49 protein-coding genes, 3 tRNA genes and 1 other RNA gene (1 of these 53 running past the window's edge) are annotated in these 57,671 nt (G+C 39.3%); 14 read left to right on the top strand and 39 right to left on the bottom strand.

The window, feature by feature from the left end:
- Positions 1-672: 672 nt before the first annotated feature.
- From BP74_RS10755 to BP74_RS10780, 6 genes are all read right to left on the bottom strand, one after another.
- On the bottom strand, positions 673-2,262 hold the full coding sequence (locus BP74_RS10755; RefSeq protein WP_496373933.1) for a S8 family serine peptidase: 1,590 nt from the start codon (positions 2,260-2,262) through the stop codon (positions 673-675).
- Between the two features lie 833 nt (positions 2,263-3,095).
- Positions 3,096-4,415 (bottom strand): pyridoxal phosphate-dependent aminotransferase, encoded by a 1,320-nt coding sequence (locus BP74_RS10760; protein WP_496373935.1) that lies wholly within the window; start codon positions 4,413-4,415, stop codon positions 3,096-3,098.
- A 10-nt stretch (positions 4,416-4,425) separates the two neighbouring features.
- Positions 4,426-4,647, bottom strand: a complete 222-nt coding sequence (locus tag BP74_RS10765) for a hypothetical protein (protein WP_496373937.1) — start codon at positions 4,645-4,647, stop codon at positions 4,426-4,428.
- 368 nt (positions 4,648-5,015) lie between these two features.
- Positions 5,016-6,164 carry a 4-hydroxyphenylpyruvate dioxygenase gene (gene hppD, locus BP74_RS10770; RefSeq protein ID WP_496373939.1) on the bottom strand — a complete coding sequence of 383 codons (1,149 nt, stop codon included), beginning with the start codon at positions 6,162-6,164 and terminating at the stop codon, positions 5,016-5,018.
- Between the two features lie 673 nt (positions 6,165-6,837).
- Entirely contained in the window at positions 6,838-8,742 is a 1,905-nt protein-coding gene (locus tag BP74_RS10775) for a TonB-dependent receptor plug domain-containing protein (RefSeq protein ID WP_496373941.1), read from the bottom strand.
- A 222-nt stretch (positions 8,743-8,964) separates the two neighbouring features.
- Positions 8,965-9,501 carry an RteC domain-containing protein gene (locus BP74_RS10780; RefSeq protein ID WP_496373943.1) on the bottom strand — a complete coding sequence of 179 codons (537 nt, stop codon included), beginning with the start codon at positions 9,499-9,501 and terminating at the stop codon, positions 8,965-8,967.
- Positions 9,502-9,710: 209 nt separating this feature from the next.
- Here BP74_RS10780 and BP74_RS10785 point away from each other — a divergent pair, with 209 nt between their 5' ends.
- Positions 9,711-10,049, top strand: a complete 339-nt coding sequence (locus BP74_RS10785; RefSeq protein ID WP_496373945.1) for a hypothetical protein — start codon at positions 9,711-9,713, stop codon at positions 10,047-10,049.
- A 106-nt stretch (positions 10,050-10,155) separates the two neighbouring features.
- Here BP74_RS10785 and BP74_RS10790 read toward each other — a convergent pair whose 3' ends face one another.
- Together BP74_RS10790 and BP74_RS10795 are read right to left on the bottom strand one after the other, a co-directional pair.
- Complete coding sequence (locus BP74_RS10790) at positions 10,156-10,719, bottom strand: RNA polymerase sigma factor (protein ID WP_496373947.1); 564 nt, start codon at positions 10,717-10,719, stop codon at positions 10,156-10,158.
- A 136-nt stretch (positions 10,720-10,855) separates the two neighbouring features.
- On the bottom strand, positions 10,856-11,299 hold the full coding sequence (locus BP74_RS10795; protein ID WP_496373949.1) for a protein-disulfide reductase DsbD domain-containing protein: 444 nt from the start codon (positions 11,297-11,299) through the stop codon (positions 10,856-10,858).
- A gap of 339 nt (positions 11,300-11,638) precedes the next feature.
- On the opposite strand from BP74_RS10795, the gene BP74_RS10800 reads away from it, so the two are divergent.
- The 4 genes from BP74_RS10800 (at position 11,639) to BP74_RS10815 (ending at position 14,186) form a co-directional block, all read left to right on the top strand.
- The gene (locus BP74_RS10800; protein ID WP_496373951.1) at positions 11,639-12,340 is read left to right on the top strand and encodes a response regulator transcription factor; all 702 of its coding nucleotides are present in this window, start codon (positions 11,639-11,641) and stop codon (positions 12,338-12,340) included.
- Between the two features lie 106 nt (positions 12,341-12,446).
- Entirely contained in the window at positions 12,447-12,821 is a 375-nt protein-coding gene (locus BP74_RS10805; RefSeq protein WP_496373952.1) for a hypothetical protein, read from the top strand.
- Between the two features lies 1 nt (position 12,822).
- The gene (locus tag BP74_RS10810) at positions 12,823-13,476 is read left to right on the top strand and encodes a hypothetical protein (RefSeq protein WP_496373953.1); all 654 of its coding nucleotides are present in this window, start codon (positions 12,823-12,825) and stop codon (positions 13,474-13,476) included.
- Positions 13,437-14,186 (top strand): sensor histidine kinase, encoded by a 750-nt coding sequence (locus BP74_RS10815; RefSeq protein ID WP_496373955.1) that lies wholly within the window; start codon positions 13,437-13,439, stop codon positions 14,184-14,186. Before BP74_RS10810 ends, BP74_RS10815 begins: the two co-directional genes overlap by 40 nt.
- Before the next feature lie 17 nt (positions 14,187-14,203).
- Here the strand turns inward: BP74_RS10815 and BP74_RS10820 are convergent, their stop codons facing one another.
- From BP74_RS10820 to BP74_RS10855, 8 genes are all read right to left on the bottom strand, one after another.
- Positions 14,204-14,665, bottom strand: a complete 462-nt coding sequence (locus BP74_RS10820) for a hypothetical protein (protein WP_496373957.1) — start codon at positions 14,663-14,665, stop codon at positions 14,204-14,206.
- A gap of 391 nt (positions 14,666-15,056) precedes the next feature.
- Positions 15,057-16,106 carry a PAS domain-containing sensor histidine kinase gene (locus tag BP74_RS10825; protein WP_496373959.1) on the bottom strand — a complete coding sequence of 350 codons (1,050 nt, stop codon included), beginning with the start codon at positions 16,104-16,106 and terminating at the stop codon, positions 15,057-15,059.
- Positions 16,107-16,420: 314 nt separating this feature from the next.
- Complete coding sequence (locus BP74_RS10830; protein WP_496373960.1) at positions 16,421-16,744, bottom strand: ArsR/SmtB family transcription factor; 324 nt, start codon at positions 16,742-16,744, stop codon at positions 16,421-16,423.
- Positions 16,745-16,837: 93 nt separating this feature from the next.
- Positions 16,838-18,091 (bottom strand): site-specific integrase, encoded by a 1,254-nt coding sequence (locus tag BP74_RS10835; protein ID WP_496373961.1) that lies wholly within the window; start codon positions 18,089-18,091, stop codon positions 16,838-16,840.
- A 246-nt stretch (positions 18,092-18,337) separates the two neighbouring features.
- Positions 18,338-18,711: a transfer-messenger RNA gene (gene ssrA, locus BP74_RS10840) on the bottom strand.
- 178 nt (positions 18,712-18,889) lie between these two features.
- Positions 18,890-20,239, bottom strand: a complete 1,350-nt coding sequence (gene rseP / locus BP74_RS10845; RefSeq protein ID WP_496373962.1) for an RIP metalloprotease RseP — start codon at positions 20,237-20,239, stop codon at positions 18,890-18,892.
- Positions 20,240-20,445: 206 nt separating this feature from the next.
- Complete coding sequence (locus tag BP74_RS10850) at positions 20,446-21,615, bottom strand: 1-deoxy-D-xylulose-5-phosphate reductoisomerase (protein ID WP_496373964.1); 1,170 nt, start codon at positions 21,613-21,615, stop codon at positions 20,446-20,448.
- Between the two features lie 60 nt (positions 21,616-21,675).
- Entirely contained in the window at positions 21,676-23,190 is a 1,515-nt protein-coding gene (locus BP74_RS10855) for a GH3 auxin-responsive promoter family protein (RefSeq protein ID WP_496373966.1), read from the bottom strand.
- 151 nt (positions 23,191-23,341) lie between these two features.
- Between BP74_RS10855 and rplU the strand changes: the two genes are divergently transcribed.
- The 4 genes from rplU to BP74_RS10875 all read left to right on the top strand — a co-directional run bounded on the left by rplU (position 23,342) and on the right by BP74_RS10875 (position 26,132).
- Positions 23,342-23,641 (top strand): 50S ribosomal protein L21, encoded by a 300-nt coding sequence (gene rplU, locus BP74_RS10860; RefSeq protein ID WP_496373967.1) that lies wholly within the window; start codon positions 23,342-23,344, stop codon positions 23,639-23,641.
- Positions 23,642-23,706: 65 nt separating this feature from the next.
- Complete coding sequence (gene rpmA / locus BP74_RS10865; RefSeq protein WP_496373968.1) at positions 23,707-23,973, top strand: 50S ribosomal protein L27; 267 nt, start codon at positions 23,707-23,709, stop codon at positions 23,971-23,973.
- Between the two features lie 102 nt (positions 23,974-24,075).
- Entirely contained in the window at positions 24,076-24,267 is a 192-nt protein-coding gene (locus BP74_RS10870) for a hypothetical protein (RefSeq protein ID WP_496373970.1), read from the top strand.
- A gap of 197 nt (positions 24,268-24,464) precedes the next feature.
- On the top strand, positions 24,465-26,132 hold the full coding sequence (locus tag BP74_RS10875; protein WP_496373972.1) for a helix-hairpin-helix domain-containing protein: 1,668 nt from the start codon (positions 24,465-24,467) through the stop codon (positions 26,130-26,132).
- On the opposite strand, the gene BP74_RS10880 is transcribed toward BP74_RS10875, so the two are convergent.
- From BP74_RS10880 to BP74_RS10890, 3 genes are read right to left on the bottom strand one after another with little or no spacing between them, the layout of a single operon-like run.
- Positions 26,125-29,880 (bottom strand): ATP-binding protein, encoded by a 3,756-nt coding sequence (locus BP74_RS10880; protein WP_496373974.1) that lies wholly within the window; start codon positions 29,878-29,880, stop codon positions 26,125-26,127. The two genes, BP74_RS10875 and BP74_RS10880, sit on opposite strands and share 8 nt — an antisense overlap.
- On the bottom strand, positions 29,877-30,647 hold the full coding sequence (gene mazG / locus BP74_RS10885) for a nucleoside triphosphate pyrophosphohydrolase (protein ID WP_496373976.1): 771 nt from the start codon (positions 30,645-30,647) through the stop codon (positions 29,877-29,879). The genes BP74_RS10880 and mazG overlap by 4 nt, the downstream gene beginning before the upstream one ends.
- 3 nt (positions 30,648-30,650) lie before the next feature.
- Positions 30,651-31,721: a DUF3667 domain-containing protein gene (locus BP74_RS10890; RefSeq protein WP_496373978.1), complete on the bottom strand. Its 1,071-nt coding sequence runs from the start codon at positions 31,719-31,721 to the stop codon at positions 30,651-30,653.
- A gap of 147 nt (positions 31,722-31,868) precedes the next feature.
- On the opposite strand from BP74_RS10890, the gene BP74_RS10895 reads away from it, so the two are divergent.
- Both BP74_RS10895 and BP74_RS10900 read left to right on the top strand, forming a co-directional pair.
- Positions 31,869-32,705: a hypothetical protein gene (locus BP74_RS10895; RefSeq protein WP_496373980.1), complete on the top strand. Its 837-nt coding sequence runs from the start codon at positions 31,869-31,871 to the stop codon at positions 32,703-32,705.
- Positions 32,705-32,896: a hypothetical protein gene (locus BP74_RS10900; protein ID WP_496373982.1), complete on the top strand. Its 192-nt coding sequence runs from the start codon at positions 32,705-32,707 to the stop codon at positions 32,894-32,896. Before BP74_RS10895 ends, BP74_RS10900 begins: the two co-directional genes overlap by 1 nt.
- A 143-nt stretch (positions 32,897-33,039) precedes the next feature.
- Here the strand turns inward: BP74_RS10900 and BP74_RS10905 are convergent.
- From BP74_RS10905 to BP74_RS10920, 4 genes are all read right to left on the bottom strand, one after another.
- A tRNA-Leu gene (locus BP74_RS10905) sits at positions 33,040-33,125 on the bottom strand.
- A 38-nt stretch (positions 33,126-33,163) separates the two neighbouring features.
- Positions 33,164-33,236, bottom strand: a tRNA-Gly gene (locus BP74_RS10910).
- Between the two features lie 130 nt (positions 33,237-33,366).
- Complete coding sequence (locus tag BP74_RS10915) at positions 33,367-33,606, bottom strand: hypothetical protein (RefSeq protein WP_496373983.1); 240 nt, start codon at positions 33,604-33,606, stop codon at positions 33,367-33,369.
- A 64-nt stretch (positions 33,607-33,670) separates the two neighbouring features.
- Positions 33,671-34,777, bottom strand: a complete 1,107-nt coding sequence (locus BP74_RS10920; protein WP_496373985.1) for a glycosyltransferase family 2 protein — start codon at positions 34,775-34,777, stop codon at positions 33,671-33,673.
- 59 nt (positions 34,778-34,836) lie between these two features.
- On the opposite strand from BP74_RS10920, the gene BP74_RS10925 reads away from it, so the two are divergent.
- Both BP74_RS10925 and BP74_RS10930 read left to right on the top strand, forming a co-directional pair.
- Complete coding sequence (locus BP74_RS10925) at positions 34,837-35,988, top strand: sensor histidine kinase (RefSeq protein ID WP_496373987.1); 1,152 nt, start codon at positions 34,837-34,839, stop codon at positions 35,986-35,988.
- Positions 35,989-36,060: 72 nt separating this feature from the next.
- Positions 36,061-36,144, top strand: a tRNA-Leu gene (locus BP74_RS10930).
- A 352-nt stretch (positions 36,145-36,496) separates the two neighbouring features.
- Here the strand turns inward: BP74_RS10930 and BP74_RS10935 are convergent.
- From BP74_RS10935 to BP74_RS10985, 11 genes are all read right to left on the bottom strand, one after another.
- Entirely contained in the window at positions 36,497-37,069 is a 573-nt protein-coding gene (locus BP74_RS10935; protein WP_496373989.1) for an RNA polymerase sigma-70 factor, read from the bottom strand.
- Positions 37,070-37,158: 89 nt separating this feature from the next.
- On the bottom strand, positions 37,159-37,365 hold the full coding sequence (locus BP74_RS10940) for a hypothetical protein (RefSeq protein WP_496373991.1): 207 nt from the start codon (positions 37,363-37,365) through the stop codon (positions 37,159-37,161).
- Positions 37,366-37,506: 141 nt separating this feature from the next.
- The gene (locus BP74_RS10945; protein WP_496373993.1) at positions 37,507-38,523 is read right to left on the bottom strand and encodes a LacI family DNA-binding transcriptional regulator; all 1,017 of its coding nucleotides are present in this window, start codon (positions 38,521-38,523) and stop codon (positions 37,507-37,509) included.
- A 195-nt stretch (positions 38,524-38,718) separates the two neighbouring features.
- Positions 38,719-39,885 (bottom strand): glycoside hydrolase family 76 protein, encoded by a 1,167-nt coding sequence (locus BP74_RS10950; protein WP_496373995.1) that lies wholly within the window; start codon positions 39,883-39,885, stop codon positions 38,719-38,721.
- Positions 39,886-40,021: 136 nt separating this feature from the next.
- Positions 40,022-41,167 (bottom strand): SusE domain-containing protein, encoded by a 1,146-nt coding sequence (locus BP74_RS10955; protein WP_496373997.1) that lies wholly within the window; start codon positions 41,165-41,167, stop codon positions 40,022-40,024.
- A gap of 33 nt (positions 41,168-41,200) precedes the next feature.
- Entirely contained in the window at positions 41,201-42,832 is a 1,632-nt protein-coding gene (locus BP74_RS10960) for a RagB/SusD family nutrient uptake outer membrane protein (protein WP_496373999.1), read from the bottom strand.
- An 18-nt stretch (positions 42,833-42,850) separates the two neighbouring features.
- Positions 42,851-45,949 carry a SusC/RagA family TonB-linked outer membrane protein gene (locus tag BP74_RS10965; protein ID WP_496374001.1) on the bottom strand — a complete coding sequence of 1,033 codons (3,099 nt, stop codon included), beginning with the start codon at positions 45,947-45,949 and terminating at the stop codon, positions 42,851-42,853.
- A gap of 199 nt (positions 45,950-46,148) precedes the next feature.
- Complete coding sequence (locus BP74_RS10970) at positions 46,149-47,057, bottom strand: ROK family protein (RefSeq protein WP_496374003.1); 909 nt, start codon at positions 47,055-47,057, stop codon at positions 46,149-46,151.
- A gap of 287 nt (positions 47,058-47,344) precedes the next feature.
- A complete protein-coding gene (locus tag BP74_RS10975; RefSeq protein WP_496374005.1) occupies positions 47,345-49,282 on the bottom strand; it encodes a glycoside hydrolase family 97 protein in 1,938 nt (645 codons plus the stop codon).
- Positions 49,283-49,316: 34 nt separating this feature from the next.
- Entirely contained in the window at positions 49,317-50,735 is a 1,419-nt protein-coding gene (locus BP74_RS10980; protein WP_496374007.1) for a glycoside hydrolase family 125 protein, read from the bottom strand.
- A gap of 157 nt (positions 50,736-50,892) precedes the next feature.
- On the bottom strand, positions 50,893-53,070 hold the full coding sequence (locus tag BP74_RS10985) for a GH92 family glycosyl hydrolase (RefSeq protein WP_496374009.1): 2,178 nt from the start codon (positions 53,068-53,070) through the stop codon (positions 50,893-50,895).
- Between the two features lie 237 nt (positions 53,071-53,307).
- Here BP74_RS10985 and BP74_RS10990 point away from each other — a divergent pair, with 237 nt between their 5' ends.
- Complete coding sequence (locus tag BP74_RS10990; RefSeq protein WP_496374011.1) at positions 53,308-54,507, top strand: MFS transporter; 1,200 nt, start codon at positions 53,308-53,310, stop codon at positions 54,505-54,507.
- A 34-nt stretch (positions 54,508-54,541) separates the two neighbouring features.
- On the opposite strand, the gene BP74_RS10995 is transcribed toward BP74_RS10990, so the two are convergent.
- The 5 genes in view from BP74_RS10995 to sufD are tightly spaced (at most 44 nt apart) and all read right to left on the bottom strand, a layout consistent with a single transcriptional unit that may run on beyond the window.
- The gene (locus tag BP74_RS10995; protein WP_496374013.1) at positions 54,542-55,021 is read right to left on the bottom strand and encodes an RrF2 family transcriptional regulator; all 480 of its coding nucleotides are present in this window, start codon (positions 55,019-55,021) and stop codon (positions 54,542-54,544) included.
- Between the two features lie 44 nt (positions 55,022-55,065).
- Positions 55,066-55,383 (bottom strand): SUF system Fe-S cluster assembly protein, encoded by a 318-nt coding sequence (locus BP74_RS11000; RefSeq protein WP_496374015.1) that lies wholly within the window; start codon positions 55,381-55,383, stop codon positions 55,066-55,068.
- Positions 55,383-55,823 carry a SufE family protein gene (locus tag BP74_RS11005; RefSeq protein WP_496374017.1) on the bottom strand — a complete coding sequence of 147 codons (441 nt, stop codon included), beginning with the start codon at positions 55,821-55,823 and terminating at the stop codon, positions 55,383-55,385. The genes BP74_RS11000 and BP74_RS11005 overlap by 1 nt, the downstream gene beginning before the upstream one ends.
- Before the next feature lie 2 nt (positions 55,824-55,825).
- Positions 55,826-57,070: a cysteine desulfurase gene (locus BP74_RS11010; RefSeq protein ID WP_496374019.1), complete on the bottom strand. Its 1,245-nt coding sequence runs from the start codon at positions 57,068-57,070 to the stop codon at positions 55,826-55,828.
- A gap of 4 nt (positions 57,071-57,074) precedes the next feature.
- Positions 57,075-57,671, bottom strand: partial view of a Fe-S cluster assembly protein SufD gene (gene sufD / locus BP74_RS11015; protein ID WP_496374021.1) — the final stretch only. It continues 699 nt past the right edge of the window; 597 of the gene's 1,296 nt are visible here — the last part of the coding sequence; its start codon lies beyond the right edge, outside the window; the stop codon is at positions 57,075-57,077.

Here is a 57,671-nt window from a genome sequence, read left to right on the forward strand (position 1 = left end):
AGAATGTTCTCACTTGTGAAAAGAGGTGCCTTTTACGTGGATAACTACAAATTTGCAGCTTAAAAAGAATATAAATTTGGAGGTTTGGGAGAACTAGAATACAAAAGGTCTAGGCAAACCCCAACGCTCCGCGGGTTTTGCCGGGCCAGCGCACAACGATCTTTACTACAGGTTGCCTTAGAAATTATGAATACAGTCTTTCGTTTACTGTGGCAACTTCCTACAGAGTGGCATTTACTTTAGATCGAACATGTGATATGCGTAGATACTAAAGGCGCTGAATTGCGGACATTATCATTAACGATATAAGTTACAGGAATCGAATTTCCGCAATGAGGCGCTGGACCAGTCCTTAGTTCAGAGAGTTTTTGCATTGTCATGACCTTGGTGGATTTAAGAAAAAAACTTAGATCTCACCGAAGGTCCTCCTGCAATGACAGTTTAAAATTGCTGCTTCGTAGCGGGAGATTGCTTCCTCGCATAAACGTTTTTATTCACCGAACGTTTTTTCAAGCTCATCGCAATGACGGGTAAAATTTGAAGGTGCTTTGCAACGACAAAGTCTTATTCCAAATGAATTACACAAACTACACACTGCACCCCTCAATTCCCTGTGCATCTCAGTGCCTCTGTGTCCCCGTGGTTCTCTACTAACAGCTAATAGCTAATAGCTCATTTTTTTCTTTTATTGTAGCTCTCTGCCAGAATCAAGGCATTGTACGCATTGACAACACCGCCGGAAACACAGACATCCTGAAAAGGAAGGTGCATTGTGATGCTACCATCTATCACTATGACATTATGGTCTACCTTCTGAACGGATTGCATAATGATATCTTTAACCTGTATAGCGGTGAGCTTTGGATAGCGGCTGCGGATGAGGGCAGCAAGACCTGTTACTACGGGGGCGGCCATGGAAGTTCCATCGAAGGAAGCATACCTAGAACCGGGAATACAACTATAGATATGCACACCAGGTGCGAATACATCTACTGTGGTTTTGCCCCAGTTGGAAAACGAAGCTACAAGTGTGGAGTCATCTTTGGGTCCGGAAGCTCCGACTTCAAGCCAGGCAGAGGCGAGGGTACTGTCGTTGAATAATTTGGTAGGGTAATTCTTTTCCTTATCCAGGTTTTTACCTTCATTGCCTGCGGCATGAATCAATAAGACATCTTTGGATATGGCATATTTAATAGCCTGGTCAACCCTGTCTTTATAGGGCGAATAGGCCTTACCAAAACTCATATTAATAACCTTAGCACCATGGTCAGCTGCATATAAAATAGCATTGGCCACATCTTTATCCCTTTCGTCTCCATTGGGCACAGTGCGGATGCTCATAATGCGCACGGCATCAGCGATACCCTGGATACCGAGATCATTGTAACGTGATGCAGCAATAATTCCTGCCACGTGGGTGCCGTGTTCTGCATCAGGACCGGTGACATCATTGTTTCCATAAATACGTTGCGATGCATTGAAATAATTATCACCTACAACAGGACGGGGATCAAAATCGAGGTTGAGGTAATAGTTAACCTGCGTGGTGAAATAATCAATAGTGCCATTTAAATTGTCCTGGATGAATTGCTGCACCGTGTTTCCATTATCAAGAAAAGGCTGCAAAGTTTTGATGGCATGTTTTTCAAGATCAGTTTTGGCTGCATAGGCTTTCCATTCTGTAGCTGAAGGATCCGGTTTGCCTATAGCAGAGCAAATATTCAACAATGCATTTTTAAACTGCTGGTACTGGTTTAAAGTATTGGTGGCATTTGTTTTTTCATGTTCATAGTGCTTGAACATATCCTGAAACTGGTCATAGCCTGGTTTCAGGGATGCAGGAACACCTGTGGTAGCGAGGCTATCCCAGTATCCTTTTTTTTGCCTGATGATGCGTGTGAGCTCCAGGTTATCGAAATCCACATTTCCTTTGGAGGAACCAATGAAATTCCAGCCATGCTGGTCGTCAATATAGCCATCATGGTCATCGTCGCGGCCATTGAGCTTCGATTCTTTTTTATTATACCAGAGGACATCTTTCAGGTCCAGATGAGCGGTGTCTACTCCACTGTCGATGACAGCGACAACTACTGGTTTTAGCTTTTTATTTTTTGCCGATAATAATTCGTTATAAGCTTTATTGGTACTGATGCCAAAGATGGAGTCCTGGGTGAGGTCGGCATGTTGCCAGTTGTGGGATTGGGACCAGGCAAAGAGGGGGAGAATGAAGATGAAGGCGGTGATGGTGCTTTTGATTGACATTATTGACTGTTTCTGGTTTATAGTTTTGTTTCTGGTTCGTTAAGTCGGAGAGTATTATTTTTTGCAAGCTTTATTAAGGATTAGCTATTAGCTGATAGCTGATAGATGTTAGCCAGTGAGTGTTTTGAGGTTTATGTTTTTGATTTTGGTTTGGCAGGAATCAGAGAACTTCTATTTTCAATCTTCACTATGGACAAGGGTTTGCGGTATTGCAAAAATTGAGGGTAAGCTTGCACCTACCCTCACCTTAACCATTTGACTTTTGCAATTCATGCCGATTCAAGAGACAAGACGATTGGTGTAGTAGTAAGTACTATTATTTGTAGCGTTATTTAGTTATTTGGAATGGAGTTGACTATTTAATGAGTTTTTTTGCCTTCGGCAATTATGATTTTCCACTTTTTGACGCCCAAAAAGTGGAGCAAAAAGGGCGCATTGCCCCAAACGCTCCGCGTGGGCAATGAGGCCAGCGCACAACGGTCATAACTACTGGTTGAAATTTATACTATGCATACAGTCTTTCATTTACAGTTGTAGTCTCCTTCTGGGATTACCTGGCTTTAGGTCGAAGACGTGATATGCGGGGAGGCTGATTGCGCTGAATTGCGGACAGTACGGTAACTATTAGCGGCGGAGGAATCGAATACCCGCAATGAGGCGCTGCAGGCAGTCTTTACTTCGAAGTGTTTAGGTGTTGTCATGGTTTGGGAGAAGGTCGGAGAAACTTTATGCAGTACAACTAAGTCTTTATCGCGAAGATTATGAAGTCTGCGAGTTAGCTTACCATACTGGTAACCCGGACTCGCAGGTGAAGGAAAAAAACGCGTATATAGTTATTGACTTACTGTGGTAGCGGAGATTATTTCATGCATGTTGTCCTCTTTTTTGACAAATGGCTTTAATACAATGCGCAGGTTTTGCAGCATGATGGGAATGTCCTCCATTCGACAAGTGCCGACTGAAAGGCGGAACCAGGGAAGTGTGTTGGAAGTGCCGAAAACAGAAAATGGAAGCACAGCTATACCTGCGTGTTGCAGGAGAAATCCAGCTACATCGGGGGCCGTTTCCAAAATCTTTCCTTTGGCCATCTTACCAACTATATCAATATGCAAGGAAAGATATAAACCTCCCCTTGGAATTAAGGCATCGATGGGTATGCCCTGGTTACGGAGTGTCATTATACCTGAATGCAGTTTGTAATGCCTCTCGTTCAATTCAGATTTTAAAGTTCTTAAATATTTACTTACAGCAGAGGAAACTGGTAAAAAGCGAGCCACAGCTTTTTGTTCGGGCATGGGTGCCCATGCACCAAGGTGAGTAAGCAGATTTTTCATTTTTGATAATACATGCTTTGGCCCTAAGCACCAACCTACCCGGAGGCCAGTTGCTGCAAATATTTTTGAAATGGCATTTATGGTAATAACGTATGGCCTTAAAGATGGTGAGAGCAACACAGGGTTGGTTTGTTCAAAACCTTTAGAAACTAGATTGCCATACATGGAATCAAAAAGTATGTATAGTTTTTTCTGATCGGGACCACGGCTTGCATTTTCATTTGCTACCATGGTACAAATAGCTGATAACTCAGATTTGGAATAAACGGTACCAGTAGGATTTTGTGGTGCACAGATACATAACATGACAGCTTCTTTAAGGTGTGGCTCCAATGTTTGAGCTGTCAACAAAAACCCATCCTCGGGGTAGGTTGTTATAGGAATGGCCCGGGCACCTACTAATTGAACATAGTAGTCAGTATTCCAGGAAGGCAAGCCATAAATAACACCATCGCCTTCATCGCATATAGCCCTGAAGGCTGCATAGATGAGCGGCCTTCCCCCGGATGCTACAAGGATCTCATCGGTTTCATAATTGAGGTCGCTCCATTCTTTTTCGAAAATGCGGATGGCGCCACGAAGGTCTGCATTGCCTTCGGCTATTGGGTAATTGGTATAATCTTCGGCATAGGCTTTCATGGCTTCCTTTTTCAGCTCCATGGGGATGGGAAAAATGGAAGGATTGAAATCGCCTACGGTGAAATTGAAAACGTCTTTTCCTTTGGCTATGAGGGATTTTACAGCATTGCTGTAATGAAGGATCTGGGAGCCTTCGAGGTTGTGTGATAGAGAGGATAATGGAGTAGGTTCGTGGGTCATGGTTTGATATTTAGCGGTTTGCTATTAGCTGATAGCTATTAGCGTAGGGTTGATGGTGATAAATGGTTTGATACTGATTGATGGTTTTTATTTTACTTTTTGCCTTCGGCAACTTTTTAATTCCACTTTTTGCTTGTCCAAAAAGTGGAGCAAAAAGGACATCGCTGCCATAAACGCTCCGCGTATGCAGCGGGAGCCAGCGCACAACGATCATAACTACAGGATGAAACATTCACTATGATTATAACTTTTACTTCAAGCGGTAACTGAACTATAGCTTTGAACAAACTTTGAATCGAACACGTGATATGCGCAGAGACTGAAGGCGCTGAATTGCGGACGTTCTCGTTAACAATAAAAAGCCATGAATCGAATTTCCGCAATGAGGCGCTGGACCAGTCTTTAGATTGATGTGTTTTTTCGTTGTCATTACCTTGGAGTAGGTGTTAAAACCTTTATATAAGGCAGTCATGTTTTAGGTTTGGTGCATAAGTATGAGATGAAATAATTTTAAAATTTTTATAGCAATAATTTTAGTGCGGTTTAAAATACTTAGATGGATCAATTTTGTTAGCGGTTGTTATTAGCTAATGGCGATTTTTATAGGTTTCCCCGGGCTGCTTGTTCTCTTTCGATAGCCTCAAAAAGAGCTTTAAAATTCCCCTTTCCAAAACTTTTAGCCCCTTTTCGCTGTATGATCTCAAAGAAAAGCGTAGGCCTGTCCTGAACCGGTTTAGAAAATAATTGCAACAGGTAACCTTCGTTGTCCCTGTCAACTAAAATGCCCAATTCTTTTAAGGGCTCCAGGTCTTCATCGATATGTCCTACCCTGTCCAGCAGGTCATCATAATAGCTATTGGGTACTTTCAGAAATTCCACACCCCTGCTCATCAGGTCCTTTACAGTTTTTACAATATCATGTGTGGCCAATGCTACGTGCTGCACTCCTTCGCCATTATAAAATTCAAGGTACTCTTCTACCTGCGATTTTCTCTTTCCTTCCGCAGGTTCGTTAATTGGAAATTTAACATACCCGTTCCCGTTACTCATAACCTTGCTCATCAGGGCTGAATATTCCGTTGAAATATCCTCATCATCGAAACTGAGAATATTTTTAAAGCCCATCACATCTTCATAGAATTTAACCCATGGGTTCATTTGGTTCCAGCCAACATTACCAACACAATGGTCAACATATAACAAACCCGTATCGGCGGGGGCAAAATGAGGATTGCTCCATGGCTTAAAACCAGGTAAGAATGCACCTTTGTAGTTTTTTCTTTCAATGAATAAATGTACAGTGTCTCCATATGTATGTATCCCACTCATCACCACTTCGCCTGCTTCATCTCTCAATTGTTGGGGAGCCAAATAAGACTGGCCACCTCTTTTGGTAGTTTGTTCCCAGGCACTTGTTGCATCATCTACCATTAAAGCCAGGAACTTAACCCCATCACCATGTTTATATATATGGTCAGCTATTTCATTTCCTGGTCTTATAGGAGTAGTAAGCACGAAGGTTAGTTTATGCTGTCGTACTGCATAACTTACTTTATCTTTTATACCTGTTTCATGTCCTGCATAAGCCAGGGCCTGGAAACCAAAAGCGCTCATATAATAATGGGCAGCTTGTTTGGCATTGCCTACATAAAATTCAACATAATCTGTGCCTTGCAGTGGTAAGAAATCGGTTTGGGTATTAGTATTATCCTTTTGATTTGTTACCGGGAGGGTTATGAAATTATCCATGAGATACATTGTTAGGTTTTTTAATTGTCACTTTCTTTGCTTGCCCAAAGAAAGTAACCAAAGAAAAGGCACGCTGGCCCAACTGCTCCGCATGCGCAGCGGGGGCCAACGCACAACAGTCATAACTAATGCTTAGTAGACACTCTATGATTACAGTTTTTCCCTGTCTAAGCTTTCTTCACCACAATCTCTAAATCTTTTGGGTTCGAACACGTGATATGCGAAGAGACTGAAGGCGCTGAATTGCGGACATTTCGTTAACGATGGTGGGCAGAGGAATCGAATTTCCGCAATGAGGCGCTGGAACAGTCTTTAGATCCAAGTGTTTTTTCGTCGTCATTGCCTTACTGAATATGTTACAAACATTATATAAAACAATCATGTTGCGAGATTAGGTGCATAAGTATTAGTTGAATTAAATATTAAAATTTGATCGTTGGAACAGCCTTCAGTTCTAAGTGTCATTCATTAATTCTTATATCCAATTAGCTTGTATTTATCTGCTATTTGCTAATAGCTAACAGCTATTGGCTAAATGCTCCTCCCCAATTAAACAAAGAAAGGGATGTTGCCATCCCATATCTTGTTCTAAAAACTAATGCGTAAAATGAAACCAAATAATAGACGTTTGTGCAGGCCGGAAGTACTATGTTTTTTTATGAATAATATTATCTTATTTCAACGACCACTTTATACCTCCTGTTAGCCATCTGCCTGGTAATTGGGCTCCAAGAAGATCGCTGCAGGTTTCATCAAAAACATTATCTACCTGCATAAATAACCCAATAGATTTTTTATTAAATCCATATTCCAGTTTGGAATTCATCATAAAGCATTTTGCCGGAATTTGCTTCATTCCCGGGGCGGATTGTGGCATCCTGTCTTTGTAAACTCCGGATAGGCTTAATGAAAACTGATTGAATGAATAAATCACAGTGCTATTTACCAGGTACGTGGCGTGTGAATTAATATAGAAAGAGGTGACAGCCGAATCGCTATGGCTACGTAACCATATAAAGCCTAGGCTAGCAGACAGGTTTTGGCGGGACCGGATGCTTTTGGAATAGTTGACATCCAATTCGGAACCTGTGGTTGTCAGATCGTATAAATTGGAAGCAAGGGCATAGGAACCTGTTGGGGAAAGATTGATTTTGCGGGGCATATCAGCATAGGGTGTTGGCACATAATCAATCAAACGTGTATGGTATCGCTGGAAGAAACTTGCAGACAGACGAAAAAAACTATTTGCCATGTAGTCCATTCCAGCCTCATAGGATAAGGAACGTTCTGGCACCAGTAAAGGATTTCCAATACGTCCGCCGGATACAAATGTTTTATTGTAGTTATTATACTGTTCAGTGAAGTCCGCATCCCGAACAGTTTTACCCCCGCTTGCCCGAAATTGAAATTGGCGCCAGGAATAAGAAAGGTTTAATTGTGGCAGCCATTCGCTTCCACGGGGTGATGTATAGTCTAAACGTAGGGATGGATTGATAGTTAAAGCACGGAGTTGATGTATATAAGAAAGAAACCCGGCTACCTGGTTCTCATTATGATCACCCCGATCGTTTGAGCGTATCATTTTGCTGATATATTGAACACCTGACACGAGGGAGGCGTTTTGATTAATAGACTGACGGTAAATGGTTAGTAACTGAAACAGTTGAGACTTATTTTGATTGGCAGTAGATGATGGGTTGTATATGTAATGATCAGCAACCCATTTATAACCAGCATTCAATTCAACATCTGAAGTATTTTTCTGGTATTGAAGGCGAAGCTGGTTCCAGGAGGTTTTAACAGTTTCGGCTGCGGTATCGGATAAAAATGTGGTATAAAAATTTTGTGCGCCAAATTTTCGAGCATCGTAAGAAGAGCGCAGCGCCAGGCGCCAGTTGGGATTGAAACGCAGCTGCATTGAAAATGAGAGGGTGTTATTATTAAAATTCCCTTTGGTTCCTCTCTGCGGCTGGCCTGTTGCATTATTGGAAAGAAAGCCGCCGGAAACACAGGTTTGACCATTGGAATAATATCCGCCAATATTAGTATTCACAAAACCATATTCACCTGTAGCTGCGCTTGCTGACAGTTCCTGGGATCTGGAGGTTTGCGATGCAAATGATTTAGTAATGATATTGATAACTCCCCCTACAGCTTCGGAACCGTAAATGGATGATGCAGCACCTTTTAGGATTTCAATGCGATCGATTTCTGACGGTGCAATAGGGATATAGCTATTAAAATGGCCGGTATTGGGATCATTAAGGCGAGAGCCATCAAGTATAACTAAAACCTGTTGAAATGTTCCCCCACGAAGAACTATATCAGACTGGGCACCTGCGGGTCCACGCATTTGAATTTCAACACCGGGAACATAGCGCATTAATTCGTCAATTGAATGAACTGGCAGCTGATTGAACATATCTCCATTAATGACCTGGATATTTCTACCTGTATGGTTAATAGATTGAGGTGCGAGAGAACTGCTAATGGTAATGGTGTCCATGGCCGGAGGCTGGGCATGCAAAAGATTATATAATAGGGAAAAAACAAAGGCAGTGGAAAATTGGCGGATCATACTTTTTCGAAATTTTGAATAAATATTTAATGATGGCAATTGTTTGTACCAGGGTCCTTTAAGGTGCATATAGAGACGTTGCTCAGACTTGTTGGGAAAAACTACATCAGAAATAATGTATAGCGTTGAATGGATAATTTATCAAAATAAATGGAAGGGATGTAGAAACATCCCCTTCCTGACTTAGTGGCTTAAGACTAGTCGACTGCATCTTTTGAAAGTTCAGGCTTTTGATAAATTGGACAATGCATATTGTGCATATTTTTCAAAAGCCAATAATTTTGATACCAGGTGATCGTGTGTTGTTTTTGCTTTAGATTCGGAATGTTCGCTGCTATGAGGATGCACTTTCTTTCTTTTAAAGTAACAGGCGTCATAGTGCGTGGAGCCCGAAGTGTAATAGTGATAAAATTCAGCATAGAGTATTTTAAATTCCTGCAGGCGATCTGCTTCTCTTTGCCAGAACAATAATTTCTGTTCAGCATCGGGTGGGCAAAACAGTATGGAATGATACACTAAACCATAATATTCCAATTCAGCTATTAATTTTGGTTTTAGAACTTTAAAAAATTGAATTTCTTCTTCTTCTGACTCAAATTCATTGATAGACACAATCTGTTTTAATTGGTTCCAACTGGTTTTAAGGGAACTAAATGCACATTCCACAGCCCGTTCAAATGGTTGAAATAGCAAACATTCTTCCAGCTGCTTTGCAGACAGCTGAAGCAATTTTTGGCTTTCAGTCTGGATTACGGACATTGTGTATTACTAGTTTACCCTATTATTTGCCAGAGCAACATCGGTTCTCTTTTACACATTCCCTGACCAGTAAAGACGACTGACAGTATTTATAGTACTATTTAGAAGAGAAATTATTGGTTTCTTTTAAACAATAAATGCTTTAAGATGTCATTTAAGAAGAACATACAAATTATATTTATTTTAAAACCCCAGGATAATTATTCTACATGAATTCGTATTATGTTGCGAAGAAAATAAAAATCATGACAGGTGAAATTGAAAAGAACAGAATCTATTCTTACAGGATTAAGGAGAATGCATATGAAGAATTGGTAAGGATATTGAGATTTCCTGTTGTTACAGGGCCTGAAATAAATGGCCAGGTATGCCGGGTAACTACCTATCATGATACAGAGTTAAGTATTAAAAAAGAATATTTGGATCAATATAAACAGGACAATGTGGTGCAGGTGCGTTTATTAAAATATGATAGCAGGGAATTTGTGGTAATGGGCAGCATGCTTATGCCTTTACAAGAGAGTATCATTCCAGAAAATAATCAATAATTGATAAGGGAAGGATTACAAACCCTTCATTTTACCCAGTTAGAATTCAACAAGATTATACGTTATGAGAGGTGCAATTTACTGATGCCTATGAAATTTTTAACACCTATTGGGCATCAGGCATTTTGGAAGTGGCAGTGATGTATTTTTTAATAGATTTTAAAGCCTCACCCATTTGTACCCTAACGGTGTTTGGAGAGACGCCGAGCACTTTGGCAACCTTGTCCCGCTTCCACCCATGAACCCGCATTAAAACATAGACCATTCTTCGCTGGGGCGATAATGCATTCATAGCTTTTTCGACAATTTTAAAACATTCATTACTTAAAATTGTATCGTCGGTGATGGTGCTATATTGGATATGGTGTTGCATAGCATCATTTAACAATGTTCTTTCGTTTGAAAGCTTTTTTATATAATCCAGTGTACGATTACGCATCATGGTATAGATCCATGCTTCAAAACATTCTATTTCTTCCCATTTATACCTGTAGAGCCAGATCTTAATAAATACTTCCTGGGTGACTTCTTCTGCATGCAACTGTGATTGGGTGATTAAAAAAGCGTAATTGAATATCTTATCTCTATGAGTGGAATAGAGTTGATTAAAGAATGCTTCGTCTTTAACAGCACAAGCGGATGAACGAAGCTCATCATGAGCAATAAGCATGAGTGGCAATGGTTTTCGTTATAGCATGTATATCTTACCCCGGGTTTTATTGAAAAACCCGGGACAGGTAATTACGCAATCGTTTCTCCTTATGGCGGGGATTGAATTTCCCTTTAAAAGATAGCCTACACTACTTTTAATTCAGCGCAATAGAGAAGGGAATAGAAGCTGGTGGCAGGCATTGCTGATCGTTACAACACATATATTGCACTGCACCTGAAAATTTTGTCTTTGCTTTAGTTTTCAATTTTATGACCTGGACAAAATCTACTGATTCTTTATAGTATAAGACATCAATACCAAACACATCCTCAAATTGTTTATGTACAGATCCAATTTCTTTAACCGAACCCTGCGTGGAGAGCAGCGGGTTTTTATTAAAAGTAAAATTTGTAGGTAAAGGCCCTCCGCCAGGAGTGGATTGTGAATATATTTTCCAGGGACCTTGCACTAAGGCAGTGAAATGAACTTCGTAGGAATCAGTTGCCAATTTTTTGAAACTGAATTTCCATTGTACCGGAGTTTGTGCCCAGGCGTTGCAAATAACAAACACCAATGGCAATAGTATCCACCTTTTCATGTGTAGTTGTTTAGAATAGAAAGAATATGCCTTCTTATGTTAGACGTACTACTATGAAAAAAGTACTACATCATCTATAAGATTTTCTTGTTAAATAAAATGATAACCACTTTATGATGTAAGAACAATGATGGTGTATGTAAGACACGTTGACAATGTATTTATATTACTGAATGAAAATATTTTAAAGGGCATTTTATCCTTAAAATGCCTTGTTATGATAATGCGCTAAGACGATTGAAACTCTGTTTAGTACCTGTGAACACCTTACTATTCCTGCCAAAAAAAATAAATAGTTTAATCATTGAAAAAATGAGTGCAAATGGGATAAACAGTCTCATGTTTTATTACGTACTTAGTCATGAAATAGATTATTTGATGATAAAACCACCGGATACTCCTATCAGCATTGTGCTGGCAGATGATCATGAACTATTAAGAGATGGGTTTAAAGCAATGCTCAAAAAATTTAAGCAGGTGCAATTATTGGGTGAGGCAGGCAATGGAAAAGAGCTTTTGGAGCTGGTAAGAAAATTTGAACCGCAGGTGGTTATTACAGATATTAAAATGCCATTACTGGATGGAATAGAGAGTGCCAGGCTGATAAAGGAAGAATTCCCGGCAATTAAGATATTAGCCCTGACAAATTATGATGAAGAAAGCCTGATCATTGATATGATACAGGCAGGGGCTGATGGATACCTTATTAAAAGTGCATCCAAAAAGGAAATCCTGGATGCCATATTTACCATATTAAGTGGTAAAATCTATTATTGCACAACCACCTCTCAAAAATTACTGAATCATTTTAATGATAACCCGGTATGCAATGCTAGAAAGGAGAAGGATATAAAATTTACAAAGAGGGAACTGGATGTGATGAAATTAATTTGCAGGGGTCTGACGAATAAAGAAATAGGTAGCGAGCTTGGCATAAGTGCCAGAACTGTGGAAAGTCATAAAGAAAGCATACAGGAGAAGATAGGTGGTAAAAGTGCAGTGACCATTGCATTGTTTGCATCACGGAATGGTTATATCTGAGAAATGTCCGTAACATTCCGGAGTATATTATCCGTGAGATGCCCGGTTTTTAAATGGCAAATCATAACTCATTTTGGTGAATTATTCTTTCACCTAAATTAAAGTTATGAGTTCCTTTATTTCCTTAGAAGAAGCAATTAAAATGACAACGGATTACAGAGATCACCGGGAAAGTATTTTACAAGCTGCCTACCAGGGCAAAAACATTTTATGTATTTCAGAAACCTTTGAAAAAAGCCAGGTGGAGACAGTCATGAACCAGTCGGGGTGTGTAGGTTTACGTGTATATTATGGAATGGATGCAGAGCTAAGGGTGCATGCAATAATAGTAGGCGTAGACGAAAAAAACCAGGACATCACGGGCGGCATTTTTGCAAAAAATGCAGTGAATACGGCAACGACAACGGATACCGGAAGTTTTTTGGAAAATGGTCAGCGATGCCCTGAAGAATGCCCGCCATCATCGCCTTTAAATCCCTAGTATGAATTATTACATAGCTACTATATTTAGTTTCACTATTGTAATAGCTGCCATAATTGGCTGGATCCGTTATTCAAAGATGGATCCGGCCTTTTATCCTTTTTTATTCCTGGTGAGCATTGCCTCCATAAATGAGGTAATTAGTTTTATTGTCATTCAAAACAGGCATTCCAATGCTGTGAATGCCAATATTTACTCTCTGGCAGAATCCCTGCTGATTTGTTGGCAATTTAAAAAATGGAAGCTTTTCTCAAGGAAGGAATCTTTATTCTACATCATAGTTAGCTTACTCATAGCATGCTGGCTTTTTGAAAACTTCTATCTATCCTCCATATTTTTATTTGACTCCTATTTTAATATTACATACGGCCTGGTGATTTGTTTTATGAGTATGAGACTCATTAATCAAATGGTGCTTGTGGATAAAACCAATTTGCAATCGAACCCAATCTTTTTGATTTGCTTTTGCTTTTCAGTTTTTTACATGTACAGCTCACTCATTGAGATTTTTTGGATTTGGGGTCTTGGAGGCAGCAAGTCATTCCGACTAAATATTTATCGCATATTTTCTTATATAAATTTATTCTCCAACTTAACCTATGCGATTGCCATGCTATGGATACCCAGGAAGCGAAAATTTATGGTGCTGTTGTAATTACTACCATTATAATCGGGTGCATTATTGCTTATTTCTTCATTGCAATATTGCGCCAGCAGCGATATAACCTTTTGCTACAAAAGCAGAACCTCACTGCAGAAATATCTGCCATGGAGCGGGAAAGAAGTCGCATAGCTGCAGATCTGCACGATGAAATTGGCGCTTACCTTTCATTAGCTAAATCAAAGCTTTCAAGCCTGGAAATAGCTGCCACGACTAATGTTACTGAACACACAGAAATTGAGACACTGCTGGATAATTCATTAAAAAGAATCAGGGAAATATCCTTTGACCTAATGCCTGCAAGCTTGCTAAGAAAAGGATTGCTAAGCGGCATTAAAGAATATATATCATTTGTAAACAGGAGCACCCCTATTGAAATTGCCCTGGTGGGAGAAGTCAGTCCGACATTGCCTGATTGGAAATTGATCCATATTTACAGGATGATCCAGGAGATGATTCAAAATGCTATTAAGCATTCTGCAGCCACTGAGATGCTTATAGTGTTTGAACAACAGGATGAACTATCAGTATTGAAATTATCTGATAATGGCAAAGGATTTGATTTTGAAACTGCTTCACAGAACTCTACTGGTTTAGGGCTAAGGAGCCTTCGAAACAGGGCTGAATTGATTAATGGGAAACTATTTGTGCAATCAGCAGAGGGACAAGGTATCAGTTATGTATTGGAGATTCCAATGAATTAAGAGAATCTGCGTTGATATTATTTAATGTCAAAGGAACTTCCGTTAAAAGCGGAGTCATTTAATTTTTCCAGAAAATAAATAACCTTGTATTGGTTTTGATTTATGGTCTTTCTTGAGTATAACTCCAGGCACTGCTGATCCCACTTACGAATGAAAAATTCTTCCCGGAGCTTTCCTGAAATTTTATCTCGGCTTTGAATACGGCCTTTGTAATTATTAATGTATAAAGTTTTTTGGATGCCGGCATTGTTATAAATCTGGATAGTTGATAGTTTGGAAAAATTCCAAAACTGGATGCCGGTATCAATAACCCTGGCTAACCTGTTATTCTCAAAAACCTCTACCCTATTCATTCTGAAATACCCATTAACTGCAGGTTGATTACCGCAGCCATGGTTACAAATCATCACCAGTAAAATGATAATAGTAAGACTATTATGCCTTGTGGATAGTGTATAAGATAAGCAATCTTTTTTCACTTGTTTTGGCAATGATCTGGTTAGATATTACAGGTGCAAATTGGTGTGTTCAATGATGCAAATTATCCGGTGTATTACGGATATGCATAAAAATTGATCAGGGGATGCAGGGGAAGTCTTAATTCACAAATGTTTTCCAGGAAATTGGAATAGTTTCCATAGGCTACAGCGAGGTTCGATTCCAGATGATGTTTGCTTTATACTGTGGTTTTTCTTTCGTACCTGGCGCTTAAACATGCTGTTATTGAAAGCAATTTTATTTGCTTGAAAAAACGAAGGGTAAGTAGAAACAAACCCCCGGTTATGTGACATGCACATGAGAAAAAAATTAAACACTTTCTGCTTATTAATTAGACGTATGAATAAGTGATAAGTACTATCTCAAACCCGATTAACTATACATTTTTTCCGATAATGGTATATAAACGCTTAGGGTACAACCTTCGCCTTTGCCCGTATTTAATACTGCCTTGCCTCCAAATAGCTCGGTTCGGTTATAGATATTTCTCAGGCCTAATCCCCTCGGGATATTATTCAGATTAAATCCAACCCCATCATCACAAATTTCAAGCTCAACTGAATGAGAAGCGGCAAATAGCCTGATTTCAACGGAAGTAGCTTTAGCATGCTTAATTATATTATTTATTTGCTCCTGAATAATCCGGAACAATGATAGTGCGATATCCTTATTAAGTTTTTGTAGCTGCCTTTTGTTTGAATGTTTAAAATCACAATTCAGCTTACCGCTTGTATTGATTTTCGCTATTAATTCTTTAATGGCATTAACAAGGCCTATTTCATGAAGTTGACCCGGGTTGAGCTGATGTGAAAGGCTGCGAATTTCATTTATAGCGTTCTGAAGGTGTTCATAAGTGTTTTTCAGACAGATGGATTTTTTATCTTCTTTTATTACCCCTTCTAACAGCAGCTTACATGTGGTAAGGATCTGCCCGACATTATCATGTAATTCATTTGCTATATAAAACCTTTCTTTTTCCTGGGCCTCTAAAATGGCACTTATAAAAAGCCTCCTTTTTTCCTGTTCGAGGCTTGTTAACCGTTCCTGTAAAATTCTCTTTTCCGAGATGTCTTCACCAAAATATATCACTGCTATTGAATTATTCCTTTTATCTTTTTTATCCATGCATTTCCACCTGATCAATCTTTCATTCCCTGCTTTGGTTTTTATATAGCATTCCTGCGGTTCTTTTCCTTCTTCATCTCCATTCAGCAAAAGCCTGAACCTTAAACGCTCAATTTTTATAAAATCTTTTGCGACAAACTTGCCAAACCAGTTTTTACCTACAATTTCGGGATAAGTATACCCCAGCAATTGTTTTCCAACCGGGTTGATATACTCAATTATCTCGTCCTGGTTAAGGACAATGACCATAGAAGTGCCAAGCTTTAAATAATCAGAAAGTGTTATTCTTCTACGCATAGAGGTATAGGAGTTTACCAGTTCTATAATGGGCAGAAGTTTAAGACTGGCAATCAGTTTTGATTAGTTATATATTAATTGTATAAACAAAGGCTTGTAAAAACAAGCCTCGGATTACAAAAACATAAATATCTTAGACGACTGATATTTAGCCTGGTACTATGTCTGGGAAAATAAAATAATAGGGGCTTGTAAAAACAAGCCCCGCAATTCTATTACTACACTGCTTTTGATTCAAAGAATAATATAGAGACGAACGATTTTGAAAATAGTACTATAATACCTGGTACTTAGAGTAATGCAACTTCCTTTTTTTAATTGGGAGAATTATTTTTTCTTTTATCAAGGATTAAGTTTACTGCAGATTCTTTAATCTGAGATAGTCTTTCATAATTCAGAGAATACAGTACCTTATTGCTTTCCTTCTGTGATTGAATAACTTTTAAAGATCTTAATATAGATAATTGATGAGAGACATGTGATTGTTCCTGGCGAAGAGTTGTATACATTTCCTTGACAGTAATTTTTTGATACAGATGAATCAGGTGAATAATTCTGAGTCTTAAATCATTGTTTAAACCCGCGAATATTTTAGAAGCATCCTGGAACAACTTTTCGTCAATTAATTCATCGTTCATAAAAGGCTCGGGAAATTTATATTAGTTACTATAACTCTCCTCAATATTTAGCTTACAAGACGATCAATAATTAAACTAGTGCTACTTAGCTTTTTAAGAATTCTCAATCTTGCGTAAACCTTTGTCATCTGTCCCATTTAACTTCTGTCGCAACATTTTCATATCCTGGCTTATTTTATTATCCAGTATTTTGGCATAGTGCTGCGTCATTCTTAATGAGGAATGGCCTAACATCTTGGCTACGCTTTCAATAGGAACCCCGTTATTTAATGTCACCGTAGTACCAAATGTGTGTCTGGCAACATGATAGGTTAAACGTTTATGAATGCCACAGAGGTCAGCAATCTCTTTTAAATACTCATTCATTTTCTGGTTGCTCCAGACTGGCAACACGCAATTTTTGTGCACACATGTTGGATGAGATCTATACCTATCCAATATATTTATACAAACTGGCAACAATGGAATTCTGGACAGCACTTCTGTTTTTTGTCTTTGGATAAAAATCCATTTTTCTCCATCTATACCTATCCGTATGTCTTCCCTTTTGAGATTATAAACATCTATGTAAGCCAGCCCTGTAAAACAACTAAACAGAAATACATCTCTTGCGATAGATAGTCTTTGAGTTTGAAAGTCTTTATTTGCAATTGCATCAAGTTCCTGTTGATTAAGAAAGGGCTTAACCACTTCCTTTGTTGCCAATTTGAACCCAGTAAATGGATCTTTATGTAGCCAGTCTTTTTTTACACAGATCAGGACAATTTTTTTAAAATTAGACAGGTACTTCATAGTTGAATTATGTCCGCACTTTCTTACCGTTCGCAGGTAAAAATCAAAGTCTGATATGAAAGCAAAATTCAGATCGCTAATAGGCCAATCAGATACATGATGTTTCCATTGTAAAAACGAGATTAAATGGTCCATGGTAGTCTGGTATCTGGTAAAGGTTTGCTTTGAGTAGCCATTACCAATAAGTGATTTTAAATTGTCATTGTGATCACGGAAAACATCAGTGATCATCCTGGGTTTGGATGTGATTCCCAGCAGGTAATTTTTAATACTATTGGAAGTTACTTCCTGCCTTTCGTCCATCAATTTTTGAACAGCTTCATAAGCTTTTCGTTGAAGTGAGTCCAGGTATGCATTTAAGATTTTGCTGTCCTCCTTAGTTCCTGTTGCCCTCCCTAAGGCACTGTTCCATTTGGTCGAATCCCACTTACGCTGGACGGAATACTCAGTGCGAAGACCATTAACAGTAATTCTTAAATAGATAGGTTGGACGATACCTTTAGAGCCTTTTGGTTTCTTCAACCAAAATAGAAGTGTGAATGTTTTGGAAAGCATGGGTTGCCTTTTTGGGTAAATAAATATAGAATTACAGGCAGGGTGAGACAAGATGTTTGGATATTAAACGAGTTGAAAATCAACCGTTTGATGCCCTAATCGGGACCACTTTTTGATTTTATTCTTTAGGTCCCGAATTAGTCACATAAAGAATGAGATTTATTATACAATTTGGGGGACCGGTAAAATAAAAAAAGCTTGTAAACCAGTGATTTACAAGCTTTTTAATTAGATTGAGATTCAATAAAGTGGAGGTGACCGGAATCGAACCGGTGTCCAAACATGATTTTCAAAAGCCTTCTACATGCTTATTTCTGAATTAATTGTCGGAAAAGAACCGGAACAGAACAAACCAATTCTTTTCTTAGCTGGATGGTCTTAAGCAAACAGTCACAGCCTTCTGTTGCAGCAGCCTGTATTTGTTTAATGTCGGCGGCGGCGCCTGGTTACAAGCCAACCCGCGCGGCGGCCCTAATGACTACTTAATCACTGATTAGGCAGCCATGGCATACTGAGTATTGCCATTTATTGTTTTGAATATTCAGATTAAAGAGCTAATTATCCAACGCTCTGCATGCTTATACTTTCAAAGACCTATGCTGTCAAAACCAAACACCCCCGTGATTGAGTTTATAGTTTATGGTTTGTAGTTTGTAGTTGTCGTAAATGTTGACAGCTTACTCCTTCATTCCATCTGAACTCTTAACAGTTTTTAATTGATACTATTAGTTTGAACAGCTTACAAATTTACTGAAAAGAATGAGGATGGGTAATAATAGAATTGCTAATAATTATTACCTACTTAAATAATCGCCATATATCCAAACCAAATGCATAGAGCATCAAGCCCAACAGTAATACCATACCTACCATTTGTGCGTATTCCATAAACTTATCACTAGGCTTACGACCAGTGATCATTTCATAGATCGTAAATAAGGCGTGGCCACCATCAAGAGCTGGAATCGGCAAGATGTTCATAAAAGCCAGGATGATGGAAAAAAGCGCAGTCATGGTCCAGAACCGGTACCAATCCCAGGTGCCACCAAAAGTTTTACCTATGGAAATAACGCTCCCCAGGTTATCAGAAACCTTGTGCTCCTTTGAAGTAAATAATAATCTTATTCCTGTTATATAATCACTTAACCGATCTACTCCATAATTAATACCGGCTGGTATAGCGGCAAAAAAAGTGTACCCTTTTTTCTCTATTCCCAAAATTTTGGAGGGATCTTTTGGAAAGAATCCAACACTTCCATCTTCCGTAAGTTTAACAGCTACTAGGGCAGTATCATTATTACGCAATGCTTTTAATGTTACTACTTCATTTTTGTGCTGCTTTTTAATGGAATCAAATTCCTGGTAATAGGAGAAATTCGCATTATTCAAACCAACGAGAACATCACCTTTTTTTAATTCACCGGATTTGTATTCGATCTTAGGAGAAATGCTATCTACAATGACGGGAAATCTTGGAGAAACAAATCCTCTCAATTGATTTTTAGTCAGTTTCCGCACAAAACCTTCTGGCATTACAACAGTGGTGTCTTTACCTTGCCTGTCCACTTTTAAAATTACCCTTTCCGCCAGCATCAATTCCTTGGGAAGGTCATTCATATATACCAACGGCTTATTATTAACCCCGGTAATAATATCTCCCCCTTTTAAGCCTGCTGATGTGGCCAGGGAATCAACACTTAAACCATATTTTAAATTCTGAACAGGTAATTTTTCCTCACCCCAAACAAAAAGTATCATGGCAAATAAAACCAGGGCCAGTATGAAGTTGACTATTACGCCCCCCAGCATTATGATCAGGCGTTGCCAGGCTGGTTTGCTCCTGAATTCCCATGGTTGTGCAGGCAATTGCATTTGCTCTTTATCCATGCTCTCATCTATCATCCCTGCAATCTTTACATATCCCCCCAATGGAATCCACCCTAAACCATATTCTGTTTCACCAACTTTCTTTTTCCATAAAGAAAACCAGGGATTAAAGAATAAATAGAATTTATCTACACGGCAACCAAACCATTTTGCCGGAAGAAAATGGCCCATTTCATGTAAAACCACCAATATTGAAAATGCCAAAATAAATTGTCCTACGTTGGCAAAAAATGCAGACCAGTCTGTTGCTAATAAAAACATATATCTGTTTCATTCCTGCCAGATCCTTTGAAGGCAGGCTTTATTAATTATTTAATTACAGGAAAAACACCGGAAAGATTATTAAATAACCTTTGTTTTTCTTCCATTTCTTGCTATTAAGCGGTGCAATATAATGATAGGAAAGTATAAATGTGAGTTACGCATCCTGCCTGCTATTGGGTTTAACGCCCCTTTATGGACTAAAATCAGAGTTTTATTAGATCGGCTGCATAACTTCTTGCCTCACCATCACTTTCAAAATATTCTTCCAGTGTGGGAGATTCAATGAATGTAACCTTATTCATAGTTCTTTCGATAACATCTGTCATGTCAAGAAATCCAATCCTGTTTCTCAGAAATGCATAAACGGCTATCTCATTGGCAGCATTCATTATACATGCAAGATTGCCTCCTTTATTTAAAGCTTCAATGGCCAATGTCAGGTTCCTGAATGTTTTCAGGTCTGGCTCTTCGAAGGTTAGTTCCTTTAGCTTTTTGAAATCCGTTCTTGTATAATTGTTCTTTATACGGCTTGGGAAGCCCAACGCATATTGAATAGGCAATTTCATATCCGGGAGACCCATTTGAGCCTTTATGCTTCCATCTTCAAATTGAACCATGGAATGAATAATGCTTTGCGGATGGATCAATACTTCAATTTGTTCAGGGCTTAAATTGAACAGCCATTTGGCTTCAATCATTTCCAAACCCTTATTCATAAGTGTGGCTGAATCAATACTGATCTTGGCACCCATTGTCCAATTGGGATGTTGCAAGGCGTGCTCCCTTTTAACATTAACCAGATAATTGGGTTTGCGCCCCAGGAATGGGCCACCTGAAGCTGTAAGAATTACCTTCTCTACCGGGTTGCGCATTTCCCCTATCAGGCATTGAAATATTGCTGAATGTTCGGAATCGACAGGAATAACAGGCACCCGCTTTTCTACTGCTGTCCGCATTATGATGTCCCCTGCCACGACAAGTGTTTCTTTGTTGGCCAAAGCGATAGCTTTCCCTGTGTTGATGGCATTAAGAGTAGGCTTCAGACCTGCATAACCAACAATGGCAGCAAGCATGATGTCATAACAATCCATGGAGGCAACTTCTTCCAAAGCTTTTTCACCAACAAATACTTTAATGTCAGTATGTGCTAATGCATCTTTAACCTTTACATATTTCTGATCTTCAGCAACTACCACAATATTGGGATTGAACTTCAACGCTTGTTCAATAACCAATTCATCATTGCCATTACAGGTAAGGATTTCAACAGAGAATTTATCCGGATGTTGAGCAATTACTTCAAGGGCCTGGGTACCAATTGATCCGGTAGAACCAAATATGGCAATACGTTTTATATGTGGGTTTTGATTCATTGGGCTTGTGCGATCAGTTTAATAAATAGATTTTCAGCAAATGCAGTGAAAGAATGCTTATCAATGATGTGAACTTTCCGGATGAGCAGTCCATTGTTCTAAAACTTCGGCCAGCCTCCTGTCATTACTTAATCTTGGAACTTTATTCTGGCCTCCAAGTTTTCCAACAGATTTCATATAATCAATAAATCCGTTCTTTTTAATAATCCTTATTTTCAATGGTTGTAAAATATTCCCGGAAATTAAATCATTATAATAGATATTTTTTTCCCGGAGATTGTTGTCAATTTTTTGGGCAAACCCGGTAAGATCATAGGGCTCATTTTCAAATTCGATGAACCATTCATGGTAACTCTTTTCATCACCCTGGCCTATTACAGGGGCGACAGTAAATTCAGTAATATGTACTTTTTCTTCCTGCGCCGCTTTAAGCAAACTTTGTTCCACTTCTTCCCCTATGACATGCTCACCAAAAGCAGAAATGAAATGCTTGGTACGTCCGGTAACAACAATTTTGTAAGGATCTACACTAATAAATTTGACTGTGTCTCCAATGTTATAAGCCCATAAGCCCGCATTATTATTAATGATCATAGCATAGTTCTCTCCTTCCTTTACATCCCTAAGGGACAGGCGGGTAGGATTTTCATTAAATATTTCACCTGCAGGTACAAATTCAAAAAATATCCCGCTATCAGTATTCAATAAAAGACCTTCATTCTTTTGCGAATTCTGAAACGCAAAAAAACCTTCAGATGCAGGGAATGTTTCAATGGCATCTATTCTTTTCCCTATGCTTTCAAATAATTTAGCTTTATAAGGCTCAAAGTTGACACCACCATGTACAAGGACGGAAAACTGTGGAAACAGGTCCTTTATTTTTTTCCCACTCTTTTCATGTAACCGGTCAAAATACATTTGAACCCAGGGTGGTATACCACTAATCAGTGTCATATTTTGAGAGATGGTCTCTTCAACGATCTTGTCCAGTTTAGTCTCCCAGTCTTCTATGCAATTGGTCTCATATGATGGCAATTGGTTTGATCTCAAATATTTGGGAATGTGGTGATTAACAATTCCACTCAACCTGCCGGTAGGTATATCTCCTAATCTTTCCAATTCGGGTGATCCGGATAAAAAGATCAGCTTACCATCAGAAAAACCGGTATTCCCGGTTTCTGCCATATAACATAATAGTGCGTTCCGTGCAGTATTGATATGATTTGGAATGGATTCCTTACTGATGGGTATGTATTTTACCCCGCTGGTAGTTCCTGAAGTTTTGGCAAAATAGATGGGCTTCCCTTTCCAGAGTACATTATGCCTGCCATTCTTAATTTTATCAATATATGGTTTAAATTCCTCGTAGTCCCTTATGGGCACTGCTTTTTTAAATTCTTCATAGGAATTCACCTCTTCCAGCCGATGTTCTTTACCAAACTCCGTTGTTTTTCCAACCTTTAAGAGTTCTTTAAGAATATTATCCTGGTCTGCCAGGGCAGAATTCATCCCCCGGTTTATTTTACTATATATATAGGAAGCAAATGGCTTCGCTAGAAAGGATTTGATCTTCATGGCAAGCTTAAAGCGGCACGAATATACAGAAATGGGTTAAGGGCATCCTAAATTGGCAACCCGGAGCTATATTTTTTGACCGCAAGATTGCAATATTGTTGGCTACAAGAATTTTTACCCTTACCTTTGCCCACCTAATTTTTGAACCGATATGTTCGCAGTAATTAAAATAGCCGGTAAGCAATTCAAGGTTGAAAAAGACCAGACATTGTATGTACCAAGAGTTGGTGGTAACACCGGCGATAAAGTAGAATTTTCTGATGTAATCCTTTCTGACAACAACGGAAACCTGAAATTCAGTAATTCCGGGTTGAAGATCAAGGCAGAAATTCTTGACCAGGTAAAAGGTGATAAAGTGATTGCTTATAAGCAAAAACGCAGAAAAGGTTTTCGTAAAAAACTTGGTCACCGTACCCACTATACGAAAATTAAAATCAACGAGATCGCTTAATGTCAGGGCATAGCCTTTCATGTAAGCAAGTAATTCAAATCTTTAAGTACTAAAATCAAAGTACCATGGCACATAAAAAAGGTGAAGGCAGTGTAAAAAATGGTCGTGACTCGAACAGCAAACGTTTGGGTGTAAAAATCTATGGTGGCCAACCTGCTATTGCTGGAAACATTATTGTTCGTCAACGCGGAACCGTATACCACCCAGGTAAAAATGTTGGTGTTGGTAAAGACTATACGCTCTTTGCATTAACAGACGGAGTAGTTGAATTCCGTAAAGGAAGACAGAACAGAACCTTTGTTTCTGTTGCTGATACCGAGGCATCGGCATAATGTTTGAATTAATTGGTTAGGAAAAAACTTTGATAGTTAAAAATTCCTTTATAATTTTACTATTGTAATTTTTTTTATTACTAACCATTAAAATTCAAAAACATGGCAACAGCAAAAAAAGGCGCAGCTAAGAAAGCAGCTCCTAAAAAAGCAGCAGCAAAAAAAGCAGCTCCTAAAAAAGCAACTGCAGCTAAGAAAGCAGCTCCTAAAAAAGCAGCAGCAAAAAAAGCAGCTCCTAAAAAAGCAGCAGCTAAGAAAGCAGCTCCTAAAAAAGCAGCAGCTAAGAAGAAATAAGAATAACTTTCAGAGTTATAGAAAGTCCCGGTTCACCGGGACTTTTCTTTTGTCTACCCTTCTCATTATATACAGCCATAGATCCAATCTTTGCAACCAGTTATTACATTTCCAGTCCATAGCTTTGTCTTTAACAATTTTAAAACGCCTTACCCCAGATATCAGTACTTTGATCTGAAAAGGTGGGCTGATCTTTTATGGATAATTATACAATTGCCGACCAGTTATCGCTTCTTTCTAAGCTAATGGATATTCATGGAGAGAACGCGTTTAAATCAAAAAGTTATTCTTCCGCAGCTTTTACCCTGGAGAAACTTCCACAACAGGTAGCAGAATTGAATAAAGAAAAGATCTTCAGTATTAAAGGGATCGGGGAAAGTGTGGGGAATAAAATAGTTGAGATACTGGAATCGGGGGAACTAAGCCAGTTAAAAGATTATATATCGAAAACACCGCCTGGAGTCTTAGAAATGATGAATATCAAAGGCCTGGGTCCAAAAAAAATTCATACGCTATGGAAGGAAATGCACCTTGATTCAATTGATGAATTAAAGAAAGCCTGCGAAGAAGACAGAATATCTTCTAAAAAAGGCTTTGGTCCTAAGACACAGCAAAACATTTTACAATCCATAGAATTTCAACAACAAAATTCAGGTAAGTATTTATATGCTAAGGTTGAGGCCTTTGCATATGCCCTCCAGGCTAAAATAAATGACAAATTCCCTGGTGAACGCATTGAGATCTCAGGGTCATTCAGGAGACAGTCAGAGATCATAGAATCACTGGATTGGGTAACCACCATTTCAGGCTCAGAACTCAAAAATTATCTTATCAACGAACAAATTGAACTGGTAAGTGAAAGGGACAATATGTTGATATTAAATGCTGACAATACTCTTTTACTTAGGTTTTACATAACTACTGAAAAAGAATTTTACCATAAATTATTCGAGACCACTGCCAGCACAGAATTCCTTGATGCCTGGAAAACTACATTGGAGCCTGAAACTAATGAAGAGGAAATCTTTTCCAATGCAGGCATAAATTATATCCCTCCATTTTTAAGAGAGAAATCAACTGTTATCGAAAGAGCCAAGCATCAAAAATTTGATAACCTCATACAAACCAGCCAGGTTAAAGGACTAGTACATTCTCATAGCAACTGGAGTGATGGGGCCTATACTATTGAAGAAATGGCAAAAGAACTCATTGACCTGGGATTTGAATACCTGGTGATCTCTGACCATTCAAGGGCGGCATATTATGCAAACGGGTTATCCGAACAAAGGATTATAGAACAACATAGGTACATAGATGAACTCAATCTGAAGCTGGCTCCGTTTAAAATCTTTAAGAGCATAGAATGTGACATACTTACGGATGGAACTCTTGACTATTCAAATGAGGTATTATCCACTTTTGACCTGGTAATTACTTCTGTTCACAGCAACCTGGATATGGATGAAGAAAAAGCAATGAAACGGTTATTGGGAGCTATCACGAATCCCTATACAACCATAATGGGTCATCTTACAGGCAGATTATTATTGAGAAGAAAAGGTTATCCTATTGATCATAAAATGATCATTAATGCCTGTGCGGAGCATCATGTGGCAATAGAGATCAATGCTAATCCCAACAGGCTCGATATGGATTGGAGATGGATTGAATATGCATTGGAGAAAGGACTTATGCTTTCCATTAACCCCGATGCCCATACAACTGAGGAATTTCATAACATAAAGTATGGTGTTTTTATGGGACAAAAAGGAGGACTTACCGCTGAGAAAAATCTAAGCAGCTTTTCACTGGTGGCATTTGAAGCCTACCTGGCTAAAATGAGAAAACTGAAAGGAATTAACTGATAATAGGCAGCTGTACAAAAAACGAAGTGCCACTACCCTCTTCCGTTTCAAACCAGATATTGCCTTTAGCCTGCTCAACGATACTTTTACACATGGCGAGTCCAAGGCCTGTACCTGAAGTTTTGGTAGTAAAGTTTGGCGTAAATATCTTAGGCTGTGTTTCCCTGGCTATTCCTTCGCCATTATCAGTAATGGTTAAAATGATACTATGCCCCCTGCGCTCTTCCTTAATTTGTATGTAACAAATTTCTCTTTCATCACACGCATCCACTGCATTGGCCATCAGGTTGGTGAATAGCCTGTTCATATGGGTCTTGTCTGCTTTCAGAATGATACTACCCTCTACCTTTTCCCAATTGATATTAATACGCGGATTAGCCTGGTATAGATCCACAAGGGAGCCAATTATGTGATGCAGGTCCACCAACTCAATTTTTTTATTCCCGATATTGGCAAATTGTGAAAAATCAGCAGCTATTTTAGAAAGGTGATCGATCTGCTCAATCAATGTATTGGCAACATTTGCTGTTAGCTCCTTTACATTTGTATTATTGCCATTGATAGCTTTCTGAAGATACTGTATGCTCAGTTTCATTGGCGTCAATGGGTTTTTTATTTCGTGGGCTACCTGCCTGGCCATTTCCCGCCATGCCCCTTCTCTCTCACTTTTGGCAAGGGCATCTGCGCTCTTTCCCAATTCATGAACCATAATATTATACTGCTTAACCAATTCACCAATTTCATCATTTCTTTTCCATACGATTTCTTCATTCATTTTTCCCAGTGTGATATCCCTCATTTTATCACCAATAACTGAGAATGACTGGGTGATTTTATTGGTAATGAATAATGCTATCACGCCTGCAATCAAAAAAATGAAAGCATTGAGGTTGATGATGGTTACAAGGAAATTAGAAATTTCCTGTTTCAGATCCAGTTGAGATGAAAAGTAAGGGATGTTCAGGTATTTGGTAACATAGCCTTTTTCATCTCTTACTGCGGTGTAAATACTCAAATAGCTCAGTGAGCTTACCTTTTCATCCTGTACCCTTAATACCTCTCTTAAACGGTTTAGATGGAAATAAGCAAGGGGATGCATTTTATTGCTTAAAATTCCTTTTTTATAGACTTCCTCATCAGAAGTTACCTCAAGGTTACCATCAAGATCATAAATATTTACATCGACATTATGAATATCTGCCACCTCATTTACCAGTTTTTGCAAACTCGCCCTTGCCGATGAATCACTTATAATAAGTGAATCACTTAAATTGTTACCCCTGATAGGCTTTTGCATTTCTTTTACCATGATGCCGGCCGTACGACTAAGCTTATCCTCATTATTCCTGTTGTACCTGGTAATAAAAAAAGAAATGGTGGCAGCTCCTATGATCAAAAATGATAACACACTGATAAAAATAACGGTGCCATGTATTTGTGTGCGAATATTTACCTGGAAAATATTACTGAAACTCCGGGAATTATTGGCCACCCTCAAAAGCAAAGAAATAAATTGCAGGAACCCAACCATAAACAAGAAGGCACAAAACAGGTATGAAAAAAGAGTAATGCTCTCAAGTAAAGAATCTTTCTTTTTAGCTATGACTATGACTTTGGTATTATTAGCCTTATACCATAATTCATCAAATCCATTGTTGTCTCTTTGAGTAAATTCTTTATCTGGAATCTGAGAATTAGTCAGATAGGTTTGAAAAGGATACTTGCTCGAAGAAGTAATAAGTAAGTTATTGACATAAATAGCATACGAATATATGGGTGAATTCTCAGGATCATTCCTATTCACTGACCTGAACAGGATGGGGTACAACGCATCTGAATTTCCATATTGCCTTGGCGTGGAAGCCATAAAAAAATAGCCAATGACCTTAGAACTGTCTCTTATTTGCCGTTTTGCCAAATAGGTAAAATGATCAAAAGATGTTTCATGATAATACAGGTCCTTTATTTCCGTGGGTTTACTTTGTAATGTAAATATGGTATTCAGGTCAGCATATGTAGTTGGATCATCATTATTGACGGATCTGAAAGAAGAATCAAAGACATATATTTTTGTATCGTACCTGTTGCTATATCCCGTAAAATTGGAACTGATGATGCTATCCCTGATATAACGGCTTTCATTATCATTAAAAAACCTGGAAAAATTATTTCTCAAATACCGGTTATCAAGATACGTAATAGCAATGCTCATTAACTTTTCGCTGGACTTGTCTGAAAGCTGGTCATATTTTTCAGCTATACCTTTCCTGATCCTTAGTTCATTCACCTTATTACCCTGCAAAATGATCACTGCCAGCGAAACAGAAAATACAAAGATCCAGAAGAGTACACCAGCTACAGTGGCGCTGAACCTGTTGATAAGAAATTTCTCCTGGCTTACCAGCCATGTATAAATGATAAGCCATAATAAAACAGGCAAATGAAACAGAACTATTTCATTGCCGGATCTAAAGGTTAAAAACAATAAACCTACTAATGCAATAAAGAAATATATATAAACCTGCTGATCTTTAAAGGCAGGATAAATGATCCTGAAAAGCAACCTGCTTAAATAATAATAAGACAGGCATAGCAAGGCCAATACAATTAATCCTACTACTGTATAAATATCAAGACTAAAAAAATCAGTTACATTAAAAGATATCTTTGAATTAGCCACAAGTCCCTGGACAACATTCGCCAATTGGAAGGTTGAAAAAATCAAAATAAAAACAGCCAGTGTACCAGCTACATAAATGCCTTTCCCCTTTATAAACGAAGGAAAATTATCTCCGGGACCTATATTGAACCAGGCAAATAATACGATCCAGCAAAGGATAATAGCATTGATCAATAGATCACCAAGTGAACGGTTTATCCAGTTGCTGGCATAAATCAGTGGATTGAACAATTCAAATTGCCGCAAGGACAATAACCCTGGATATAAATATAGTAACGACCGAAACACGATCAATACCATCAATAAGAAGAATATTCCCTTGTAAGCCCTGCTACGCTTCACAATGGTTTCAGCTACCAGGTGCAAATAAAGCAAAAGGAATAGTAAGGAACAGATACGTAATAAAAGGGTGATCGTATCCGTAATGGAAACATTGGTATGAGCTACCCTTTTTATGTAAAATAAAACCTTCTTACTACTGGAAACTATCGGGTAGGATGTCGGCGATTCAGATAAAGAAATCTTTTTGATAGCCTCTTCATCATGAACAAACCTTTTCATCAGGTAATCTGTTTCGAGGTAATACTGGTTCAACACTGGTATCAATACATAGGCTACGACATTATTTGTCATTCCTTCAAGGTGAAGGGTTACCTTTTTCACTACATAGTAACCATTGGTAAGGTGCTGAAAATAAGTGCCGTCCTTTAAACTAAAATCAGTTTCGGGGGGCAATACTTTCTGGCTGTTCCAAAACAAAAGGTTTTGATTATCAGAAATGGTCTCGGCAAAAAGAAAAAAGCCAAACCTTTTTTCTTCGATCGTTTTAAATTGGTCTAATGATTCTGTTTGCAGTACCAGCTTGCGCATCAATACGGTATCTGCTATTACATCCCTTGCTTCCCGTTCTTGTTGCTGGATATAACGTTCCAGTCTTTTTTGCTGGTAATTAATGGAAGGTTGAATTTGAAAATAATAGGCAGTGATAAAAGACAAAAGGAACAATCCTATTGCCAGTGACAATAATGTTCGTTTGGGAAGTAAAATATTTAGTTGAGAAAACTTCAATCTTTTTGCCGTTTGATTTCATTCCAGTAAGAATCCATTTCTTCAAGGGTCATATTTTGAAGATCCTTGCCTGCCGATAAAGCTTTTTCTTCCATTTTGGTGAATCGATGGATAAACTTTCGATTAGTGATCTCTAAAGCATTCTCAGCGTCGACTTCCAAAAATCGTGCAAAGTTTACCATGGAAAACATAAGGTCTCCAAACTCCTCCTCTATTTTTGCCTTGTCACCTTCTTTAATAGCTTCTTGCAATTCCCGGGTCTCTTCCTCCACTTTTTCCCAAACCTGGTCCTTGTTTTCCCATTCGAATCCTACCTGCCTGGCCTTTTCCTGCAAACGCATGGACTTGATCAGGGCCGGAAGTGATCTTGGCACTCCTGAGAGTACAGACTTTTTACCTTCCTTTAGTTTAAGGTTTTCCCAGTTGCGTTTTACATCCTCATCATTTTGAACTTTTACATCTCCATATATATGTGGATGCCTGTCTATCAATTTTCGGGATATGCCCTGTATAACATCTTCTATGGTAAACTGTTCCTGCTCCGCTCCTATTTTGGAATAGAATAATATATGTAATAACAAATCTCCAAGTTCTTCCTTTATGGAGCTCCAGTCATTGGCCGTTATTGCTTCTGTAAGCTCATAAGTTTCTTCCAGGGTCATCTGCCTTAAAGTATGTATAGTCTGTTTCCGATCCCAGGGACATTTTTCCCTGAGCTCGTCCATTATTCTCACTAGCTCGTTAAATGCTGAATTGGAGGTATCCATGAATTACAATTGAATAAAAGAAAATATGATAAAAACAAACATTAGTATGACCATTAAGAATACGCCAAACAAATTCAGAATGAAAAATTTGACAAACGTTTTTTTCCATGATTGTCCGTAGAACCTTTTCATAGCGATCAATAAATAAAGACCGCCACTTAAAAATATCAGTATACCCAGTGTACTTAAAAAGCCCCAGCCTGAGAGTTCTTCCACTTTATTCATTATGAAAAACAGCAACAAAATAAGGAAGCTGAAAATATAGTGGTATAAAGTAAATATGGCATGATCACTATAATAAAATTCTTTTCTCCTGATGTAAAGCAGTTTAAGCAATAATGCAAAAAAAGGCAAAGACACAAAGAGGATATATGGAAGTTTATGAAGAAATGAGCGGATCAATTCTTTAACGATAGAATTTTGATCATCCCCATACTTTTCTTTAAATACGTTCCACTTTTCTTGTATTAATCTTCCAAGCCATCCTGAACTTGAATGGAATGTATCCCTGTTTTTCTTTCCCCGCAACAGGTAATTGCCACCCTTATAAATAACAGGGAACGTAGTATCTGTAATGTTTCCAGTACTGTCTTTTAAAAGGTATACAGTATAGGAGGTGTCCAATAAAAGATTGATCTGCTTACGCAATAAACTGTCACCGGGGTTTTGATTCAGTTTCTTGTTTGTCTCTGATACAAAATTATATCGTTCCATTCTATTCAACTGTTGCCTGCTGGTTATATCAACAGCCTCACCTGGGTTTGCAATAGAAAAGAAAATAAGAAAAAAAACAGCTGATGTGAAAAGATACATACGTATCGGGTCAAGGTAACTTAGTCTTTTACCTTTAATATATTCTTTCGGAACAAATCCAGGCCTGAACAATAGTAACCTTAGTGTTTCAAAAAATTTTCCATCAAAATGAAACACATCATATACAAAATGGGTGAAAAGGCCCCAAAAGTTTTGTTTTGGTTCTAAATTCTCCTGGCCGCAGTTGGCGCAAAAACGGCCATTTACAATGGCACCGCAGTTTAAGCAATTATTCTCTTTACGTAGTAATTGGTGGGACACGCAAAATTTTTCTTAAAAATAGCTACAAAAAGTACACTTGAACGATAGTTTGTATGAATCCTCAAAGCATTGGCTATTTTTGAATTCAAACCATATCCCGGAAAGGAACTTGAAATACCTGCCGACATGGAAAAACAACTATCAGCAATGAAAACCTTTTTTGCCACCCTATCCTTGTTTTTTTATTTTACTGCATCTTCCCAACACTATTATATTGACATAATTGGTACCAGGGAAACTTCAGGAATCATGCAGGCCTACCTGAAAAACAAAGTAAAGCATGTAGTACTTACCAGTTACGATGAAACCAATGCGCCTATAAAAGATTTTTATGTTGAACAGGAATTTGATGAAATTAACAGGGTGTTGAAAACAATCACCAGGTCAGATGTTGCCCACGAATCAACCCTGTTATCCTATATTGATGTCAATAATCTTGTAGTGAAAACAATTGATAGCAGTGATATTATCGTAAGCAATACCACATATAATTACGATCCTTCAGGTCGTTTGCTTTCTATAACCAATTCTTCCATTGATTCATCTGGCAAATCGAAAGAAACAGAACAGCATATTTGGAATTATAATAACAACAGGATTACAGGGATGCTGCGTATTAAAAACAAGAAAGATTCCAGTTTCATAACTTTTAAGCTTGACGAAAACGGAAACGTAATTGAAGAACAGGAAACCAGGAAGGGAATCAAAGAGGAACCTGTATATTATTATTATGATGCGAATAACCGGTTAACTGATATTGTCCGTTATAATAAGAAAGCGAAGAAATTATTACCTGAATATATATTTGAATATTCACCAGCCAACCAGGTAATTCAAAAAATAACCGTCCCGGCCAATAGTGATAATTACCTTATCTGGAGATTCCAGTTTAACAACCAGGGTCTGAAAACCAAAGAAGTTATTTACAATAAACAAAAACAACTTACAGGAAAAATTGAGTATCAATACTCATTCTCTTCATAATGGAATATCAATATTTAGGGGATAGAAATACAGATCCTGAATTGAAAAAAATGCTTTGCACTGCTGTCAGAAGAAATGATGGTAAATGTATAAGAGCAAAGAATGGATCAATGCTTGTGCAATCGGTTGGTGGGAAAAAACTGGTGGTAATAGGAAGACTATTAAGGAAGACCCACAACAAGGCTAATTAGTTCTTAATAAATTATCGTACTCATACTTAAGTCCCTGGCATCCTAACGGGCACCTACTAACATTACATTAATATTGTTACAAGGAGAAGTGTTGCAATAATATTTGAATAAAGAGCATGAAAAAAGCGACTTTCGTCGCTTAGTGCCCCGGAACGGACTTGAACCGTTACGACCGTTGCGGGTCACAGGATTTTAAGTCCTGCGTGTCTACCAATTCCACCACCAGGGCTCCAAAAAAAATCTCCCGTTGTTACGGGAGAAATTCTGAGCGGAAGACCGGGCTCGAACCGGCCACCCCGACCTTGGCAAGGTCGTGCTCTACCAAATGAGCTACTTCCGCTTTTGTAACAATCTGAAGTCAGCAATTCGTTTTCTACAATCGAAACTTATACTTCTTCTTGTCAACAATGTAAAGAACTTTACGGGGTTGCAAAAATAGGTATTGAAACTATTGCAACAAAAAAATTCTGCTATTTTGGTGCTGAATATTTTGGAGTGTACAATGTACTTTCCTGGACAACTACATTTTGAGGCTTACTATTCTCATAACGGATGTTATATAATTTGTAGCAGCTTCCAAAGAAAAAAGCAAGAACACAAAAAACAGAAAGGTAGAAGATAAAGGCAGAAGATGATACCCAACTATGAGTAAAGTCCCTGTCTTGTACTTTCTCCAGTTCCTCCCGGTATTCTTCCTGACGGTAGTCCATATTCAAATTTTGTGGTGCAAAAATAATGGTTGAAAGCAAATTGTTAAAAGATTTAGCCCTCTTTTTAATCTTCTTTTTGAACTATCTGGCTGAAGAGCTTTCTTTTTTGAATAAAAAAACTCCAGATAAGATTTCCGTTATATACTCCTTTCAACTGCCTCATATTTTTTCGAATCGCTGGCTTATGAGTTTTTGTAACAAATAACCACCAATAATAAAAAGCTAAATGCGCTTTGATTACAGCTTTAAAATAACCAATATCCCCTGAAACAAGGCCTTTAAATGCAGAAACCTGGTCAAGCGTTAAACGATAAGGTATCTTCCACCACTTTTCTTTTAATGGCAGGTTTTTGGCTAACATGATCTGGTTGTTGCGGTAATTCAAAAATGTTTTCCTGGAATCTCCTTTAGGCAGGGTGCCACCTCCCACATGATAAACTATTGACTTCGGACAACTATATATTTTATAACCTGATAATTGCAATCTCCAGCAAAGGTCTATCTCCTCCATATGGGCAAAGAAGTATTCATCGAACCCATTCAATTCATGAAACAATCGACTTTTTATAAATAATGCAGCGCCTGTAGCCCAGAATATTGGCTTGGTAGAGTCATATTGGCCATGGTCTGGCTCACAAAAGTCAAATATCCTGCCCCTGGCAAAGGGATAACCATATTTATCAATCCAGCCCCCTGCAGCCCCGGCATACTCAAAAATATCTTTATTATTATAGGAAAGCACTTTAGGCTGGCAGGCGCCAATATTCACATCAGATTCAAATAATTCTATAATTGGTTCTATCCACCCTGGCGATACTTCTACATCAGAATTCAACAGTATATAATATTCAGCTGATACTTCTTTAAGTGCCTCATTGTATCCCCTGGCAAAGCCATAATTTTTATTAAGCCTGATCACCTGCACATCCGGATAATGATTGCTTAAAAATGCCAGGGAATCATCGGTTGATGCATTATCCGCTACTACGACCTTTGCCGGATAGGTAGTAGAAAGAACAGAAGGCAAAAACTTTTCAAGAAATGATTTGCCATTCCAGTTAAGTATAATGATAGCTACTGATGGTAGTGACAATAGAATAATAATTCGTTCAAAAATAAGTGAAGCAAACAAATAAAAAACTGTTGCATCAACTGTAACGTTCTGCAGCAAGCGCTCATTTCAAACCAATCATACTTTACGCTTCATTTTTCATTACTTATTTTTAAGGAATGTTTCGTCAATTGATCAACTGGCGCACCTTATTGGCTCTTATAGCTATTTTGATAGTAAGTGGAACCATTTCCTATTCTTCCTACCTGGCTAAGAAAATTGAAAAAGAAGAACGCCAAAAAGTGGAAGAATGGGTGGAGGCAAGCACTTCCTTATTAAATCCTAATAACACTGGAGATACCCGGCTGCATTTGAAGATCATCCAGGATAACAATGACATACCGATCATATGGACAAATGAAAAAGACAGCATATTCGAGTATATAAACCTGGATTCGGCAAAAATTCGCGAAGACAGGAACTACCTGAATAACATGCTCCAAAAGTTCAAATCCCAGGGAACCCCCATCAGGTGGATCGACCCGTTGGATTCTACCAGGATTAATAAATACTACTATGGACATAGCCGCCTTTTGGATGAAGTCAGGTATTATCCTTTGGTACAATTGCTGATAATAGGCTTATTCATTCTCATTACTGTTGGCGCTATACGAAGCAGCTATCGATCCACGCAGAACCAGGTATGGGCAGGCATGGCTAAGGAAACAGCCCATCAACTTGGCACCCCTGTCTCTTCCCTGGAAGGATGGGTAGAAATATTAAAAGAAACACATGGCCAGGAAAGCTTTGTCCCTGAGATCGAAAAAGATGTAAGTCGTTTACGGCTGGTATCTGACCGATTTGGTAAAATTGGAAGCACTCCTCAACTGGAACGTCTGGATGTCATTGACCAGGTTGAAAATATGGTAGAATACATTCGTAAAAGAGCCGGGGGAAGGGTATCTTTTTCAATAAACACAAATGGAGCGGAAAGCATTCCTGTACATATATCGGCACCGTTGTTTGATTGGGTCATAGAAAACCTCTTAAAAAATGGTTTGGATGCCATGGAAGGTAAAGGTTCCATTACTGTGGATATTAAAGAATTACCTGACAGTGTTTTGATTGACGTTACAGATAGCGGAAAGGGCATCAGCAAACAAAACATTCAAAAGATCTTCAAACCAGGGTTTACTACTAAAAAAAGAGGATGGGGATTAGGCTTAAGTCTGTCCAAAAGAATAGTTGAACAATATCATAAAGGAAGTTTGACAGTTAAAAACTCAGAGCCAGGAAAAGGAACAACTTTTCGGATTGTTTTGGTAAAATAAATAGATTTGCCACCCAATGAGAAGAGAAAGGATAAAGTTTGAACATTTACCCTTAAACTTGCACCTCCAAATGCCCGGGTGGCGAAATTGGTAGACGCACCACCTTGAGGTGGTGGCGCTGGAAACGGCGTGCTGGTTCGAATCCAGTCTCGGGCACAAAGACCCCGTTTCACATGATGAGGCGGGGCTTTTTATTTGAAAAAGTCCCGAGCCTGTTGCAGGCATGAACAAATAAAAAGTTTCTGGGCTAACGATGCAGACTGGGATTTTTGGGTAAGACCAAACATTGCGGAAACATGCAATAACCCCGTTTCATTCATGCAAACAAGGCAATTCAATGTAATAGAAAGTTGATAAACACTCCTTCTTACCTTTCTTAGGAGTTTGATGAAATTTCCATTAATAAAATAGAACGTAGTGTCTTAATGATAAAAGACAGCCTCACTAAATATATAAATGAGGTCATGGAAAATAGCACAGCTTTAGTTTAATTGTGGTCTTTCAATAATCAATGCGAAACCTTGTATTCAGGTAATAAAAACTTGAGTGTTTTTAGCGCCTTCCCAATATGTTTTTCAACTGTGCTTACCGAAATCTTCAGATCCTGGGAAATATCTTTATTCGTCTTGTTCCCATGCCTGCTCAAAATGAATACCCTTCTGCATTTCTCTGGCAGAGAAGCCAAAATATTATCTATTTTTTTGTTGAGGTCCTTGGCTTCTATTTCATTTGCAAAATCGTTTTTGCAAACATCCTTAAAAAAAAGGTTCTTCTGAAAGGTATTACGGGTATTTTCTGAACGAAACTCATTCAAAATCTTATACTTTAATGCCTGGTACAAATAGGCTTGCACAGATACAGTGATCTCCAAATAGTGTCTTTTTTGATAAAAACTGATAAAAATATCCTGTACCAGATCCTCAGCTTTCTCGCGGGATTGTAACCTTCTGTATGCTGTATCTATTAAGGAAGACCAATGGCGCTTGTACAATGCTTCAAAAGCTTTTGTATCATCCTGGCGGGTCAATCGAAACAACTCAATATCTGGCAGTTGCTCATAAAATACATTTGGTGGGAGCATGCAAATCGTATTTAGAGGTTGAATTTAATGAAAATATCTAAGCAAGAGTTTAACTTGCTGCAATCTTTATTTTTGATCAGTAAAAACACTTATTCTTTATTCAGATCTAATTTATGGAGTATGGCAGAAAAACCCTTTGTCTGCAGGTCACTAATAAGTTGCTGGCTTAACTCCGAGGTCAAACCAGGGCTGGATTCAAACGAATCATACCAGGCATCTACGAGCTTTTTTTCAGACTCAGTTGCCTGCCCGTTCAAATACTTTTCTATCAACACCTGTATTTCACTATAATCCATAGTAAATATTCGTAGGTCAAAAGGTAATTAAAATCATGTTTTCAAAATCCAGAACCTTTAAATATGTTTAAGGTTCATTGATAATTGCTAAAAAACTGTCTTTACCAGGTACTATCATAACCGTTCAATCCTGATCAACTATCAGGTGGAAGATCTTATTATCAACTCCGGCTCTTTGTAGATCTGTGATTCACTGGAAATAATATGGTTGTTCTCCAATTGGCCAACCAGCATATCAATAGCAGTTTTGGCAATTTCTTCAATAGGCTGCCGAATGATAGTAATTGCCGGAGTGAACAACCTGAATATATCGTGGTCATCGAAACAGATCACGCCAATTTCTTCAGGTATCTTTAGTCCTGCCTTCTTGATACTTTCCAAACCATACATCCCCAGGTAGTTCGTTGCAAAGAATATGGCATCTATTCCAGGATTGGATTCAATAAAACCTGATACTCTTTTGATCGCTTCTTCTGGTTTGCATTTAAAAGGAATTCTTTCAATCAGCTCCTTTCTTACTTTAATGCCATGTTTTTCCAAAGTATCGGTATAACCTTTTTCACGTTGTAACATCTGGATCTGTTGTGTATCAAGGGTAACAAATGCAATATTCTTATGCCCTTTTCCCAACAGGTGTTCCATCCCTAATTTTACACCAGCATAGTTGTCTACAAGTGTAAATGGAACGTCCAGTCCTGGTAAAAAACGATCCATTAATACAACCGGTTTATTATTCTTTATCAGGTTATTAATATCATTTTCCATGCCCGGTGTTGGGGTGATCAGGTAGCCATCTACCTGTTGGTGTGTAAGCATCCTTATCAACTCTTTTCCTTTTTCCGGATCATTTTCTGTGCTGCAATAAACAATCCTGTAGCCAAGTGAATAGGCAGCATCCTCTATAGATTTAGCCAGTGAAGCAAAGAACACATTTGAAATATCCTCCACGATCAATCCAAGGATCTTTGTTTTGCCTGTTCTTAAGCTTACGGCTGTATGATGTGGTTGATAGCCTGCAGCCTCGATCAATGCTTTGATCTTTTCTGCCAGTTCATCACTGATCCTCATTTGTTTGGCTTTTCCATTCAATACAAATGAAACCGTGGATGGAACCACGCCGGCTTGTTTTGCAATATCCTTTAAAGATATTCTTTTCATAAGGATCTCATAAATGATCAGATCACTGTTTAAAATCTTTGGTGATAACAAGGCGAAATTTAAAACTATTGCCTGTATTTTTTTAGTAAACCTTGTAAACTACCTTTTATAAATTTATAATTGTAAAAGTTTAATAATACGACCCAATATCCAACACCATATTAACACGGTACTGAATGTTCAGAAGATTGTCTTTTAAAAAACATTATTCTTCTTCAAAACTGCTGCTGCTTCTACTAACATTGAACCACTTAACTGGGTTGTAAGGTCTGTTGAAGCACCTGGCTGTGTTTTCCAATACGAACCATAGAGCAAGTAGGATTTATCCGTACCGACATTCCACAACGTTTCAGCATTATACTTAATAAAATTAGCATACCGTTGCTTGTCAGTACTAAGCATCCCGGGGGCCAGCGTTAGTTGAGTAAAATACCTGATAAAAACACCCTTAAATAATCCGCCATCTCCCCCACCTTCGTCTTTTAAAAGGTTGTCATTTAAATTAGTCAGTGCATTATCTGACAAAGTAAAATTAGCAGCGGTCAATGCATCTGTAAGATATACATTGTCGTTAGTGATCTTATATAATTCCAGTGCGGCACCAATAAAAGTCCCCTGGTTATAGGTAAACTTCCATGAGGTATTCCTTTTTCCATCATTGTCACTGTTCATGCCATCATAAACCCAGCCTGTAGATTTATTATACAAACTATCCTTTAGCCATGAATAGATCTTTTTTGACCAGTCAAGATCAGCAGCATTATTAAACCGCTGGTACAACCGGGCAGACAATATGGCTGCAGGTGCGTTGGCAGGGGTATTCTTGTAGTAGGGCATGCTCTTTCTCCAGGCTATACCTCCACCCATTGTAGTGTTCCAACCAGTTTTGATATCAGTCCAAACCTGGTCAACAGCGGTTTTGAATTTAACATCACCAGTGGCATCATATGCTCTTAACATAGCCAAAGCATTCCACTCCATGTCATCATAGAATTCATTAAGAAATGTATTGCCATTCTTTGCATTTACACCAGCATACCATTTGTCCATGTAATCTTTATACATCGAATTGCCGGTCCTTGTATAGGCATCTACCAATACATCCAACCCGTGAGCCTGTGGCCAGTAATTGAAATTGGTATTGCTATTTTTTTCATTGAAATAATTTCCGGAAGCATTCCAGAATTTATTCATCAGGTTTAGTGTGCTGCTATCCGCAGCTTTCGCCCAGTCAATTACCGGTTTACCACCATTAACGGGTGGGGTCACCGTTCCCTGGTCATAGTCCTTTTTACAACCTGTTCCAAGGATACACACACAGGCTACAAAAAGTATTGTATTTATCAGTTGTCGAAGCATCATTTTACAATTTTGTTTCCATTTACCAGCCATCTCCATTACCTATGGAAATTAAATACGTAAATAAATAAAAGAACCGCCATACTTATACACGCTGAATAGGTGTCAAGCTATGGCGGTATCTTTTACGTAGGAAAATTTATTTAATTACCAGTACATGGTTATATGGTGCATCTGGTTTAAAGTTTAATATCAGGTCAACATTTTTCATATCTGCTTCTGTAGGGAACTTAAAGCAATAATCCCACTGGTTCACATCATGCTTGAACAGGTTATACCACGTTGCAGGTGTACTGGCAGTTGGACGGTTATTATCCCTGTTCACACTTCCCCAGTCTTCCATAAATTCTGTACCGCTTGCATCTTTAAGGGTCATTCTGAATTTATACCGCTCATCTCTTCCCCAGCCTTCCTGCTTAAATTCTATTGGAACATTCAATGCCTGGAAAACACCACCACCAGCATAAGAAAGTTCAGCATCGATACTGTTATGAGGTGCAAACCAATAACCAACTTTCGTGATCTCAGTAAGCTTAACTGCAGCATTATTAAAGTCCAGCTCAATCCTGTACACCTGGGTGCCTGTTGCAGGACTTGCAACTGCTGTACCTTCTTTCAGGAATGTACCTTGCACCTGGTATGAAGTAGATGTTCCTGTCGTCTTGTTCACGAAATTATAGGTACCTGGTTTCAGGGAAGTATATATCTCAAAAGTTCCAGGTCCTGTTGATTTCAATTTGATAGCATTTGCCACATTAGTGCCTGCTTCTGTTGCATCACCTGTCAGGTAAACCTCTGTCGGGATGTCTGCAAATCCTGCAGGTCTTTGAACCTCAATAGTTCTGACAAGGCTTGATTTTTTAACATTGGTACCTTTAGATGCCAGCACAGTCCATTTCAGCTTTCCGGTTTCGAGCGATTTGATACCTGCAAAATTCGCAATCCGGTTCAGGTCCTTATGACTTAGTGTCAATTTATTCTGAACCCCATTGCCATCTGAAGCTATCTTATACACTGGGTTGGAAAAGTCACCGGTAACCTTATCAAAGGCAACTTCATACATTACCAATGAACCATCTTCTGCTTTTGCCTGGTCCCACTCAAATCCTACACTGGCAGAAGTTGCTGGTTCCAATTTTACAAACAGGTTATCATTAGGTGCATAGAATTGTGTAACATCTGAAATATTCATGTTAATGTCTCTGCCTTCTTTCTTACATCCCATCGTGAAAACAGTAAGGAGTAGAACAAACATGCCCGGGGCATTTATAAGCAATCTTTTCATATCAATAAATTATAAGTTTAGAGTTTTGATGTATTAATAATTGGCGTTTTGTGTAAGGTTCGGATCTTTTCCAATTTCTGCTGCTGGAATTGGCCACAGGTAATGTTTGCTGGCTTCAAAAGTTCTTAATTGAGCCCTTATGTATCCATTATCAATTGAAGGGTCTTCAAACTTTGCTCCATGCGCCCAACCGTTCAGCACATACTCTGCTATCTTCCATCTCCTGATGTCATATATTCTTGAGTCTTCCAATACCAGCTCACTCCTTCTTTCATTACGAATAATCGCTGTCATATCACCGGTAGTAGGGTAAGTTAATGCCTCCGGATCAGTAAAGCCTGCTCTTTGGCGAATAGGCCTGATGGTTTTATCCCATACTGCCTGTGTCATTTGACCTAATGCATTTTTTGCTTCAGCATACATTAATAAGACATCAGCATAACGGATCAAAATCAGGTTCAATCCTGAATTAAAACCACCTGTAGCGGTTGGATCATAATATTTCTTCCAGTAATACCCTGTTGCAGTTCCCTGGCCTGATGGCTTGTATTCATTTTTCTTTGCCTGGTCAGGATCTGTTCCTGGTTTAATGTAGATCGTTTGTGTACTTCCATTTGGATTTTTCCAAGTAGCACCATGGTAAATGATGGTTGAAGTAAGTCGTGGATCCCTTCCTGCATAAGGATTAGATTCATCATAACCGGAACCTGGTTCACTGATCTTCTTACCATTCAACATTACGTAACTATCTACAAGCTCCTGGGTAGGTGCCAGGTTGTTTCCACGTGCTCCGGCAGAAATCGGAGCGAAGTCGATATACTCACCCCAGGTACGCAGGTTCGGAACATACTGGAGGTCCAGTATTACCTCGCTATTGTATTCATTTGCCGGACTGAATATATCATCATACTTAGATACAAGGCTATAGCTTCCGTTGGCAGCCTGGTTATTGATCAGCTCTTCACATATAGCTGCTACTTCGGCCATCTTGTTACCTTCATACAATAGTACTCTTGCTTTTAAAGCCTTCGCTGCACCTTTAGTGATTCTTCCCCTGTCTGCTGTACCATATTGATCACGTGTAGGCAAGGCAGCGGCGGCAGCATCCAGTTCAGAAAGTATATATGCCAATACTTCAGCGCGTGGTGTACGTGCAATGGTTTTGGCTTCCTCAATGGAAACATCTTTTTTAAGTAATGGAATATCACCCCACCATGTCATTAATTTAAAATTGTGAAAGGCCCTGATAAAACGCACCTCAGCCTTCATCCTGTCTTTAAGTGCGGGAGCCATTGTAGTATTTTGATCTACATTCTCAAGGAATATATTCGCTGCTTTAATACCAGTATAATAATAATCCCATTCATTTATAAAGCGTGCCAATGTAGGTGTGAAGTTCCCGCTGGCTATCGCATCCGGAAAGCCGGCACTGATACCCAACCTCGTATAAGCATTATCGCTTAACGCTTCATTATAGAAATAAAGCTGGCTGTTGTACATCCTGTTGTACACGTTATTCAATGCATTGTTCACATTCTCATCCGATTTCCAGAAGTTTAATTCTGTGAACCGATCTGTGGGGGCCAGGTCCATTTTCTTACACCCGGCTGAAAGTGCCACCAGGATTAAGAACAGGTAGGACCTTTTGAAAAATTTAAAAAACATACCTAGAATATTTTATAATTAAAATGTTATGTCTAAACCAACACCATAGAATACGGGCAATGGGTAGGCGCGGCCGCTATTGGCGCCTGACCCCATGCTTGTGTTATTACCAAATTCAGTATTCTCCGGATCAATAAACTTAAGACCGCTTAACGTGTATATGTTTTGTGCAGTAACATAAAGTCTAGCATTTTGAATATGCGCTTTACCAGCCAGGTCTTTAGGTAAAGAATAGCCCAGTTGAACATTTTTCACCCTGGCATATGCTGCGTTAAACAGGTATATATCAGAACCAGTCCTGTAATTGTTTTGATTGGAAGGACTGCCCGCTTCTGCCAGGCGTGGCCATTTGGCATCAGGATTGGTTGGTGTCCAATAATCTGTCTGGTGTGTATATAAAGTTCCGGAGTACCCTACGTGGAAAGGCTCCACCAATTCACCCCTGATCATCAGGTCTCTTCTTCCAACACCCTGTATGAATACCTGTGCATCAAAACCTTTGAATGCAACAGCATAGGTAAATCCGAATGTGTACCTCGGGAATGGATTACCAAGAATGTATTTGTCCTGGTCATCAATCACACCATCACCATTCTTATCCTTGAATTTGATATCACCGGGAACAACAGTGGCATTTGCAGGCTTTGCAAAATTTTTGATATCATCTATTGTCTGGAAATAACCATCTCTTTTATATCCCTGGTAAACGGTTATTGGCAATCCAACCCTGCGCACAAATTCAAATTCTTCCTTACGTAGCACCTGTTCTTTAGCACCAAATGTATAGTCGACCAGTTCATTTAAATTGTCAGCTAAGTTGGCACTGAAAGTATGGGTAAACAATTTGCCTTGTAATTTATAAGAAGCGGCAATTTCCCAACCTTTGTTTCTAACCTTCGCGGCATTATAATCTGGGAAACCGGCTCCAAAAACTTCAGGCACATCATCACGACCTACAAGGATATCTGAAGTGGTTTTATCAAAATAATCAAATGAAAGGTTTAGTTTTCTTTTTAGCAAGGCAGCATCTAAACCTACATTGAAAGTAGCGGCTTTCTCCCAGGTGATCTCGGGGTTGCCTAAAGAAAAACCAGCACCCCCTACAATCGTGTTGTCAAAGCCATAAGCATTTGAATAATTGAAATAGGAAGTCTGGTATTGGTAGGCACCTACATTTTGATTACCCAGTATGCCATAAGAAGCACGAAGTTTAAGATCGCCTATATTGTTTTTAAAGTTTTCCAGGAAGTTTTCTTCTGTCATCCTCCAGGCAGCACTTGCGGAAGGGAAAAAGCCCCATCTGCCTGCTTTTGGAAAATTAGAAGAACCGTCATACCTGAAAGAGAATTCAGCAAAGTACTTATCCTGGAAAGAATAACCCAATCGACCCAGTAGTGAATTGAGACTGGACTCTGAAGTTCTTTGATTGGAATTACTTGAATTAGGATCCACTACAGTTCCCGTAGTTGGAATACCCCAAACCGGATCCGTTAACGTTTTCCTGATATTATTTCCTTCACCCTTATACGATTCATTGGTCCCACCAACCAGCAGGTTCAGGGTATGGTCGTGTAATTTCTTTTTATACTCAGCTATCAGTTGTGTATTGGTTAGTAATGATTTGCTGTTATCGTCAAATACTTCCCTGTCCTGTCCATAGCTTCCACCTGGGAAAAAAGATAATTGTAATCTTCTGCCAAAGGCATGGTCTGTTCTCATGGTTCCACCAAACACACCTCTTAACTTCAGGTCAGGAGTAAATGAGTATTCACCGGTAAAACTTCCAAATACTTCATCATTATCGTATTTTCTATAACCACCATTTTCCAAAACAGCTTTTGGATTGAATTCTGCTGACACTGCATTGGTTAAATAGCGTCCCAGGCTGTCCTGGAAACTATATAATAAGGGGACCCTGGAAGCATCAATAATCAAAGTAGAAGCATTGGAGGAATGGTCTTTACCATCTGATTTTACATAGCTTAAAATGGTACTGAGCCTGAACTTGCCAATATCAGTTGTCTGGTTCAACCTGAAATTGTAGCGTTTCCATCCATAATCAGGACCAATAAAATTATTCTCCTGGTCCATGTAGCCAAAGCTTACCATATAGGTATTGCTTTCACCACCACCCTTAATGCTTACATTATGTGTTTGTTGAGCCGCATTTTGTAAAATATTTGATAACCTCCAGTCACCGTCGCCAGCGGCTGCGATCTTCTGGATATCCGATGGCGAATAAACTGGTTGACGCCCGGAATTTACCAGTGATTCATTTTTATAATATGCATTTTCCCAGGCATGCACGGGTTGTGCTGCAATTTTTGGAGAAGTAATACCATAAATGCCATTGTAGGAAAGAGAAGGTTTTTCATTTTTCCTTCCTTTTTTAGTGGTGATCAATAACACTCCATTGGCAGCACGTGATCCGTAAATTGCTGCAGTTCCTGCATCCTTTAATACAGAAACACTTTCAATATCATTTGGATTTAAAAGATTGATATCTCCTCCCACAATTCCATCAATAACAACCAGCGGATCATTATTACCCAGGGTACCCATACCCCTGATATTGATATTCAATCCCTGCCCTGGTTCAAAATTACGCTGTTGAATAATCAGGTTAGGAGAAACACCCTGTAATGCCTGGCTTACGTTGGAAGCAGGTTTCCCTTGTAGTGATTCGGTACCAATCTTGTCAACAGCACCAGTTAATGAAACTTTTCTTTGAGTGGCATAACCCACTACTACAACCTCATTGAGACTGTTAGTAGCTGGCTGTAATTGTACATCAACTCTCTCACCACTAATACCTACCTCTCTGGATGTATATCCAACGAAGGTAAAAACCAGGATGCCTTTCTGTGAGGGCACGGAAAGGGAAAAATTTCCGGTTTCATCTGTCACGGTTGCATTAGCTGCATTCTTTAACTGCACCGTTACACCGGCAATTGGTTTGCTGTTTTCATCTCTCACCTGGCCACGAATGATAGCCTGGGCAAAAGCTGAATGAGCAAATAACTGGAATAATAAGAATAGCCCCAATACCCTAAAAGGAATTATGGACAACCTGTAAAAATTGAGAAGTTTGCCGCCAAGCGGCTTGTCAATATTCATATGCGTGCTTGTTTTAGTTCTTTAGTGGTTGAAGTGGTTCTCATACACTACTTCTGCCAACCTTTTAAAAAGCTTGACTATGTTAATGTCACTTTAACAAACTGTGACTGCTATAGTTTTTAAAATATTTTTCATGAAATCAGGGAACACCACGATGAAAGGATAAAATATAAGTTCGATGACATTGCCTCCCCTATTATTAATGAGATAAGTTTGAGACAAAATCTGGCTGGAGAGACTTATGTTCCTGCAGGCAAAAGCTTGCAGCCCCCATCAGGGCTGCAGATTCTCCAAGCAGTGACTGCCTCACTTGCAACTGTATAGTTTCCGGGTTTAATATTTTTTGCAATTCTCCTTTAAACAGGTCGAATGCATTGGCAATACTTCCACCCAGGATTAATATATTCCTGTTTTCAGCAGCCATAAATGGTTTAATAAACGTTGCAAGGTTATTTCCGAATTCTTTGAATATGGCTTGAACATAACCATCCCTATCATTCAGTTGAACGAGTTCCTTCACGTTTTCCAACGTCCTTCCGCTGTATTCGAAAAAACGCTTTACAAACCACCTGCTGGATAAGTAATCTTCAGCTATACCATCTTTAAAAGGGGAACACCATAGATTTGCATCTTCAGCAGTCATATGAAAAGCCCTGGCAGCCCCCAATCCTGTTCCTAGTGTCAATCCCATCACCCTGTCTTTATCATTGGCAGCTCCATGAAATATCTCTCCCTGCAAGAAACAAGCTGCATCATTGGCTATACTGATATCTTCTGAATTTATTGTAAGCAGCGTGGCTAACCTGTCTTTCACATTTATACCAAAGAGTTGATCAAACTTATCCTGGTTTGTCATCAGGGCAATACCCTGTTTATAATCAAAAGGTCCCGGCATGGCCATGCCTAATTTCGCAGGTGCCATTTGATAAGTATGGAAGCATGCCCTGATTACCTGGCTCCATGCACTAATGATATTTTCTGCAGTATCTTTTGAGTTCACTGCCATTCGTTTCAATGAATCTTTCAAAATAACTTTTCGATTGATATCCACCAGGGCTGCTGTAATATGTGTACCTCCAATGTCTATCCCTGCAATTATTGACTCCATTTTCACTTAATTTATATACCTGGCATTTTAAAACCTTGCTCAAGACGAAATTTCAACCAGGACATCTTCACATAAATAGTCACCTTAGTATAATGTAACCTCCATATTTACCTGGCAGTATGCTTATGATTTAAATCAGGAATTATTATACATAAAAAGCCTCCTGTGAAAACAGGAGGCGACACTGCTTATGAGAAACGATTGCTATACTATTTGAACAATGAGTTCAACCTACCATCATATGTCACCCAGGTCAGTTCTTACCACTACACCCAATAAGAAATTTTTTACATCTTCACCAGCCTGGCTACAAATCCCCCACCTTTTGACATATTGACTGGTATGGTACTATTTTTAGTCACATTCATTACCTCCATTGCATAATCCTTTGCATTCCGTTCAGCGTTAGGACCATCTTTCCAAACCTGCATTTTCCAATGCCCTTCAGGTAGAAAATTCAAGCTAACCGTAGTGTTATGTCCCGACCAGTCAGCCATAGCTCCCAGGTACCAGTCACCATTCTTTGCCTCGCGGGCTATTGCCACATAATCTCCAATTTTTGCTTCCAGCGGGATAGTGGATCTCCATTCAACAGGCACAGCTTTAAGAAATTCCATGCATTCCTGTTCCTTGTAATAATGAGTTGGTATATCACAAAGCATCTGCAGCGGGCTTTCATAAACTATGTACATGGCCATTTGATTACACCTTGTTCCCAGGGTCATTGGCTCAGATGGCACAGCGGCAAATTCATCCTTTTGTACATTATACATGCCTCCCGGCGTAAAGTCCATAGGGCCGGCAGCCATTCTTATAAAAGGAATAGTAAGTGTATGATCCGGATCTACCAGGTTGGTAAATTTGCTCATCTCGTTTCCCAATACGCCTTCAGAAGTTAGAACGTTGGGATATGTGCGTAAAAAACCCGTTGGCTTACAGGCTCCATGGAAATCTACAAGGAGCTTACTACGGGATGCCGCTTTTGCCACCTTTTCATAGTATTCCATCATTTGTTGATCATCACGTTGCATAAAATCAACTTTGATCCCTTTGATACCCCACTTGGAAAAAAGGTCTAAAGCTGTATCAAGCTGCCTGTCCAGCACTAACCAGCTTGTCCATAAGATCAATCCAACATTTTTAGATTTTGCATATGCTGACAATGCTTCCACATCGATGCCGGGTGACTGAGCCATCAGGTCTTTTGTATCACACCACCCTTCATCCAAAAGGACATATTGAATTCCATTCGTGGAAGCAAAATCGATATAATATTTATAAGTGTCGTTATTGATCCCGGCCTTAAAATTTACGCCATAAATATTATTGTAGTGCCACCAGTCCCATTGCACTTTTCCAGGTCTTACCCAACTGTAATCACCCACAGATGGTTTGGCCAGTTGATATACCAGTTGATTGGTCAACAGGTCCTGGTCTTTCCTTGCAATCATCAATATTCTCCAGGGGAAAGATCCTTGCCCTGTACGTTTGGCAATGTAATCTTCTCTTGAAATCACTTTCTCATCACGATCGCCGGAAACCATTTTTTCTTTTGGATAGTGAGGAAAAACCGCGTTAACACCTCCAATGGCATTACCTCTTAGCCACATGCCCGCATAATTAAAAAGACCGGCTTCATTGATCAAAACCTTAGGGCCGTTGATGTCAAACAATGCAGGGAGGCTTGCCAGTTTCTGATTGATACTGTCTAAAGAATAATTGCGGTACTTGCGTTCATTGTGCGAATAAAATCCATCTTCTTCCGGGTATAGGGTCCTGGATCCTTCCGGAAAATTAAAACCTGCCTGTTCATCAGTAACCTTATAATTACCTGCTTTCTTTACCGCCCATTGCCAGGCTACGCCATTATCATAGGCACGCCATTCCAATGTCAAACCATTTGTAAATCCGATTTGCAATGCATTGAAATGATCACGTATCGTGTCAGTTTTTTGAAATACCACCGGTACCAGGATATCATCCTTACTATAGCGGGATACCTTAGCTACTCTCCAGCTACTATTTTTAATATTGTCGGTTGAAAAAGAGACATTTGATTTGTTTATCAGGCTTTTGTTATCCAGGTCGATACTATAACTCACAGAATCCTTAACCACCAATCGCAATACAATCGTTTGATCCGGGGAAGTAAGTTCAAACGATTGTTGTGCCTGAACCTGATTGAATAATAAGAGAGCAATTAAAATTGCCAGTATTTTCTGCAAAACAATATATTATTTAAGATGATATGCCAGTGCATCAGGCAAGCAAATGCTTTTTCTGATGATAAGTTTTTACTAATAATTCACCGAATAAAGTATTGGCCCAGGCAAACCATGTCCTGGTAAATTTCTTCGGATCATCCTTATGGAAAGATTCATGCATGAATCCTGTACCGCCATGTGTTTTCCGTAAGGTTTCAATACAATCCCTGATCTCCTTTTCATTGTTGCTGGTGAGCGCCCGCATGGTGATACCCAATGGCCAGATCATATCCTGGCCCACATGTGGGCCTCCTATTCCTTCAGCAGCCGTTCCTTTGAAAAAGAATGGGTTACTTTCTGAAAGAATCAGCTTCCTTGTATTTTGATAAACAGGATCAGTGCTTTTCACAGCATCAAGGTAGGGCAATGATAATAAGCTAGGTACATTGGCATCATCCATCAGGTTATAACTTCCAAAACCATTCACCTCGTATGCATATACTTTTCCAAAGGTCTTATGTTGGACTATGGCATGCTCATGAATGGCTTTTTCCACCTCGGTGGCAAGGGCTCTCAATTGATGTGCGGAAGCATTATCTTTTGAGATGGTAGCTACCATTTCCGCAGCTTGCCTAAGGCTTACTACTGCAAAAAAGTTTGAGGGAATCAGGAAAGAAAAAACTGTTGCATCATCACTTGGCCGGAAAGCGGAACAAATCAAACCAACTGGCTTAACAGGATACCCGTAACCATTCATGGGCAAAGTATCAGTTGCAAATTGGGTAGTTCGTTGGAAATGGTAAGATCCATGATTGTCCTTACGTTGCTGATCTTTAAAAACCTTATAGGTAGTCAAAACCGCTTCCTTCCAATTACCGTCAAAGGGCGAACTGTCGCCTGTTTCCTTCCAATAATGATAAGCCAGCCGTATAGGATAGCATAAGGAATCTATTTCCCATTTGCGCTCATGCACTCCGGGTTTCATATCCGTATGGTCACTCGTCCATTCTCCTTTCTTGTTCTCGTCACTATAAAATGCATTTGCATAGGGATCTTTCAAAACATATTTTGTTTGCCTGTTGATGACACCCGCTATTAATTGCTGCAAAGGCTTGTCTTCCTTGATCAGTTGCAGGTAAGGAAAAACCTGGGCGCTGCTATCGCGGAGCCACATGGCATCAATATCTCCTGTGATCACGTAGGTATCCGGCCTGCCGTTCTTCATTTCGTGAAAAACAGTAGTATCCAAAGTATTGGGGAAAGCATTTTCAAACAACCAACCCAACTCTTTGTTTTTTACCCCAGCTTTAAAGTTTACAATAGCTTTTTCTACAGCTTTGCTGGTAAACTTCCTGTTGGCTAAAGGAGTTCTGACAACCGGATATTCCATCCCTGCACCAAAAGCAGATAATTTGGAAAACATCAACCCTGTACCTGCCAGTCCGGTAGTTTTTATAAAGGAACGTCTTTGCATAATCGAATAGAATTTAGAAGGACAGCCAATTTAATGAAAAGAAGGCAGTTATAGCCAGCTATTAACTCATAGCGCATCCAGAATTATAGTCACTTCAGGAAGGTTATACCCTACCCTGTTCATAACATTTTTTAGCAAAACTCAATACCTGTAAGAATTAATTGGTATCTATGACTATTTCACTGCCATTATTAAATTGATCATGGTCCACAAAATATCCTTCCAGTTTTTTACCATTAACAGTGATCGTTTTTAAATTCCTTCCAGTACCCGTCTTTTTAATATGGAGTGTTTTACCATTATCCAGCTTCCATTTTACATCGTCAAATAATGGAACAGTTACAATGTAATGTGCATCTGCAGGTGAAAAAGGATACAAACCCAACGCACTGAATACATACCAGGAGGACATTTCACCGGCATCGTCCATACCACATAGTGCCAGGCCTTCTGGTCCGATTCCGTATAGACTATCCAGGATATAATCAATGATCTTTTGAGACTTTTCTGGTTTACCAATAAAATGATAGGCAAATGGTGCCTCATGGTCTGGCTGGTTGCCATGGCAATACTGTCCTATCATGGTTTCCACATTGCGGGCTATATAATTAGGATTCCATGGAAGTGTATACAAAGAATCCAGCTTTGACTCAAAACCTTTGGCCCCACCATACAGGTTGATTAGCCCCTTCATATCATGGGGAGCAAAAAAGGATACCTGCCATGCGTTCGCTTCCCTATACATGTATTCATAATAAGGATACTGCGGATTAAAGTTTTTCACCCAGTCTCCATTTTCCAGCCTGCCTCTCATAAACCTGGTGGAAGGATCAAACATATTCTTATAGTTACCTGACCTTACCATTAGTTTCCTGTAGTTGGAACTGTCTCCCAATTTTTTCGCCAGTTGTGCAAGGGCATAGTCGTCATAAGCATATTCCAGGGTTTTTGAAACACCTGCACGGGCCTTGGTTTCTACATTAGGATTAGCCACATCAGGATCTGATATGAAGCCCTTGGCCATGTATTCCTCCAGGTAAGGACGGCTGGGACCAGGTATAAATGCATTACGCAACAATAACTGGTAGGCTCCTTTCACATCAAAATCATCAATGCCCCGTAGGTAAGACCCGGCTATAAAGGAAGCTCCATGATCGCCGTGAAAGAATGTGGGAATGAAACCTGTTTTATCTCCCATATCTTTTAAAGACTGGATAACATCAGCAGTAACCTTTGGAGAAATGATAGCTAATAGAACATCTTTATTTCTGTAGGTATCCCACAATGAAGGAACTGTATAATAATTAAAGCGGGCCTTGACCACCTGTTTTTTTTCATCCAGGTATTCTCCATTTATATCACTTCTTAGAGCAGGCCATAAAAATGACCTGTATAAGGATGAATAAAACAATGTTTTTTGCCTCTCATTCCCACCCGCCACTTGCAGTTTTGATAATTTATCCTCCCATATTTTATTCGCTTCAGCCCTTACCTGTTCAAAACTTTTAGACCCGATCTCGGCGGCCAGGTTTTGCTTTGCATTGGCAATGCTGACAAATGACAATGCTATTTTCACTTCCACAGGACCCTTCCCACCATCTTTAAGATAGACAAGCGCTTTTCCTTTTTTTGTTCCTTCTTCCAGTTTATCCAACCGGTCAATAGCTGAATTCAGCGTAGCATAAAAAAAGATCTTCTCTCCTCTTGTTTCCTGGAATCCCTGTAGGGCTAATGGTCCGTCCTGGTCAATTTTCCAGTCAATTATTCCATTATTGGCATGTGCCAGGTCAAAAAGGATTCGCCTGTCAGAACTATTTTTATAATCATACTGGTGAAATCCACAACGCAGTGAGGAAGTAAGCCGCACATTCACATCGAAATCTTTAAGGTACACCTGGTAATAACCTGGTGATGCTTTTTCCTGGCTATGAGAAAAAACAGAAGTATACCTGGCAATAGTGTCGGCTACATTTGATACAGGTAATAAAGGAATGTTACAAAGGTTCCAGTGCCCTTTATTGGTATGCGTAAACCCATAGATGACTGAATCCTCGTATTCATACCCTGCACCCGATCCATATTCGGTGATAGGGCTTAATTGCACCATTGCATTGGGAAGTGAAGCTCCGGGAAAAACCAATCCGGCCCATGACCTCCAGCCATCTGGAAGTGTATATCCCAATATCCGGGGATCGGTTAAAGGTGCCGTTCCTATTAAGGGATTTACATACTGTGTATAAGATGAAGGAGCACTACTTCCCAGGGGCGTTACTGTTTTACAGGAAGAAAATGCAATGGCGAGTAATAAAGGGGATAATGTCTTTATTATATTCATAATCTGGTATGATTAAATAAAAAGTTCAATACTTCTATAGTCACATGGCGAGGACTTTACCGCATATCATTAGTGTACTTTATTTAAGAAAAGGCTAAAAAGCCGGAGGTCTTTTCTTACTATTACCCCCGGCAGTGAAATGCGCTTAAATTTGACCATATTTTCTAATTCATTTACCTGGTTGCTGCTATAGGAATAGGATTGCCCTGCATTGGGGTTGTACATTTAATATAAGATATGGCAGCTATCCCGTCTTCTCATCATGTAAACAGTTTATTCCGCAGGGCTGTTGGATGCTTATTTTTTCTACAGGGGCTCTGCTTTGCCACATGGGCGTCCCGCATACCCAGCATACAGCAACAACTGAATCTTTCAGATGCCTTGCTGGGAATGGTATTGTTCGCACTACCTGCCGGATCCATGATAGCCCTGCCTTTGTCCGGATGGCTGGTCACCAGGTTTGGCAGTAAAAGGATCGCCTCTATAGCTTTATTATTATATTCTGTAAGTCTTGTACTCCTGGGTTTTGCCGGCAGTACCAGTTTTTTAATTGGAGATCTTTTACTTTTTGGAATGGCAGGCAACATATCCAATATAGCCATCAACACACAGGCTGTAGGTGTTGAAGTAAGGTATGGCCGAAGTATCATGGCTTCTTTTCATGGTTTCTGGAGCTTCGCGGGATTTACTGCTGCTGGCATTGGAGCGGTAATGATTGGCAATGGCATATTGCCTTTGCAGCATTTCACCATCATTATGGTTGTTATTGTATCAGGGATAGGATTATGTTTTAGTTACCTACTGCCTAAGGAATCCAGTGCAGGTCAAACACCGAAGCTTTTTGCAAAACCGGATAAAACCCTTTGGAAACTGGGTATCATAGCCTTCTGCTGCATGATCTGTGAAGGCGCCATGTTTGATTGGAGCGGGATCTATTTTAGAAAAGTGGTTATGGCAGATAAAAACTGGATAGGTGCCGGTTACACCGCTTTTATGTGTACGATGGCCACAGGAAGATTCCTTGCTGATAAAATGGTAAGCAGGTTAGGTTTTAATAAAACCATTCAGCTAAGCGGCCTGCTGATAGCTACCGGCCTTTCAGTGGCGATCATATTCCCATTTGTTCCGACCGCCATAGCTGGTTTTTTTATTGTTGGCTTTGGCGTTTCTTCGGTTGTTCCACTCGTGTACAGCCAGGCCGGAAGGTCAACCACCATTTCTCCAGGCATGGCGTTAGCGGCAGTATCCAGCATTGGATTTTTTGGCTTTTTAATTGGTCCCCCAATGATAGGTTTGGTGGCAGGCTTATTTAGCCTGCGCATTTCCTTCCTCATTATTGCTGTTATTGGAATAATTGTAGTGCTGATAGCAGATACTTCTTTGTTTAACCGCCTGAAAGTGAAGAGCAGTAAGTCAAAACAAAAGATATTCAATTAAACATCTTAGAAAGTATAGGGGATATCCTTCAAAACTAATCCTGCTTTACTGTTTCAGTGTTTTGTTCCAGGATGTCAATTAAAACTTTTGCAGAATCTTTTTCAGCATTCACAAGATCCTGCAGGCTTATTTTGTCAAGTACCTGGTCGATACTGAATTGAACCATCTGCCAGAGTGAACGAGCAGAACAATCTATGGAGTGCGTGCAAATTTTAAGCGTGCCGGCATGTGAAGAACAAAAAGTAGGATCGAATAGAGAGCCGCCTAAAGCCTTAAGAACTTTATTGATATTAATTTCACTGGCAGGAACGGCAAGAATATAGCCCCCTTTATAACCCGGCGTACTGTTGATAAATCCTTCCATGCGCAATATCCGGGTCAATTTGGCTACATATGGAGGGGTCAGCCCTTCAGCTTCACTTAGCTGGGGTATGCTCATGCCTGTATCATCCTTACAACAGGCAATGCGAATCAGCAAGCGCAAACCATATTCTTCCTGAGCTGTTATTTTCATTGATAGTAATTCTTCTTTTTAAATAATTCCTGAAACCTCTCTGATTATAAAAATCCTAATTCCAATTGTGCCGCTTCAGACATCATACTCTTGTCCCAGGGCGGATCCCATGTTACGGCCACGTGAACATCATTAACGCCATCAATTTGCCTGACCTTCTGATCAACTTCCACTGGAAGCGATTGCGCTGCAGGACAGCCTGGTGCCGTAAGGGTCATCACCACCTGAACATTATTAATGGGCAAAACAGATACTTCATAGATCAGCCCCAATTCATATATATTGACAGGTATCTCCGGATCATAGATCGTCTGGATACACTCAATCACTTTTTCTTTTAATTCTTCAGTGTTCATCATCATTACTGTTGCGGCGTTTTGATCTTAAAGGCCAATGCATAATTCTTCATTTGTTTCACCATTGAAAGCAAACCATTCGATCTGGTCTGCGCCAAATGAGACATCATGCCTATCTCTTTAATAAAATCAAGTTTGGCTTCCACTATTTCATCAGGGGTATGGCCAGACAATACTCTAATCAACATACTGATCAATCCTTTCACAATTACAGCATCGCTGTCAGCCCTGAACCAGATCTTTCCATCCTTATGATCTGCAACCAGGTAAACAGTAGACTGGCAGCCTCTAACTTTATTCTCATCCAGTTTATATTTATCTTCCAGTGGTTCCAGTTTCTTTCCCAGGTCAATAATGTACTCGTACTTCTCATCCCAGGAATCAAATAAAGAAAACTCTTCGACTATTTCTGATTGTGCTTCCTCTATGCTTTTAACTTCCCTCATACTTACGACAACATTTTAATAACCTTATGCAATCCTTTGACCAGGATATCAATTTCTTCCCTGGTATTATATACTGCAAAAGAAGCCCTGATGGTACCTGGAATACCGAATATCTTCATGCATGGCTGTGTGCAATGGTGACCCGTGCGCACCGCGATTCCAGAATTGTCTAAAAGTATTCCTGCATCCTGCGGGTGAATATTATCAAGTACAAAAGATACCACACTGATCTTTTCTTTGGCCTGCCCAATGATCTTCAATTGAGGAATTAAATCCATTTGCTCCGTGGCATATGCCAGCAACTCATTCTCATGATCCCGGATTTTTTGCTTTCCAGTGCTATTGATAAAATCAAAAGCTGCATTCAAAGCAACTATATCCGCTATGTTAGGCGTCCCAGCTTCAAATTTGTAGGGAAGTTCATTATAGGTTGTCTTTTCAAAGCTTACTTCCTTTATCATTTCCCCTCCACCCAAAAAAGGTGGCATGGATTCCAAAAGATGTTGCTTTCCATAAAGTACACCTGTCCCTGTTGGTCCATATAATTTATGACCGGAGAAAACAAAAAAATCGCAGTTCATGTCCTGAACGTCTATATCCAGGTGCACCGTTGACTGCGCACCATCTATTACGGCTATCGCTCCTACTCTGTGTGCTTTTTCTATTATTTGCTTAACAGGATTTACCGTTCCCAGGGAATTTGAAACATGAACAACCGAAACCAGCTTCGTTTTTGGACTAAGCAACTGTTCAAATACGTCCATCCTGAGTTCCCCGGCTTCGTTAAATGGTATCACCTTTAACACCGCACCTTTTTCTTCACATAGCATTTGCCAGGGAACAATATTAGAATGGTGTTCCATGGCAGAAATGATAAGCTCATCTCCCGCTTTTATATTTTGCCTGCCCCAGCTATAGGCTATGAGATTGATGCCTTCTGTAGCACCTCGTGTAAATACGATCTGCTCTCTGGAAGGCGCATTAATAAATTGCCTTACAGTATCTCTTGTTTTTTCAAAAGCTGCAGTAGCTTCTTCAGCCAGGGAATGTATACCCCTGTGAATATTTGCATTGTAATTGGAATAGTAATCCACCAGTGCATCTATAACAACCTGTGGCTTTTGAGTGGTAGCGGCATTATCAAAATAAACCAATGGCTTTCCTTTCACCTCCCGGCTAAGTACAGGGAACTGGTTACGAATGCTGTATACGTCCAATTCTTCTTGCAATGCTACAGGCGTTATCATGCTATTAACTTTCTAATCGTTCAGAAATCAGATGATCTACAAAAGAGCGTATGGCAGATGGCTTTATATGTTCCAGCACATCCATTGCAAAAGCATGCACCAGCAGTGACCTTGCTTTTTCTTCCCTGATGCCCCTGGAGCGCAGGTAAAACATTCCTTCTTCATCGAGCTGTCCTACGGTGCATCCATGAGAACACTTCACATCATCTGCAAATATTTCCAGCTGTGGCTTTGTGTTTACACTGGCGGAGTCAGACAATAAAATATTTTTATTGGACTGGTAGGCGTTTGTTTTTTGTGCCAAAGGCTGCACCATTATTTTACCATTGAAAATACCTGTTGCATTGTCATCAATGATCCCCTTATAAAATTCATTACTGAAACTATGGGGTGTTACATTATCCACCAGGGTATGGTTGTCAACATGTGTGTCACCACCTATAAAATACAATCCATACAAATGCGTTTCGCAGTGTTCTGCTTCCAGCACCACATTAAGATTGTTCCTTACAATTCCACCATTCAGGGAAATGGTAACTGTATGTACATAACTTTTACCAATCTGCCTGATATGCGTTGTGCTTACCTGGTTGGCATGAGC

Source organism: Flavisolibacter ginsengiterrae DSM 18136 (genome assembly GCF_059568575.1).

Excerpts from the sequence above, each read along its gene's own strand:
- BP74_RS10755 (WP_496373933.1), bottom strand. The coding sequence starts at position 2,262 with ATGTCAATCAAAAGCACCATCACCGCCTTCATCTTCATTCTCCCCCTC.
- BP74_RS10760 (WP_496373935.1), bottom strand. The coding sequence starts at position 4,415 with ATGACCCACGAACCTACTCCATTATCCTCTCTATCACACAACCTCGAA.
- BP74_RS10765 (WP_496373937.1), bottom strand. The coding sequence starts at position 4,647 with ATGTTTCATCCTGTAGTTATGATCGTTGTGCGCTGGCTCCCGCTGCAT.
- hppD (WP_496373939.1), bottom strand. The coding sequence starts at position 6,164 with ATGGATAATTTCATAACCCTCCCGGTAACAAATCAAAAGGATAATACT.
- BP74_RS10775 (WP_496373941.1), bottom strand. The coding sequence starts at position 8,742 with ATGATCCGCCAATTTTCCACTGCCTTTGTTTTTTCCCTATTATATAAT.
- BP74_RS10780 (WP_496373943.1), bottom strand. The coding sequence starts at position 9,501 with ATGTCCGTAATCCAGACTGAAAGCCAAAAATTGCTTCAGCTGTCTGCA.
- BP74_RS10785 (WP_496373945.1), top strand. The coding sequence starts at position 9,711 with ATGAATTCGTATTATGTTGCGAAGAAAATAAAAATCATGACAGGTGAA.
- BP74_RS10790 (WP_496373947.1), bottom strand. The coding sequence starts at position 10,719 with ATGCTTATTGCTCATGATGAGCTTCGTTCATCCGCTTGTGCTGTTAAA.
- BP74_RS10795 (WP_496373949.1), bottom strand. The coding sequence starts at position 11,299 with ATGAAAAGGTGGATACTATTGCCATTGGTGTTTGTTATTTGCAACGCC.
- BP74_RS10800 (WP_496373951.1), top strand. The coding sequence starts at position 11,639 with ATGTTTTATTACGTACTTAGTCATGAAATAGATTATTTGATGATAAAA.
- BP74_RS10805 (WP_496373952.1), top strand. The coding sequence starts at position 12,447 with ATGAGTTCCTTTATTTCCTTAGAAGAAGCAATTAAAATGACAACGGAT.
- BP74_RS10810 (WP_496373953.1), top strand. The coding sequence starts at position 12,823 with ATGAATTATTACATAGCTACTATATTTAGTTTCACTATTGTAATAGCT.
- BP74_RS10815 (WP_496373955.1), top strand. The coding sequence starts at position 13,437 with ATGGATACCCAGGAAGCGAAAATTTATGGTGCTGTTGTAATTACTACC.
- BP74_RS10825 (WP_496373959.1), bottom strand. The coding sequence starts at position 16,106 with ATGCGTAGAAGAATAACACTTTCTGATTATTTAAAGCTTGGCACTTCT.
- BP74_RS10830 (WP_496373960.1), bottom strand. The coding sequence starts at position 16,744 with ATGAACGATGAATTAATTGACGAAAAGTTGTTCCAGGATGCTTCTAAA.
- BP74_RS10835 (WP_496373961.1), bottom strand. The coding sequence starts at position 18,091 with ATGCTTTCCAAAACATTCACACTTCTATTTTGGTTGAAGAAACCAAAA.
- rseP (WP_496373962.1), bottom strand. The coding sequence starts at position 20,239 with ATGTTTTTATTAGCAACAGACTGGTCTGCATTTTTTGCCAACGTAGGA.
- BP74_RS10850 (WP_496373964.1), bottom strand. The coding sequence starts at position 21,615 with ATGAATCAAAACCCACATATAAAACGTATTGCCATATTTGGTTCTACC.
- BP74_RS10855 (WP_496373966.1), bottom strand. The coding sequence starts at position 23,190 with ATGAAGATCAAATCCTTTCTAGCGAAGCCATTTGCTTCCTATATATAT.
- rplU (WP_496373967.1), top strand. The coding sequence starts at position 23,342 with ATGTTCGCAGTAATTAAAATAGCCGGTAAGCAATTCAAGGTTGAAAAA.
- rpmA (WP_496373968.1), top strand. The coding sequence starts at position 23,707 with ATGGCACATAAAAAAGGTGAAGGCAGTGTAAAAAATGGTCGTGACTCG.
- BP74_RS10870 (WP_496373970.1), top strand. The coding sequence starts at position 24,076 with ATGGCAACAGCAAAAAAAGGCGCAGCTAAGAAAGCAGCTCCTAAAAAA.
- BP74_RS10875 (WP_496373972.1), top strand. The coding sequence starts at position 24,465 with ATGGATAATTATACAATTGCCGACCAGTTATCGCTTCTTTCTAAGCTA.
- mazG (WP_496373976.1), bottom strand. The coding sequence starts at position 30,647 with ATGGATACCTCCAATTCAGCATTTAACGAGCTAGTGAGAATAATGGAC.
- BP74_RS10895 (WP_496373980.1), top strand. The coding sequence starts at position 31,869 with ATGAAAACCTTTTTTGCCACCCTATCCTTGTTTTTTTATTTTACTGCA.
- BP74_RS10900 (WP_496373982.1), top strand. The coding sequence starts at position 32,705 with ATGGAATATCAATATTTAGGGGATAGAAATACAGATCCTGAATTGAAA.
- BP74_RS10915 (WP_496373983.1), bottom strand. The coding sequence starts at position 33,606 with ATGGACTACCGTCAGGAAGAATACCGGGAGGAACTGGAGAAAGTACAA.
- BP74_RS10925 (WP_496373987.1), top strand. The coding sequence starts at position 34,837 with ATGTTTCGTCAATTGATCAACTGGCGCACCTTATTGGCTCTTATAGCT.
- BP74_RS10935 (WP_496373989.1), bottom strand. The coding sequence starts at position 37,069 with ATGCTCCCACCAAATGTATTTTATGAGCAACTGCCAGATATTGAGTTG.
- BP74_RS10940 (WP_496373991.1), bottom strand. The coding sequence starts at position 37,365 with ATGGATTATAGTGAAATACAGGTGTTGATAGAAAAGTATTTGAACGGG.
- BP74_RS10945 (WP_496373993.1), bottom strand. The coding sequence starts at position 38,523 with ATGAAAAGAATATCTTTAAAGGATATTGCAAAACAAGCCGGCGTGGTT.
- BP74_RS10950 (WP_496373995.1), bottom strand. The coding sequence starts at position 39,885 with ATGATGCTTCGACAACTGATAAATACAATACTTTTTGTAGCCTGTGTG.
- BP74_RS10955 (WP_496373997.1), bottom strand. The coding sequence starts at position 41,167 with ATGAAAAGATTGCTTATAAATGCCCCGGGCATGTTTGTTCTACTCCTT.
- BP74_RS10960 (WP_496373999.1), bottom strand. The coding sequence starts at position 42,832 with ATGTTTTTTAAATTTTTCAAAAGGTCCTACCTGTTCTTAATCCTGGTG.
- BP74_RS10965 (WP_496374001.1), bottom strand. The coding sequence starts at position 45,949 with ATGAATATTGACAAGCCGCTTGGCGGCAAACTTCTCAATTTTTACAGG.
- BP74_RS10970 (WP_496374003.1), bottom strand. The coding sequence starts at position 47,057 with ATGGAGTCAATAATTGCAGGGATAGACATTGGAGGTACACATATTACA.
- BP74_RS10980 (WP_496374007.1), bottom strand. The coding sequence starts at position 50,735 with ATGCAAAGACGTTCCTTTATAAAAACTACCGGACTGGCAGGTACAGGG.
- BP74_RS10985 (WP_496374009.1), bottom strand. The coding sequence starts at position 53,070 with ATGAATATAATAAAGACATTATCCCCTTTATTACTCGCCATTGCATTT.
- BP74_RS10990 (WP_496374011.1), top strand. The coding sequence starts at position 53,308 with ATGGCAGCTATCCCGTCTTCTCATCATGTAAACAGTTTATTCCGCAGG.
- BP74_RS10995 (WP_496374013.1), bottom strand. The coding sequence starts at position 55,021 with ATGAAAATAACAGCTCAGGAAGAATATGGTTTGCGCTTGCTGATTCGC.
- BP74_RS11000 (WP_496374015.1), bottom strand. The coding sequence starts at position 55,383 with ATGATGATGAACACTGAAGAATTAAAAGAAAAAGTGATTGAGTGTATC.
- BP74_RS11005 (WP_496374017.1), bottom strand. The coding sequence starts at position 55,823 with ATGAGGGAAGTTAAAAGCATAGAGGAAGCACAATCAGAAATAGTCGAA.
- BP74_RS11010 (WP_496374019.1), bottom strand. The coding sequence starts at position 57,070 with ATGATAACGCCTGTAGCATTGCAAGAAGAATTGGACGTATACAGCATT.